This is a genomic window from Vibrio rhodolitus (assembly GCF_003350325.1).
Lineage (GTDB): Bacteria > Pseudomonadota > Gammaproteobacteria > Enterobacterales > Vibrionaceae > Vibrio > Vibrio rhodolitus.
The window spans coordinates 114681-172351 of record NZ_QLYZ01000006.1; the positions used below are offsets into that span (position 1 = coordinate 114681).

A 57671-nucleotide genomic window follows, 5' to 3' on the forward strand; every position below is an offset into this window, starting at 1 on the left:
GTGTTAGCAACCTACTGTCGCGGCGTGAACAAGATAATCTATCTGATTGGTGTATCAGCATCGCTCTTAATGCCGATACTGGCAGCGACAGTCGCCTTTGAAGTCTTTTCTCGTTATGTACTCGGTGCACCAACCATTTGGGCATACGACGTATCACTTTTCTTATTTGGTTATATCGCTGCACTTGGCGGCGCTTTAGCCCAACAAAATAAAGCTCACATTAATGTGGATGTGCTCTATCTATCGGTCTCGGCGCGAGTACGTTCACTGTTCAATCTATTTTCTTACTCATTGGCGATTTTCTTTCTTTATGTGGTGCTGATCATGGCACTGGGTAAGTTTGAAGAAGCCGCCGAGTTTAACTACCGCCGTCAGTCTGAATGGGCTCCGTCGATGGCGCATTTCTGGGTGATGATGGTAGTCGCTTGCGGCGCGTTTATCGTCCAATTTACCAGCGATATTGTGCAAGATCTTTACTACTTGTTTACCGGTAAATCGCTGATTGAGCAGGCTCCAGAAGAGAGCGAAGAAACAGAGACATTAGTAGAACAAGCGGGGGATGTATGAGTATTGAAGTATTAACGCTGTTACTCATTGGCTGTGTTCTTGCCAGCTTTGCACTCGGTGCGCCAGTGGGGCTTGCCCTAGGCGGCATTGCGATGGGCATGGGTTATCTCACTTGGGGTGAAGGGATTTTTAACCTAGTGCCAACCACCATCGAAGGTAATTTCTTTAGCTTTATCCTGCTGGCTATCCCACTGTATATCTACATGGGGCAGCTGCTGACTCGCTCCGGTATCGGTGATGCGATGTTTAACGCTAGCCAGATGGTGATTGGTCGTATTCGCGGCTCTTTAGCAGTGAGTGTTATCGGTGTTTGTTCGATGATTGGCGCGATGGTAGGCATTATTGGTGCCGGTATTATGACCTCAGGCAGTATCGCCCTGAAACCGATGTTAGAGCGAGGTTACGATAAACGACTAGCACTTGGCGTGATCATGGCAGGTGGCGGATTGGGTATTTTGATCCCGCCTAGTATTCCGATGATCATGTATGCGGCCACCACGCAAAACTCGGTGGGGCGTATGTTCCTTGCGGCGATCATTCCGGCGTTGATCTCGATTGTGTTGCTGATGGCCTACGTCATTATCAGCTGTAAGCTCAACCCGAAAAAAGCCCCACTTGGCACGGGTAGTGAAACCAAAATGTCGGGTAAAGAGAAGTTCACCACCGCTCGTGATGGTCTGTTCTCTTTGCTGCTGATTGTCGCGGTATTGGGCAGCATTATTACTGGTATTGCAACGCCAACCGAATCCGGAGCGATTGGGGTAGTCGGCGCGATTATTCTGGCGATTTTGTTTAAGCGCTTTCGTTTTGAAATGTTCAAGTCATCGGGTTTTGAGACCGCAATGTTGGTCAGTGTCTCGATGTGGATCATTCTCGGCGCGTCGCTATTTAGTAACTTCCACATGCTAAGTGGGGTGCAAAATATGGTGGCGCAAATTACCCAAGATCTCGGATTGCCTCCGCTTGGGGTGATCATCTTGATGCAAGTCATCATGTTACTGCTCGGTTTTATCATCGACGAGCTGATCATCGTTTTGATGTGTGCGCCACTGTTTACCCCAATTGTTGTTTCGCTTGGCTACGATCCAATTTGGTTCGGCATCCTGATGATTCTAAATATCGAGATCGCGGTACAAACCCCGCCTTATGGATTTGCTCTGTTCTACCTGAAAGGTATCGCGCCTCCGGGGGTCAGTATGATGGATATTTATCGCTCAATTCTGCCGTTTATCGCTTTAAAACTGTGTGTGCTGATCATGTGCATGATGTTCCCTGAAGTGGTGATGTGGCTGCCGAATAAAGTGATGGGAGTAAATTAGTATGAGCCTGAAGCGAATTCTGATGCCAGTGGACCTTGTCTACCCAGATGTGGTGAAAAAAGAGGTCGATATGGCGCTTAAATTGATCGATGAGCAAGGCGTTATCGACATGCTCTACGTTGATGAGGCGAAAGTTCACCACAGTATGGTGCCAACCGCTTCCGGCAGTGCTTTTTCTGAGCAGCATAAAAGCGCCTTTGATAGCGTGCAAACCATGCTTGAGATGTACGTGCCCAAGCAGCACCGCGGTAAAGCGATTGTGCGCAATGGCGTGGTGTTTGATGAAGTGGTGCTGCAAGCCAAACGCTCTGAAGTGGATGCGATTGTAATGGCATCGGCTAAGCCTAAGTTGCGTTCATACTTTCTTGGCTCAAATGCCGCCAAGATTGTGCGCCATTCTCATTGCTCGGTGTTTGTCGTCAAAGATGATCCCAGTTAATTAATCTCGCGCCAAATGGCGCAAATAATCATAACCATAAACATAAAGTTAAGCTGCCAAAGGGAATAATTCCTGGCGGAGGTACACTCACAAACTCAAGGAATAGACAATGACCAACCAACAACTGCACCAGAGAAGAAGTCAGGCATTTTCTAACGGTATGGGCGCGCTCTACCCAATTTATGTCGCTAAAGCAGAAAATGCCCTAATTTGGGATGTCGAAGGTAATCGCTATATCGATTTTGCCGCGGGTATCGCGGTAAACAACACCGGTCACTCTAATAAGCGCATTACCGAAGCGGTTAAGGCTCAGCTGGATAACTTTTCCCATACTTGCGCGCTAGTTACGCCATATGAGTCGTTTGTTGAACTGGCAGAAAAGCTGACAGAAATTGCCCCTGGTGAGTCTGCAAAGAAAGCAATTTTCTTAACCACAGGTGCAGAAGCGGTCGAAAACGCCGTCAAAGTGGCACGTGCCCATACTGGTCGCAGCGGCGTGATTGCCTTTAAAGGCGCATTCCATGGTCGCACCAATTTAACCATGGCACTAACGGGTAAGGTAGCACCTTATAAAGCCAGCTTTGGTCCGTTCCCAGGTGAAGTGTTCCACGCACCATACCCAAATGAGTTCCACGGTGTGAGTGTTGAGCAGAGCCTACAAGCGCTTGAAGATCTGTTTGCATGTGATATTGAAGCATCACATGTGGCGGCAATTATCTTTGAACCTGTGCAAGGTGAGGGCGGCTTCTACAAAGCGCCAGGCGAGTTTGCTCAAGCGCTACGCCAGATTTGTGATAAGCACGGCATCATGTTGATTGCCGATGAAATCCAAGCGGGTTTTGCTCGTACCGGTAAGATGTTTGCCACAGAGCATCTGGGTATTGAACCTGACATGATGACGTTAGCGAAAGGCATTGCCGGCGGTTTCCCAATTTCCGCTGTCGTCGGTAAAGCTGAGGTAATGGATTCAGCACCTGCTGGTGGTCTAGGCGGTACTTATGCCGGTTCACCAATGGGCTGTGTGGCAGGTCTTGAAGTGCTTAAGATTATCGAAGAGGAAGACTTGTGTGCCAAAGCCAATGGCATTGGTGAAGTTGTAAATGCACGTATGACTAAGCTGCAGCAAAGTGTGCCGCAGATTGGGCAGGTGCGTACGCATGGCGCAATGATGGCAATTGAGTTTACTGATCCGCAAACGGGTCAGCCGCTACAAGATCTCACTAAAGCTATTATCGGTAAAGCGCAGGAAAATGGCGTGATCTTGCTGTCATGTGGGGTGAAAGCGAACGTAATCCGTTTGCTACCGGCACTGACAATCGAATCTGAGATCCTTAATGAAGGTTTAGACAAGCTGGAAAAAATCATCCAAGAATTGGTGTAAATATCCTTTTAATTCACTAATAAACGTTGGCTAAAGCAAAGCCCAATAGCGATTAAGTTATTGGGCTTTTTTAGTTCTATCGATCAGCCATTGTTAGAAATTAATAAGCAAGCGATTGAATTTAATGCAGTTATCCGGGTTTAATTTGCAATTTCGTGATTTTCAGCCAAGACAAAAATTTTTCAGCTACGAAGTACGCTTTAAATAGAAATATGATTTATATCTCCTCCGTAACTATATGAAAAAGCGATGAATAAAAAACTTTTGTCACTGCTTATCGGCTCAGCACTGTTAACAGGTGTTGCGCAGGCCAACGATAACCAAACCTTTACCAACGAGCTTCGTGATACTCATAGCCAAATTCAGCAGCGCATTAATGAGCTGCGCAAATACGCTGAAGATGAAAACAATGTCATCGTTAAAGATGGTGAGCGCTTTATCGAAGTCAATGGTATCGAGTACCAGATCAACCAAGATAACTACATCAAGTTTGATTTACCGATGCCATTTACCGATGAAGGCTTGTTCCGCAATGTATTTGATTTCTTGAGTGATGACTGGGAGTTGTCTTGGTACCACTTTGGAATGGTGGCAGTAAATAAAATTTACGGTAATTACGATTACGGTAATGGCTGTCTGATTGAATACGGTCCAGAGGGTGATGTTCACTCACCAAGCGGTATTACCCATCTGTCGCTAGAAGATTACACTTGTGCCCTAGAAGAAGGTGAAAGCCTAACTAAGATTAAGTTCCTAGGGACAGGTGAAACCCTCACTTACGCTGATTTTGGTTACCAGTCGGAAAATGATTTTGTACCGGAATCTGTAGCGCTAAGTAATGGCAAGGTATACGCGGGTAACACGCATAGCGGCTTTTCTCATATTGCGCGTTACGATTTGAAAAATGAGCAGGCCCTAGCACCAATCACTGGTTTTTCGCTCAATGGTGTTAACGAGACTTACCGCGTCGTCAGCGATGTAACGGAACACGACGGTCGCTTATATGTCGCTTCTCTGTCGTCTAACCGCGTTGATATCTACGATACCAATAACAATGACCAAATCATTATGTCATTGGGTACCGGCTCTTGGTCAGGTAACACGTTTGATAAAACGCTGACGCACCCATACAGCGTTGCAGCAAACCATGAGTATATTTTTGTTGCTGATATTACGGGCAAAATTTCTATCTACCGCCAAGCGGATGTGAAGCTAGCCAACCACAAGACGTTGTCTAAGTACGGTTTCTTCAACTTGCCAGAGAGCAACTCTATCTACCGTAATGTGAAGATGGAAGTGGTGAACAATGAGCTGGTGGTGAACTTTGATAACACCTTGACCTACGTATTCGACCTTGCATCAGTACAAGCGGGTGATGAGTTGGTTGAAGCAAAACACCGCTTTGCCAATACTCGCTACCGTAATACGTACCAAGCCAGCAATGGTGAAGTGTACGTTGGCAGCAACGCAGGTGTTGTCGAGCAGTTCAGCAAAGAGCAGTTTAGCTTTGTTGAAGGTGGTATTGAAGGTGAGGCGATGCACATCTTTAAAGGTTTCGTAGACGCGGAAACTGAACAAGATCAATCACTAAAAGCGAGCTTTGACCTAGCAGTTGAAGAAAAAGCTTTAGCGATGCTGCAAGACCGCACAGTGGTGATTGCGAATATGGATGAACTGCGTGTTCACCAAGACAACACACCAGCGACCAACGATCATGTATTTGATTTGCTTGCGCCTGAAGTGACGAAGACGCCGCTATTGTTTGATGGTGAAAGCTGGGAGAGCTTGACGTCTAACCACGAAGTACGTATCGACCGCCTATTATCAGGCACACAGCGTCTTGATGAGTTGGATATCACCAGTTACGCGGCTCAAACCACTTATGATCTGACCGTAGAAGCGCGCTTTGGTGATGAAGGGCAATGGATCAAATTAGGTACCATTGATCAGCTGGAACCATTTGCGAGTTACACAACGTCACACGCGTTTAAAGATGGCGTGAAATACGCAAGTGTTGATGGCACTCAGTCGTTTACGATCAAAGGTCTTGCCGAGGCGACGCATCTGCCACGAGATTTGGTTGATATTCGCCTGACTTCTGAAACAGATGAGTTTGTGCAGAAGCTGACAGATTGGCAATCAAAATGGCGTTTGAGCTTTGGTACTTACTCACAGGCAAACGGTCATTGGGAGAAAATTACCCCAGCCTATGCGCGTGAATGGATGATCATCATGGCGAACTACGCTTACGTGATGAACAGCCCTGAGTTTGAGCACCTATGGTTCAACTACAAACAGAGTATTGGTCAAGGTCAAAACGAGTTCTTTGGTAACGCGGGTCCTGTTGATGGTCCTGGCGGTAACTTTACTGCGGATGACTACCAGAACATTTACCAAGCCTTTATGAACCGTGATCGTATTCGCCTTGGCATTTCTACCATTGGTGGTGGTCTTGGCGGTGGCGATGTGCTTGGTATCGACACTTGGAACTACTACGCTCACTACTACAACTCAGGTATTGGTGTCGTAGGGCATGAGTTTGGTCACCACTGGGGCTCGCACGACAGTAGCTTTGCTAACTCATCGCGCGGTCTGCAGTTAATGACGCATGATATTCACCAAATGATGATTCGTCAGCAGGTGCTGCCTTACCTTGATGATGAGATTAACGCGTTCTACAAAACGCCACGCGAAGAGATGTACAACGGTGTCGCTGAACACTTACGTGTGCCGCGTGCAGAAAGCAACATCAACCTAGTTGAGCGTTACTTTGCTGAAAATCCAATGTGGCAGTCGTACTCTCGTTAGTAAGTACTTTCACTAGTAAGAGAAAATCGAGTTAACTATTAAAACCCAATCGCAATTTTGCGGTTGGGTTTTGTTGTATTTGAAAGGATAAAAAACACATCAAATAGGAAAATTAAACCGGATAGAACCGATATTCTGCACGGTTTTATTAAATATACCCCAAGCTTTAGCTATAAATTTGCCGATATTTCCTTGGTGAATATTTGTGCCCGCACAAGATAAACTGGTTTGAGTGCATAACTTGCGACATTTAATACAAAATTCGTATGATACGCGTCAAAATGAGTAGGTTTTGTAATTGAGAATGTGTGTTTGCTTTGCAAGAATTTGGTTTGATTGTTAATAAAACTATTAGATCTATTTATGCCCAAGTTTTCAGACATAAAAATACGCACCAAGTTGGTCGCGATACTTATTTTCTTTGGCATTGTCCCATTATTAGCCGCCACAGCATTTAATGGACAAGTCGCATCTCGTGCCCTAATCGAGAAATCGTTTGAAGAGCTTTTGTCGATCCAATTATTGCGAAGTAATGAGATCCGAGAGTTTTTCCTTGAAAGAATTGTCGATGTTGAATTGTTTGCGCTGAGTGAAAGCGAATCGATAACGACACTTGCAGTAGATCGATCTTCTCAAGCAAGTGAATTTGATCTCTTGGTTGACAAGTTTGTTCGTGGTTACGGCTATCAGGATTTGCTCGTATTAAGTGCTGGGCAAGGGCAAATTCTCTACTCTTATCAAAACAAAGACCGAATTAACTCTTCTCTTACGACCGATAAAGGGATGGATCTTGCACTAAACCGCGCTTGGTCAGATGTTGAGCGCAGCGGCAAAGCCTCTTACTCAGATTTTGCTTTTAGTGAAGATGAGCAACAACAAGTCTCTTATATTGCGGTGCCGGTATTTGACCAAGCGCGTCAAGTGACTGCCGTTATCGCAGTAAAAATCTTACCAGCCCTGATCAATCAAATCCTCGATTCACGCGTAGGCTTGGGTGAAAGTGGTGAGTCCTATTTGATTGGTACCAATCGCTCGACGGGCAAATTTGAACTGCGTAGTGATGTGACCTCGATGGGTGATGGTCAGTATGTGGTGGGTTTTCGTTTGCAAACGGATTTGCCTTACTGGAGTGATGCAAAAGCGGCGGGCGAACGAGGCGGGCATGATGTTTACGTCGATAGTGCTGGTAACAATGTCTTGATTGCGTTTAGCAAAATTCCCGTTCCCGGGCATAGCTGGTACATGATCTCCAAGATTGACCAAGCAGAGGTGACCCAGCCGATTTACTTCCTCTACGTTACTTTATTAATCGCTGCTCTTGCTCTGGTTGTGGTGGTTGGTTTTGTCGCGCTGAAGTTTGCCAAATCAGTGACTGAGCCACTGACACAAGGAATGGCTTTCGCCAATGATATTGCCTCGGGCAAACTCAACTCAACCTTGCAGTTAGAGCGCAAAGATGAACTTGGACAGATGTCAGATGCGCTTAACGATATGGCGGTGCAGTTGCGTGATTTGGATTGGCTTAAAACCGGTAAAGAGAGTTTAGATGATCAATTGCGTGGCGATTTGAGTTTGGCGGAACTTGCCAAGCGTTTTGTCTCGTTTTTTACCCGTCATATGGATGCCGAGTTGGGCGCCTTGTATCTGTTTGATGAGCAAAGTAAGAAGCTGGTACTGACTTCGAGTTATGCCTTTAGTGATCGCAGAGGCAACTTTAATAGCGTCGATTTAGGCGAGGGTATGGTCGGACAGGCCGCATTCGAGCAGCAGATGATTGCTTACAATGACATCTCGCATAATGCACCAACGTTAAACTATGGTGCGGGTGAGGTGACACCGTCTCACTTTATGTCTGTGCCATTGGTGACTGACTCTCACCTTATCGGGGTGATATTGATTGGTTCCTTGCAACCATTTAGCAAGCTACACAAGCGCTATGTGAATGATGCTTGCACCAACGCGGCAGTGATCTTTAATGCCGCTAACGCTCGTGAAACCATCAGTCAACTGCTTGAGCAAGCGCAAGAGCAGCAACAAAGCTTATCGCGCGCGAACCAAGATTTAGAGCAGCAAGCGAACGCGCTAAGAGAATCAGAAAGCGCTTTGCAAACCCAGCAAGAAGAGCTGCGCGTAACCAACGAAGAGCTTGAAGAGCAAACCAAAGTGCTCAAAGAGTCAGAAGCAGAACTGCAAGCTCAGCAAGAAGAGCTGCGAGTGACCAACGAAGAGTTGGAAGAGCGCACCAAAGCACTCGAAGATCAAAAAGTTGAAATGCAAGAGAAGAACGATGAGCTAAACCGAGCGCAGTTGATCGTTGAAGAGAAGGCGAAAGAGCTAGAAATTGCCAGTAAGTACAAATCGGAATTTCTTGCCAATATGTCGCATGAGCTGCGCACTCCGCTAAACAGCATTTTGATCCTCTCGCAGCTGTTTGCTAACAACAAAGATGGCAACCTCAATCAGAAACAAATTGATTCAGCAAAAGCGATCAACTCTTCAGGCTCTGATCTACTCTCATTGATTAATGAAATCCTCGATTTATCCAAAGTCGAAGCGGGCAAAATTGATCTGCATATTGAGAACGTTGCGTTTACGTCGATTGAACAAGATATTCGCCGTTTATACGACGATATTGCCGCAGATAAAGAGCTCGATTTCTCGGTCTCTATCGCGGGTAATTTGCCAGCCAGCATCGAAACTGATTCGCAGCGTTTGCAGCAGATATTACGTAACTTGCTCACCAATGCGTTTAAATTTACCCATGAAGGTTCGGTCTCTCTTAGTGTCGCATTGCCTTCTCCCGAGCTTGCTGAGCGTTTGCAAAAACCACGCGAGTCATTGGTGGCGTTCCACGTCAAAGACGACGGTATCGGCATCAAGCAAGAGCAGCAATTGGCTATCTTCCAAGCTTTCCAACAAGCGGATGGCAGCACCAGTCGCAAGTACGGCGGTACAGGTTTGGGGCTCTCTATTTCTAAAGAGCTGGCTCATCTGCTGGGCGGCGCGATTTCGCTTAAGAGTGAAGAGCGAAAAGGCAGTACCTTCACGATTGTCTTGCCTCTTGAGTACGTTAAAAAAGAAGCTGGTGATGAGGCCGGTGAAAGCACCCGTGCGCCCGTTGTGCGACTTGAAGCGCCAGCAGAGCCGTCAAGTGAATCACCATTCCCCGCCCATAATGGCGCGACTCTTAATGGTGCAGGTAATAATGGTTCAAGTTTGAATGGTGTAAGCCAAGCCGCGCCGGTTGCGAAAACGCCAATCAACGGCGTAGCAGAGGCAAAACCATCAGCACAACCTAAGCATGAGCACTTTATTGATGATGATCGCCAAAGCATTGTTGCGGAGGACAAAACTCTGCTGATCATCGAGGACGATCGCGCGTTTGCTGGGGTGATGCGAGATTTTGGTCGAGAGCGCGGGTTTAAGTGCATTGTCGCGGAGACCGGGGAAACGGGCTTACATTTTGCCGAGTACTACAAACCGAGTGCGATTATCTTAGATATTGGCTTACCGGGCATTGATGGCTGGACAGTGATGGAGCGCCTCAAAGACAACCCGGCAGTGCGCCATATTCCGGTTCACTTTATGTCAGCCAATGATGCCAATCTGGATGCGATGCGCATGGGTGCGATTGGTTATTTAACCAAACCTGTCGATATGAAAAAGCTCGACACGGCATTTGCCAGTATTGAAAACATCATTTCCAAACCCGTAAAACGACTACTGGTGGTCGAAGATGATGAGATCCAGCGCGACAGCATTAAGCAGTTAATTGGTGAAGATGATGTGCACATTATCGCGGTCTCAACCGGCAAAGATGCATTGGATGAGTTGGAAGAACATAGCTACGACTGCATGATCCTTGATTTAGGCTTAGAAGATATGACCGGCTTTGATTTGCTGGAAAATATTCGCCGCAGCGAAACGGCCGCTCGTGTCCCGATTATTGTCTATACCGGTCGCGAGCTCACGCGCGAGGAAGAGAAAGAACTCAATCAATACGCTGAGAGCATAATCATCAAAGGAGTGAAATCGCCTGAGCGTTTACTCGATGAATCTGCGCTATTTTTGCATCGCGTTGAAGCGGAGCTTCCCGCCGAGCAGCGTGGCATTCTTAAAGCGGTACATGATAAAGAGTCGCTGTTGAAGGATAAAAATATCCTGCTGGTGGACGATGATATGCGTAACGTTTTCGCCCTATCTAACGTTTTAGAAGATAAAGGGATGAACGTCACTATCGCCCGCGATGGGGTTGAAAGTCTCGACAAACTCAAAGACAACCCAGATATCGACCTAGTTTTGATGGACATCATGATGCCTAAGATGGATGGCTACGAGGCGATGCAAGAGATCCGCAAGCAGAAGAAATACAACGCTTTACCGATTATCGCTTTGACTGCCAAAGCAATGAAAGGCGATAGAAGTAAGTGTATTGAAGCGGGCGCGAGCGATTATTTAGCTAAGCCGATTGATACCAGCAAGCTGATTTCAATGATGAGAGTGTGGTTGTACTGATATGAGTGATGTGATCGAAATTAACGATGAACAGTTAGAGATCCAGCTGTTTTTAGAGGCGATTTATCGCAAGTATGGTTATGACTTTCGCGAATACTCAGTGGCACACACTCGCCGTCGATTAGAGTATCGCCGTGCGTTAGAAGGAATGACCAACTACTCGCAGATGCAGCATAAATTGATTTATGAGCCACGCTTTTTTGAACAGATCTTGCTCGATTTGTCGATCAACGTCACTGAGATGTTCCGTGACCCTTGGTTTTACAAAAAGGTGCGTCAAGTGGTGTTGCCACACCTGCAAACCTACCCATTTGTGAAGATTTGGCACGCCGGGTGCTCTGCCGGGCAAGAGGTCTATTCGATGGGTATTTTACTTGAAGAAGAAGGCATGACTTCACGTGCTCAGCTGTACGCCACGGACTTTAACGAAGCAATTTTAGAAAAGGCGCAAAAAGGCATTTACCCGATGGATTTGGTGCGTCAATACACCACCAATTATCAGGCAGCAGGGGGAACGCATTCTTTTTCTGATTACTACACCGCAGATTATGACCATGTGATCATGCAAAGTCGTTTGCGCGAGCGGGTGTTGTTTACTCCGCACAACTTGGCGACCGATGGTGTGTTTGGTGAGATGAATGTCATCTTCTGCCGTAACGTGCTGATTTATTTTAATCGCGAACTGCAAAACAAAGTCTTCCAACTATTTTATGACAGCTTAGTTCCGGGCGGCTTTTTGTGTTTAGGTTCGAAAGAGAGTTTGCGTTTTTCAGATCTTGCGGATCAATTTGAATTGGTGTGTGAGCGAGAGAAAATCTACCGCAAAAAGCGCACGGTAAGAGCGGTGTAAGGAGGCAGTATGAAACTTCACTGCAATAAAGAGCACCATAGAGCCGTGGTCATCGGCGCTTCTGCCGGCGGTCTGGCTGCCATGGAGTGTGTACTGCGTGAGTTAAGCCCAAGCTTTTGCCTGCCGATTTTACTAGTGCAGCATATTAGCCCCAATGTTGAGAGTTACTTGGCTAACCACTTTGAAAATCGCTCTCAACTAAACGTCAAAGAAGGTGAGGACAAAGAGCCGATTCGGCGTGGCAATCTATATATCGCACCGCCGAACTACCACATGATGGTCGAGGTAGATGGGTCGATTGCGTTATCAATCGATGCACCAGTTAACTATTCGCGTCCTTCGATTGACGTGTTGTTTGAGACTGCCGCCGATTATTTTGGTCACGAGTTGGTTGGTGTGGTGCTGACTGGGGCAAATTCTGACGGCGCTAAAGGGCTGCAACGAATTAAGCAAAAAGGCGGTATTGCGGTGGTGCAATCAGTGGAGAGCGCTGAAGCGCAAGCCATGCCGCAAGCAGCAATTGATGCTGTAGATGTCGACCATATCGTCCCATTAGATCAAATGGGTAAATTTTTGAACAGCATATGTGAGTGTTAAAATGACGCAACGTCCGAGTGTTTTGATAGTGGATGATCGTCCCGAAAATCTGATTGCGCTTGAAGTGTTATTAGAGTCTTTTGATGTCGAGATAGTCAGTGCTTCTTCAGGGGAAGAGGCGCTGGCTCATACGTTAGATCATGAGTTTGCTTTAGTGCTACTCGATGTACAGATGCCGGGTATGGATGGCTATGAAGTTGCTGAGCTTTTACGCGGCAACAAAAAGACCAAGTCGATTCCGATTATATTTGTGACGGCTCGTTCTAAAACCGAACATCATATCTTCCGTGGCTACGAGTTAGGTGCGGTTGATTACATGTTTAAACCGCTTGAGCCAATTGTGTTCAAAGGCAAAGTGAACGTCTTTATCGAGCTTTACCAGCAGCGTGAAGCGCTCAGACGTAAAACAATTGAATCGGACCAAAAACTGGCCGAGTTAGAAGAGTTACAACAGCAATTAGAAGAGACCAACGAGCAGTTGTTGATGCTGTCAACCACCGATGGCTTAACGGGTTTATACAATAAGCGCTGTTTTGAGCAGATTTTTGCTGAAGAGTGGGAACGCGCGTCAAGAACACAAACTTCGCTGTCTCTGATCATGCTCGATATTGACCACTTTAAACTCTACAACGACACTTTTGGTCATCATCTGGGTGATGACTGTTTAAAGACGGTTGCCAAGGCGATCAGCAATATGCAGCTTAGAGAGCTCGACCGCATTGCGCGTGTTGGTGGTGAAGAGTTTGCTATCATCCTGCCAGACACCGATCAAGCTGGGGCTGAATTAGTGGCTGAGCGGGTGCGTAAAGTGATTGTCGATTTGCAGCTGCCTCATAGTGAAGCTTCAGGCAGGGCGACAGTAACCGCAAGCTTTGGCGTCAGCTCCGTGCAGCCTCAGCGCGGTTTGTCTTCACGTTATTTGGCCGAAGCTGCGGATGATGCCTTGTATGAGTCTAAGCGCAACAATCGCAATTGTGTGACGTTTAAAGCCTGCATGACGTCGTGGGAACATGTGTAAACACTCTGTTGTCTGTTTATGTTTGTTAGCCAACAGAGTGCAGCGTTCTAGCGGTAAATAAGGTTTGCCCAGTGGGTTAAGCCTGCGGTTACTGAGCCGAAGTAGTTGCCGCTTACAATTGGTGTGTGAGGTAGTACTGATGAAACCGCTGCGGTGAGCGCTTTTGAGCGTGCTGAACCGCCGGTCATATAAATCACATCTGGCGTGATGCCACTTTGTGTCACTGCTTCTTCAACCAAACTACGAATTTTGTTCATTGGGTTCTCAATCGCTGCCTCAATGCCAGCGCGAGTGGTTGGCACATTGAACACTTCGCTGACGAGGTCAATGGCGGTGGTATAGCTTTCGTGCTCTGACATGGCAATTTTCGCAAGCTCTGCCTGATGAATTACACCGTGACCTAAAGTTTCTTGGTGAAGTTTTACTAGACGTGCCAGTTTATCCGGGTCGCGCGCTTCTTTATGGAACTGGCGTAGCACAGACAAATTATCGTGAGCATAGAAATCACGCTGCGCTTGGACATCGTTGATTGCAATGGCATTCCAAAATTGAATCAGGGGTAAATCGAGCCCGCTTTTCAGTTTGCTGCCTAAACCAAATTCCGTCATTAAGCATTTAAACGCAATAAAGATATCCAGATCGTTACCCCCAACCATTTGACCGGTATGTGCCAGTAGCGAGTCTTTACGTTCTTCTTGGTTATGCCACGTTGGACCCATTTGGATCATTGAGCAGTCGGTGGTACCGCCGCCGATATCGACCACTAAAACCTTTTTGTCTTCTTTTAGGCTAGCTTCAAAGTCAAGCCCCGCTGCTACCGGCTCATATTGAAACTCAATCTGTTTAAAGCCGGCGCGCTTTGCCGCACGAGTAAGAATATCAACCGCTTGAATATTGGAGGCTTCACCACCACGCCCCAAGAAGTTGACAGGGCGACCGATCACCGTTTGTTCAAACGCTTTTTGGGCGGTGAGCTCTGCGCGCTGTTTGATGTTGCTCATCATAGCGCACACCAGATCTTCAAAGAAAGAGAGCTGCATATCTCTTAGACCCATAGCGCCAAGAAATGACTTTGGCGATTTTACAAAGTAAACATCTTTAGGGTCTTCTAGGTAAAGCTCTAGCGCTTGATGACCAAACTTCACATCTTCACTGCGAACCTCTAAACCTTCTTCACGGTTAATTTTAATCGCACGTCTGAGTACTGCTTCATTGGTCTCATTGCTTGGTGCGATGTCTAAGCAGCGAAATAGGTATTCAGAAACAGACTCAGGATTGGGTGCACATAAAGTTGAAGGTAAATAGATGTTCTCATCAACTAACGGAATTGGCGTTACTTTGCCCTCGACAAGATGAGCAACGCAGCAATTGGCGGTACCAAAATCAAAACCTAGTGACATTTAAACCTCAACGTATGGCAATAAAAGGGTCGCACACTAAACCCTAGACTGATGGACGGGTCAAGCGGAAATATAAATTGCGTGATTTTAAGAATTCAGTGTCGGTGGAACCGAGCGGAGTTAGGTCTTAACTTTCAAAAGCAGGGTTAATATTTGATTGGCGTTTATGCGCCTTGTGTATGTGTTTCTTGTCACATATTAACCAGTTGATGTTACCGTATTTTATGTTTAGAAACTCATACGATTGAACTAGCTATAGCGAAATGTTACGGTCTTTTTTCACTATAAATAGCTCGAAACATGAACGTTTCTATTAGAGCAAGTCAGCCAGGGAGGCGACATTTGTATAGTCTCCTAGTGCATTTTTTTGAATGTAACAATCAAATCTATAGTTAGGAAAACTATGCAAGACAAAGGCTTAACTAACTTCGCTAGTGTCGAAGAGTTTAAACGTGCCTTTTTATCAGCTCATGAAGCCTGCCTTGAGTCTGGTAAAAAAGTTATCAGTGGTGACCAACAGCTGCAAGACAATGAAAAAGCTGTCAAAGAGAGCGTGAACGAATATCAAAAGTCGATTGAACGTGTCTCTGAGTTCTTCCAGGATCACCGCGCTACACTCAACTCCTCTTTACGTGATCAACTTGCCGGGGAAGACCCGTCGGCTGCGATCAAACAAGCGCGCGAATCTGCGCAGCTCTTTAGCCAAATAGAGCGACACAACCAAACCACTCAATCACTCGTGACAACATTACCCCTTGAGCCAAGTGTGCGTGACCAATTGCAACAGTTGCAAAGTCAAGTTGCATCTAATGTTCAAGATGTTACGCAAACCCTTTCTCAAGTGCGCCAGCAAGAAGATAAGTTTTATTCCCGCATTGGAGAGTTACAAGCACAGCAAAGAGCTGAGCAGTTAGAACTGGAAGCTCAGGCGCTTGCGGCACAGGCAAGACGCAAGAGTCTTAAGAAGAAGCTGATGTGGACAGCAGGTTTTGTGTTGGTGGTTGCAGGCTTTATTAAAAGCCAAATGATGTAAGGTTTGTGTGATGAGAGAATCTGATGAAATTTTGCTTGGTGCTGATGCAAAGCGCCAAGAGTTAGTGGCGAGCCTAAAAGAGGCGCAAGGCAATATCGCCCCTAGCATTGATGACGTGGTGTCGTTGTTGTCTGAAAAAGTATTGCCTAAAGTGCAAGAGCAAATCCAAGCCATGCTGGCAGAAAGTGTTGCAGAGGCAAATCAAGCAATGGCTAATATGGGGAGACTCCATAGCCGATTGCCGCCGCCACTTAGAGCGCGCTTAGATAAATTCGATTGGTCAGAGTATAAGTTTGAGCAAAACTTTCTACCGCGTAACTTAGTCGTTGGAGGTGAGCTGATCACTCATGACTTTGGACACTTAGGTAAAAGGTCTATCGAGTTGCCGGTGGAAGTTCCTTTCTATAGTGCCGATTATTGTTATTTCTTTAAACACAATCCAGAAACGTCGGTGCATACCATCAATACATTTGTGTTCCGTTTGGCAACAATGTTGCCGTATTCATCGATGTTTACCTTGATTGATCCCGCCCATATGGGACAAAGCTTTAGTTACACCAAACAGCTACCGTTTAAACGCTTAGTTGAGAACGATGTTTCACGCGTATTGGAAGAAATTCTTAGCGATATTGTCCGTATTCAGAACAGCTATTTAGACAACAAAACTGAGCGCTTAATCGACGTTGACGAAGAGATCCTTGGTAACGCTAAGTTTGAATTGATCGTGGCGAAAGATTTCCCTAAGCAGTATGACCGTCGCTCAATTGAGTTGCTCGCTAAGATAGCCCGCACCGGTCCTAAAGCCGGCAAAATTGTCTTGCTCGATTATGACTTTGATGTGGAACTGCCAAATGGCTTAAACCGTGCTGATTTGTTCCCAGCGCTGCGCCATGTGTATGGCAATGATAACTGCGATGCTTCAGGGCTGGGGACTTTATCAGCAGATTATGTCAGAGAGAGCAAAACCATTGATGCCATCCTTGAAGGGTTAAGCCGCGCTAAGCCAAAAGAGACCAAACTCGGTTTTTCTGATGTGGTGCAAACCAATTCAGATGAGTGGTGGCAAGAGAGCGCGGAAGAGATGATTTCGGCTCCAATTGGTGGTTCTGGTAGTCGTAAGAATGATATCGAGCTGTGGTTTGGCGAACGTAATAAGCAGCCTTCGTCACATGGTATGTTGGCAGCAATGACCGGCGCGGGTAAATCGAATTTATATCATGCGTTTATCTTGTCGCTTGCCACTCGTTACAGTCCAGAAGATCTCCAGTTTTATCTGATAGATGGTAAGCAAGGAGTTGAGTTTAAACGTTATTCGAAATTCCCTCATGCCAAAGTGGTGTCGCTGAATACCAGTCCACAATTGGCGCGCAGCGTTTTGCAAGAAGTTTTGGACGAGATGAACCGTCGCAACGAAACCTTCAAGGCGCACGGATGTCCTGACTTTGTCACTTATCGTCGCAATGGCTCTCCAGGAGGAAAATTCCCAAGGCTGATGCTGATTATCGATGAGTATCAAACTCTGTTTGAAGATGACAAAACTGGGTTGGGATCGCAGTTGATGACTGCGATCGCTTCACAAAGCCGCAGTGCTGGTATCCATATGTTCGTTGGCTCTCAGAAATTTGTTGTCGCAGGTATGTCTCAGCCGCAAGCTACTTTCAGCAATATCAACTTGCGTGTTGCGATGAAGATGAGTGGTGAAGAGATCACCTCGCTGCAAGAGTTTGGTTCGAAAGGTAAGCAGTTGATCCGTGGCTGTACAGAAACTGGGCAGGTAGTCATTAGCCACAGTGGCGGTGTGGATGAAGTCCCTTGTGATACTGGGCGAGTGGCTTATATCGCTGGCGATCACTGTAAAGATCTTATCAAACAGCTGGTGGAGAAGTGGCAGCAACAAGGAGGTACTTGTCACACCGTATTACTTGCAGGCACTGAGCAGCCTGAGGTGGTTGAAAATACTCAAATTAACGCGCTGTTCGAGCAATACAGCCAACGTCCAAGCGAAGACGAGTGGATTGCAATTGCAAATAAACCGCAAAACGAAGCGGGTTTAAATGAGCGTGAGTGGTATCCGATTGAGCATCCGAGTGTGTTCTGGTTGGGTAAAGAGATGAATATACATGGGCAAGCCAAAGTAATATTGCGTCGTCGTTCTCATGAACATTTGTTGTTAGTGGGTGATAGCAATGAAGCTCGCTTAGGCATGCTGGGCTATTTCTTGGCGCAATTGCCAATCAACGCTTCTGCGCAGGAATATCAAGTCCATATTCTTGAAGGTGGTATTAAAGGTTCGCCTTGGTATGGCGTGATGGATCTAGTCAATCAAACCGCATTGCAAGGCCGTGCCAGCGTCGCTGAGAAGTTTAAAGACTTTGAACCACAATTGTTAAGTGTCATGGCGGAGTATGAGAAACGCCGTGAAATGGATGAAGAGGAGATGCTGGCTGAACCATCAATTTATGTGGTGGTTAATGATGCTCAGCGAATTCGAGAACTGGCGAAGCAAGACAATAACTTCGGCATGAAAGTCCATGGCTCTGAAGGTGGCGCTCATTTAGCGACACTGCTTGAGTATGGTTCAGAGTATGGCATCCACCTTGTTCTAAGCTTCGACAACGTGCGTTCGCTAACCAAGGCGTTTGACCGCAACGAGCTTGAGAATTTCCGTCATAAGATTGCGCTACAGATGTCTGAAGAGGACAGTTTCCGTTTACTTAAGACTCGTGATGCCGCGAAGCTGCAAGCCGATGGCAACAAGCCAATTTATGCGCTGCATATTGATCAAATGCAAAACCGTCCAAGCAAATTTAAACCTTATTGCTACAGCGACAGCAAATCGTTTGAAGAGAGTTTGCAGGTATTGACTAGCCACTACGCTAAGTGGAGCTAACCCATGTCTTTAGACCGAGTTGAAGAACAAATCCCGCTTTTGATCAGTGAACTGGAATCGCTGAGTAGCCAAATTGGCAAGCAGGTCGGTCTGTTAAGTGCTCAGGCAGAGCGTTTTCTGCCTGATTGCGCTGCGCAAGTACGTCCTAGCTTAGAACGCGAAATGAATGAAATCGAAACACTGGCGAGCCAAATCGCTAATGGTCGCTGCAATGGTTTGTCTGAACAGTTGATCCACAAACTTGCTGTGCTAAGGAGTTACTTGCATGAGTAATGAGCTACGTAAGCAGGAAGCGGCACAAGAGTTGGTGATCTGCGCCAATCAAGCCCACACGCAAATTGAAACGTCGCTTGATGCGCTAAAAGCGCGTTGGTCAGCCCTTCGCGAGCATTACCATGGTCTTGGGGCTGAAGATACAGAGGCAGAAATCAATCTGTTACTGGCGCAAAGTGACAGTTTGTTGAGCAAGCTTCAAGCGTGGCGCGACTTGAGTCAATCTCAACTGCAAGAGAGTGAAGAGGAGGCGACATGCAACCTAGGTGGTTAGTCGCTCAATTGGAAGAGCTAGATTACCAAAGTGACTTTCAAATCGAACTCATTAGCTCATTACTCTATCAAGCGCAGGCAATGAACAACCTTACTCAAGAATATCTTGGTTTGGCTAAGAGCGATGTTTTAGCTGTGTATCAGTTATATCAATCGCTCAAAGAGCATTATGCCACGGCATTTGAGTACGCTCAGAGTCGCTTGCAACGCGTTGAAGTGCAGGTGGACCATGCAGCAGAAAATGTCTCGGTGGGCGAAAAAAGTTTAACCGATGCTCACCAACTGCATGACTTTTGGCGGTCGCAAGTTAACAAGGCGCAAAATTGGTGCAAGGCGGCTCGTAATCATCTGTCCGATTGTGAGCAGCAAACGGAATTGATGAGGGCGAGAGTTGAAGATGCTAAACAAGACTTACTCGATGCTCGTTTGGCATTGAAGATCGCACAGAGCAAGCCCAATGTTCGTGTTTTCCAATATACCGATAGCCAAGGGCGAGATGTTTATCGAGAAGAGCCGCCAGATACTTCCTATGAAGAGCGTAAAGCTTATCTGGCGATAGCCGAGCTTGAGGCTCGTCGGGAGAAACACAGAGCAGCACAGCATCAAGAAGAGTTTGCCGTTCAGGAGTTAAGGCGCGCTCAAACTCAGTTAAACGGTGCAAAGAATGCTGAGAGTGACGGCGAAAAATCCGTCACCATGGCGAGTTATGCATTAGAAGTGGCGAATGATAGTAAGCGTCAAGCGGGCTACAGCCAAGAATCGGCGCGAGCTTGCCTGCAAACTTTAGATCATGTCAAAGCCGAGTTAGAGCGCTTTGAGCAAACCTGTAATCAACAATCCTCGCTACTCTCACAGTTAGACAGTGAAGCCAATCAAGCGTTTTTACAAGTGCGCGATCTTGAAACGCAACACGAGTCAATTCAAGGCGAAGTGTTTACCCTCAAATACACCTTACAGGACAAAACTTCTTTGCTGATTGCCTATGATCAGCCATTAAGTAGCCGATAATTAAAAGAAATAATCATGCCAGCTTTTGAACCTAGTTATTACCGCACCATACTCGTCAACTTGCAAGACGAGCGTGAACAGACCTATTTTTCCAAGAGCCATTATCAAGAACATTGGGAAAACTTGCGCACACTATGGAGTGATAGTGCGGGGCGCAATGTGAATAATCGTTCCATGACGCCACTTCTCGAGCTATATGAGCAGTTTTTACAACAAAGCCAGACCTACCTAGAGACCAAAAAGCGCACGGCAGATCGGTTTGCTGAGCTCGAACAGTCGTTGATTGAGTCTTCTCATCACCATGAACATGTCACCCAATTGATGGCAACATTGAATACTCAAAGTGATGAGCGAGATCGAACATTGCGTTCCAGTGAATCGCTCTCAAAACAAGCGGAAGAGCAAGAGAAAGAAGTGGCTAAACAGAAGCGCGCAGCCAACAGCCACGTCAGCCCAATGTAAGGATACAAAATGAAAATAACTAAGTGGCTATGGTTAGCCTTAGCGATGGTGGTGTTAGCGGGCTGTTCGAGTGTCGATGACGTCACTGAGCATCAAGATGAGATTGCCGGTCTGGAACACCTCCCAATTGGTGCGGAGGGGCGCGTGTTTAAACTGTCACAGTTTACACCTACTGAAGTGCAAGATATTCAGTATGCGTTATCAACGCGCGGTCTTTATTGGACTGCCGCTCAAACACCGGCATACATTAACTCACAGCAATGCCCGGTTGAGGTTTATGCTCATCGAGGTCACTACAACTATCCGGAAAACTCAGAATCGGGCATTTTAATGGGTGCGCTAGGTGGTTTCGATGGGGTTGAAATTGATGTGATGTTGACTCGTGATGGCTATTGGGTGGTTCATCACGATAGCCGCACGGGTCGAGCAACAGGTCGCTACGATGGTAAGCGTTTTAAGATGTCGCGCATCCATGGCGATGAATGGAATAGCTTGGTTGTGCGTGATAAAGATGGTCATTTAACCGATGAACGTGCGCCGTATGTGATTGATGCACTCAAGCGCTGGGCGAGCAGTTATCAGCCGGGTCAACAACTGAATATCGAGATTAAAGAAGATGCAGATATTGTTGAGCTCTCTTATTTGCTCAAAATGGCGCGCTCTACTTTACCATCGGGCAGTTACTTCTTTAGCTCAATGGAGTTCGATGTTTTAAAACACATGCGTGAGCTCGATAAGCAGGTGTACCTGGGCTACGTATGGGAGCCGCACCCAACCTCTATTGCGCAAGCTAAACGCACGGCACGTAAAGCGGTGCGCTCAGATCCTTTGTATCAGAAATACCAACGTCAACTCAACTGGGTGTCTGACTACGAAGCGCGTAAGCGATCGCGCAGCAAATCAACCAAATATTCCGCTAAAACTGTGCGTAGTGCATTAGGAGCAAATAGCGGGCTGCACGTCGATATTCGCAGTTTTGTTGGAGCTTCGACGATTTACACTCGTTCCAAGCAAGCGGGCTTAAAGCGGGTGGCAACCTACACCATTAATGGCAGCGAATACCACCAAAAGCAGCTGGTTGCGCTTAAGAAAATGCGCCGTAACTTGCCGGATGAAGTGATCATGGATACGTCGAAATTTGAGATATGCCATCAGCTTAATCCGCAGCTCGCGAGCAAGAAAAGTGCTTATCAACCGACAACGGAATACGGTCGTGCCATCATGCGTTTGCCAAGTGATGCCAACTTCCTACGCCTAGAAGAGCAAGTGATGTATTTGGCGGATAACCATTATCTAAGCGCTGCGGGTGATGTCCGTTCAGTGTCTCAACGTAGTACTGCAAAAACAGTACAACGCACTACGACCAAAACAACATCAACTAAGAGCGCGACAATGATCTTCATCCCTCAAGATGAAGAGCTGTCTCTTGAGTCAAAACCTATCAATATCGAAGTACCAAAGTAAGAAATCAGTATGGCTATTAGTAATGAAAACGCGGCAAATCCAGCGGCGTCAAAACCCAAACCAAAGTGGTTTGCGATAACCCTGTTTGTTTTATCTTTGCTCTATCTTATTCCAGAGGTGGTATTTAACGCCAAGTTGGTGGAAGTCGCGGGCGGCGGTTCTCTAGATGATAATACGCTTCACTTAGTGGAGCTATTTGGTCGAACTATATCGGGTATTGGTGTCACCTTGCTTATTGCGGACTTATTGCTTAAAGGGCGATTAGTCAGCACAGTGCCAAGGGCGTTAACCAGCCTATTGGTGATCGCCTTGATCGTTTGGCCAACCGTATTCTTTGGTCAAAAGTTATTGATCGATAAGATGTTGGTCGAACCTTCTACTTCACAGCAGCGCCAAGAAGCCTTTTTTGCCTCAATTTTACGTTCAAGCTTGGCCGCCAATGCTGTGCAAATTAAAGGGTTACCATACCAACCTGAGCATGCCAATTCTCCGACGGAGATGACGTTTCTTGCCATGATGGGGGGGCTCGTTTACGCCAATGATGATTTTATCCACCATGTTGAAGATAAGAAACGCGAGATCTTAAATCGCTATATTGAGAACAAGGCGAATTCCCAGTTTGATGATTACTATGCTGACTATAAAGGCATGCAGGCAAAGATAGTTGATTCCTACAAAAGTTATCAGTATGGGGTCGATGACTATAACCAATCCTTAGGCAGTGCATCTAAGCGTGCTGACAGAATTTGGGGAAAAGTAGAGACCTATATATCCGATGGCTGGAAAGATTACCGCAATGCCGAAAAAGCCTATCTCGCTCGCGCTGAAGCGCGCGCTCAAGATATAGCGCCAAAAATCTATCGTCATTTTGAAGATCGTAATCGTTGTATTGATCGCTACAACGGTAAGCGTAAAAACCCAGAGCGCTTAGATCGCTGTATAAAATCAGAAGAAAAGCAGTATGCCAAAACATTAAGCCGCGCTGGTCTTCCTTATGTCGAGATGAACTATTGGCTTAAGAAAGAGAAAGGGCGCACTAAAGGCACCACAACGCTAGAAGACACGGCGTGGAGTCTCGGGCTATCGGCTATTGTTGCCGGACTGGAAATTGTCACCGGTGATGGCGGCAAGGAAGTAGTCAATGAAGTCTTTACCAATGAAGTTGCTCACTATACGCCACGAATTCTCGTGCTGTGGAAGGATAAATTTAAGCGTGAGACGGGTTATCCAATGGGTATTCGCTCTTTCAAAGAGTTCCGAGCACACGATGTGACGGCAAGCAAAGTTCGTCAACGATCGGCGCAAGAAGGTATTCATCTTAAGAGCAGTTGGCGCGTCAGCCACGTTACGGCGTTTAAAAATCAGGTTAAAGCTGAAGTTCGCAATAGAACGAACAAAAAGTGGAAGGCTGAAATGGCCAAGCGAGGTATGGATCTTAAACCGAACCTGAGTTGGAAAGCTTTCCAAGCCCACCCGGATGTGCAAAAGCAGATCTTACAAACCATGGGTGAACGTCGCTACGTCAAGCCAATGATGGCTGATTGGAATAACAAGCAGTTTTACGACAAGGTTATCACGCCCAATATTCACCGCGAGACACAGTATTGGTTACGTTATATTGAATCCGCTCGTTCGCAATTTGAAGATGGTGCGCCTTTAGCCGAGAACGGTAAAGCAGCACTGCGCTCGATCATTGTGCCTCCGATTTCGATGTCTCTGTCGTTGATGCTGGTCTTACTGACGTTTGTGAAGCTGCCATTTAAGTTCTGGGCGTTGGTCGATTACGACGCGGACCACAGCGGCGTACAAAAACCATGGGAGAAATGGGTAGGTCCTATGCTTTCTGTGGCATTGATGATTGCAGTCTTTGCCGTGCCGCTGCTAGTGGGGAGTTCGAAGTTTACCGAGGAGAAATCGACCACGACTTATTTCCTCGATAAAGTTGAAGAAAGTATTTCTCCGGCGGGCTCTTTAGCATTGAAGTGGGTCTTACACACCCAGCCAATTGTGCATCCAATTGGTGCTAACCTCGACGCCAGCATGAAAATCACACAATGGTTTGAAAATACTTTAGAGCATCCTATTGGCGTGATGGACAAGTTGGTCATGGCAGAGTTGAACCCGCCTAAACAGCGCGCTTCACAAGAGATGCGCGAGGGGTTTGAGGAGCAAAAGCAAGCGATAGTTGAGACTGGGCAATTGGTTGACTTACCGTTTATCGTCAAGACCAACGCGGCAAATCCACGTATTCGGGTAATGAACATTAAGCCTAAATATAAAGCGGGGATGAAGCTGCCAGCGGGCAACTATCATGTAGAAGTAAGTGCGCCTGGTTACAAGACTAAGCGTGTGTGGGTGGCGCACAATAAGAAAAGTGCGACTCACCAAGTCAACGTGACGAAAAGCTAACGTCAAGCCCCTGAGTTTCAGGGGCTTTTTATTTACTATCTAATTAGTCGCGCCAAGGGGTTGTTTTTTGTACGCACAACCTCCAAATCCTTTAATGTTATAAAAACAAAATAAGGGAAAGAGTCATGGCAAGTGAATATACACCACCAAAAGTATGGAAAGACGATATCGAGACTGGTGGCACGTGGGCGAGCATAAATCGACCAACTGCTGGTGCACGACACGAGCAAGCTTTACCTGTTGGTGAACATCCTCTTCAACTCTACTCTATGGGTACCCCAAACGGGCAGAAAGTCACCATTATGCTTGAAGAGCTGCTGGCACTTGGCATCAGCGATGCGCAGTATAATGCCCATATGATTCGTATCGGCGATGGCGATCAATTCTCTTCTGGCTTTGTTGCGGTTAACCCTAACTCTAAAATTCCCGCTCTGGTTGATAACTCGGTGTCACCAGCGGTGCACGTGTTTGAATCTGGTCATATTCTGCTTTACCTCGCGGAGAAATTTGGGTGTTTATTACCACAAGATCCAGCGACTAAAACCGTAGCGCTTAACTGGCTATTTTGGCTGCAAGGTAGCGCGCCTTATCTGGGCGGCGGCTTCGGTCATTTCTATGCGTATGCACCTGAGAAATTTGAATACCCAATAAATCGTTTCACCATGGAAACAAAGCGTCAGCTTGACGTTTTAGATCAGCGTCTGGCAGACAATCGTTATCTGGCGGGTGAGCAATACTCTATCGCTGATATCGCGACGTGGCCTTGGTACGGTAACCTTGTTTTGGGCAATGCTTACGATGCGGCAGAATTTTTGGATGTGCAAAGCTATCCAAATTTATTACGTTGGGCGCGTGAAATTGCTGAGCGTCAAGCGGTGCAGCGTGGGCGAATTGTCAATCGTTCATGGGGTGAGGAGTGGGAACAAGTTCCTGAGCGTCACAGCGCTGATGATATCGATCAAGCGCTGGCTAAGCAGCCTAAATAGTCGAAACTAAGAAAGCCCTGAAAAGGGCTTTCTTGTTATTTAGAGAGTGATTTATCGCGATAAATTAATAGAGTGGGACAATAATGTCAGCGTCGGAGCGAGCAAACGAGGCTGCGGCATTTTGGCTGCTTTGATCGCCAATTTTTGAGGCGCGCGGTATCACAACAAAGATAATTTCCGGCAGTTTGGTAATGCGATTGCTGCGCTCACCGTTGCCATCCAACTTGTAGCCGTCGATATAAACCGTGAGGATGGTGTCTTTGTTGTCTCGAGCTCGGACGAAAAATGACCCGAGTTCATGGACAGCTCCCCAAGTGTAATCGAGCGAGACCTCCTCGCTACTGGGCAGATAAATATCGTAACTTCGGTTGGGCATGTTTGGTCTAACGCTATTGATGGTCACATCAAGCCGATTTTTAACAAATTGACCACTTTGAAATGGCTTGCCTTCCTTTACATCCTTATCTTTAACCAAGCCATTACACTGACTTGTCTCACCGTGCCGTTTTTCAAAGCGATAGGTGGCACAGGCAAACTCATTCACGAGTTGCTGAATCCCTTTAATTAAAGCAGGAGAGGCAAAGGCATTGAGTTCAAATTGACCTAATGTGTCGATTTGGCGAAACAGATCCGCGGCGGCACTTTCAAATTCTGCATTATAGGTAAGAGGGATAAAGCGGTCTTGTTCAATGGCGGCTTTTATAACGTTGTTGGTATCGTAAACGCGATTGCCTTGCTTATCACTGATGCTCCAAGCAAAATTTTTATAATCCGCACTGACGCTAAAACTACACAGCAGCAATGCACTGGCTAGAACTTTGTGCATATCTCTTTCCTGAGTCGACTCTGGTGGTTTATTTATTCTACATCCTCGCCGCTATCTCACCAGCAGCAGAGTCCATCAGGCTGATGAAGCTCTCTTTTCGCTATGCAAACTTAAGAAAAACTGCGCAATTTATAGCTTGTTGTGTCTCTAGATGAAAACACGAGAATGAAGCACGATGGATAAGAGTGGCAACACAAACATCGGCTCGGAAGTATGCAATGGTCGAAACAGTTAACAAAACACAACATACACAATGTCGCTTTTTATGCTCGTCGAGTAGCATAGTTCCAATAGACAAGTTATTGGAGAATAAAGTGTCACTATACGATATAGAGCATGCGACAAGATTGTTGATGGGTTGGCAAAGCCGAGATAAGGATGCCAGTCAGGAGCTTTTCCATCATGTTTATGACGATATTAAAGCCGTTATCGCCAACTTGATGCGTACCCAACGCCCGACCGATACATTGTTGCGTGAAAGCTCGGTCACTGAATTGGCGAATGAGTCAATTGTTAAGCTTCATCGCTGGCGTCATGATGAGACACCGATGGAAAGCCGCCGAGATTTTTTTGAATATGTCAGGGTGTCAGTTTGGCATCTTTTGTTTGGTAAACCCCATCATTGCCTCGACAAGGTTTCGACTTCCGAGCAATTACTTGAACAAGTTCAAGAGGCGATCCCTGCTGAGTTTTCCAGCCAGCATGAGTTAAATCGCGATCTCTATATCGCGTTAGAAGAGATGCGCAGTCGTTATCCAAGACAATTTGAAGTATTTGAACTCAAGCATTTTTCAACGGCATCGATTACTGAAATCGCCGATTTGAAAGGGGTATCGAAACGCACCGTCGACAATGATTTGAAATTTGCCCAAGTCTGGCTGCAGAAAAAACTAAGTTAATGATATGGATGATTCTTTAGACGCAACGGAACTCTACATTGAACTCTTGGAGTTAGATGAGCAAGCGAGGCGAGAGCGCTTGGCACAAATTGCTCAAATCGATCTCGAGATCGCTAATGATCTCGCCGAGATGTTAGAGATAAAACTCGATGAAGATGAGCAAGAGAGCGGGTTAAGCTCATTTGTTCAGTTTGCGTCTCAGGGAGCGGACTTAACTGGCTGTTCTGCCATGGGCTTTACCATCGTTAATCCGTTATCTGAATCAGGCGGGATGGGGCGCATCTACCTTGGTGAGCAAATTGTCAAAGGCAGTGAAGGACAGAGCACAACGCATCAAGCGGCGATCAAAGTCCTACGACGTGATGTGATTAGCGCGAAAAATATTGAGAAATATTTTTTTCGTGAAGCGTCGAGTTTGATAGACCTTGATCACCCGAATATCTGTCGCGTGTATGGTTTTGACAATATCGAAGGCAGCGCGTGTATTGTGATGGAATACATCCAAGGTACGACGTTGGAAGCGTGGTTAGAGACACTGCCGAGCCAAACTGCCCGCTTGGAAGTGTTGCATCAACTTTGCCAAGCTCTGAAATATGCCCATGCACAGCATATCTTTCATGGTGATCTTAAGCCGCAAAATATCATGATAACACCCGAGCAAAAGCTCAAATTAATCGACTTAGGACTGGCTAAGCGCATTGAACAATCGCACTTGTCGTCAGGTGAGCTGAGTTATATTCAAGGCTACTCGGAAAAGTGGTCGTCACCGGAGCAAAAGCAAGGTCGTTGGAGCTATTCCCAGTCTGATGTCTATTCGATGGGGCTGATTATTCAAACCCTATTTGCTGACGTGATACTGCGACGAACTACTGAGGCAGAATTTGCCGCTATTATCGCTAAAGCAACCGCCGCCAAACCTCAACAACGTTATTTCTCCGCTGCGGAGCTTTATCTTGATATTACCCGCTCGCTCAATCATTTCCCGGTAGATGTCTATCGAACAGACGCTTTTTATCGAGTGGGCAAACAACTGCGTCGTCATCCTTGGCGCTTTGGTAGTGTGGCTTTGACGCTGTGTAGCGTGGCAGTTTTTGTCGCTTTAACACTCAAACATAATAGTGAACTGCAGCGAAAGCAGCGCTCGAGTGAACAAGTTATCGCGCAAATGGAGAAAACGCTGAGCAACAACTTACCTTCGCTGAGCTATTACTATCAGGCGCAAAGTGTTGACTCGCTATATCAATATGCGGCAAAAAACTGGCTGTTAGGTGAAAGTGAGTTGGAGCTTGATGCCAAATACCAAACAGGGATAGGTCTGATTTCAGGACTGTTTGATACCCAACAGATTGATCTTGCTGAAGAGTTGCTTGCTCGCCTTGAAAATGACAGCTGGGATTACAAGCAGCAACTAAGTATTGATCGCTGGGCATTTCGCATAGCAGGCGCCCAATACTTACATACCAACTACGCGCTCGGGGGCAGTATGGCTGTCGAGCAGGAATGGCTGAAAAATCCCCATCTGATTGAAGCGGTAGATTACAACCAAGATAAGCTTGCTGACTATTTTTCTCTTATCGACGTCAGCAAGCGACTGTCATTTGACGAATTGCTGACCGCTTTTTATGCACTTGGCGTGATTCGTCCTTACTCGCTGGATGAACAACAAGCACGTTATACAAAACTGCAACAGCTACTGCTCGATAACCTCAAACAGGATGAATGGCGCACTCTGTCTGCCAGCCAGCAAATAGAGTTACTTGCGCTTTATTCAAGCTATACCGCTAACAATTCAATTTTGAATCACTTGGCTGCGCAGGATTATCTAAAACCGTTGCCCGCTGAAATTGATGGGGAGTTAACGCGCCTGTTGGCTCAGCGCGATCAATACTCACTGAGTGAGTTGTCGCAAATCAGGTATATTGCGACGCGCTCTAAGGATGAACAAGTGGTGCTAGCGCGCAGTGAGATTGAGCAACTGCTGACCTCGCAAACCGACCGAAAACCGACCGAGTTTTTGACGATGGCGAAAACTGCCTCGATGGTTTTAACCAGTTTCGATTATCGTGAAAATCAGCAGTTGATACAGCAATATCAAGCGGATCTTATCGAACAATTTACCGGTCATTCTGCCGGTATGCTGGAAGCGGTGAACAAGCAAATGATGAATGCACTTGAGCTAGGCATGGTGACCAAGGCGCAAGAACTCAGCTTACTAAGCGTACATCCCAGCGTGAGCCAAAATCCACAGTACAACCAAAGTGGATTGTTGCAATCCGAGATATTGATTGCACTTTACCAACGAGATATGCCGCCCATTGCCGATTTTGCTGAGCAATTTATGCAATTCGAACAGCGTAGGTTTCAGTACTACCTTGATTATGTTGGTGAAGTGAGTGAAACAATAAAGCGCAGCTATTTTGGCAGTGAATACCCACTGATGCTGGCGGCAAGCAACAAAGATTGGTCCGGCATGGATAAGATCGCCAAACAGCAGCAGCTTAGTTCTTTTGGCTGGCGAGCATTTATCAGCTATTTGTATCAAATCGGTGGGCAACCCGAACGTGCGATGGCGATATTGGGCGATGTTGCTTCATGGCATGACTTTACGGACACGCCGATGTGGCTTGCAGAAGATGTCAAAAATGAGGTGATATTCCTCTATGGGCGTAAGAAGCCAGGCGCTGCAAGTGAGGCTTTGTCATCACTCAAACGATATGCAGAAATTGAGCAGTATGAACAGCAGACGGATAGCTACCATGCAGCGAAAAACTATCTGTTTCAATATGGCTTAGCGCTGCGTAGCCGCAGTGATATTAATGAGATTAATAGGCTCAAAGACTGGCTCCAATCTTCCACAGGGTTATCTGAATTACCAGCGTCTTATCAAAGTTATTATCAAAAGCTTCTGTCATTAGATGAATAAAGTTTTGCGTGTTTTTTTTGAATAAACGTACATCGTTATTACCGCGCGCTTAACCTAAATTGTCCCTTAACAGCCCGAGCGCAGTTCGCGTAGTGGGTAACAATCACGTATGAGAGATAGCTCAACAAACAGTCAGAATGGCTGTGTAATTAACAGAAATATTAATTAACGGCTAATCAACTGAGAGCAGAGTAAACGCTAATTCGTTTGGAATCTCCATAATGAGTTTTTTATAAAAAGGGACCCCTCATGCAAATGACGCAAATCAAATACCCGCTTCTTTCGCTTTTGTCTGCTTGCACCATGCTTGTTTCATCACCTGGTTATGCCTTTTGGGGATCGAGTCTGCCAAGTGAATCTGAAATAGAACAATCCCTGCAACAAGAACTTGCTTTCCATCGTGGTTGGAAAGTCGTCGATGTCGAGGTTGGTAAAGAGATGCCAGTCGATAAAGATTGGCTCGTTTTGCATAAGTTGGGTCAGGCTTTAGGTGCTGAGAACAGTGAAATCAAACAGTATCGTTTGGACATTGAAGTGGAGTATGTGGGGCAAGAGGATTTATTAACGACGGTTGGTCAGGTCGATGGTAAGACTTATCTCACCCCGGTGATTCAAAAGGGAGACAGTCATACATTCAATGGCGGGCTGGTATTTGTTGATTTCAAAGACTCTGATGATGAGTTTGGTACCATCTTTAACACCAAACCATTTAGCAGCGCGAGCAAGACGGACCAGCAAGCACGCAAGGCAATGAGCTCTTTCTCTGAGTTAGTCAAACATGGGGATTTGGATGATGTGGTTGATGTAGCAACCAAGGCTATTGAGCGTGATAACGCATTACTTGAAAAAGTAAAAGCTGACCTTGCGATTTTAGACCCTGAGATGCAGCAATTTCAAACGCGCCAAAACGAGTTAAAACAAGAGAAAAAACAAGCTTTCAACGATCTAACCGCGAGACTTGATGCTGAAAAGCAAGCCTTCTATGACAAAGAGAAAGCGGCGTATCGCTTGGCCTTAGATAACAATAAGCAGAGTTATGACGCGCAGCGTACACAGTTGAGCGAACAGAAAAAAGCGCTTAAAGCGCAAGTTTATGCGCTAGAGAAAGAGCAAAAGGATCATATTAGAGGCTTGATCAATGAAGATAAGGAGCAAGTCAAACAGCAATTGGCAGCGCTTAAAGCTCAGTATAAAGAGCTAAAAGCAGAAGCGTCGGCGCAGAAGAAAGCCCAATCTGCTGATCTAAAAGCGCAAGAGAAGGCAATACTCGCTGATAAAAAACAGTCGTTAGACAGTGATGCATATAAAGTGGCTCGTGCAGAGATTAAAGAAGACTTCAAGCAGCGTCGAAATGACGTAAACGCGAACTACAAAGCTGCAGTGGCTGACTACCAAACACAAGAAAAAGCACAGTCAAGCGAAATGAAAGATGCTAGCAAGCAAAAGCAGCAACAAATTAAAGACGCAAGCTACCCACAGTTTGAACAGGCGATTGCACAAGCACAGACTGATATTGAAGTGAATGAGCAGAGTTATAAGCAGCTACGCCAAGGCGAGAAGGATCAAGCTAAGCAGATCACCGAGCAATATCGTACTTTGGAATCCGATTTCAAGGCTGCCCAGATAAAAGCCAAGAAAGATCTGGAAGCAAATTTTGAAACCAAACAAGCGGCTTTAAATAGTCAGTGGTCAATCAAGAAAGATATAGTTCAGCAGTTAACTAAAAAACAGCGTAAGTTAACAAGCCAAGTTAGAGACGCTGAGAGAGCGCGTAGCCGCGCGCAAAAGATCGAACAATCTTCTTAATTCCTTCCTAGATAGAAGCCAGTGTGACTGGCTTCTTTTTTATCACTAATCCAAACGCTTACCTTCAGAGCAACATGTTGAGATCATTTGATGTTCTTGCATTATGAATCTTACTCGGTGGATGCAAGTTGAAGCGGTGGAAAAATATGAAAAATAGCCTTATTGGCTCGAGAAATTACGTGGCTAGTAAAAGTGTCATCTTTATCTGACAAAACCTGCCAAATTCTGATAGTTAAATGTGAGATTGTTCAAATAGTGTCACAAAAAGTTCATCATAAAAAAATTGTTAATTCGCCCAATTTTCATATTATTGTAATTAAGATGTCATATTAAGTGAGGTGGTTATGAGAGAACAAGAAATGATACAACCTTCCAATTTTGGAGTGATTAGCCGTACTTGCATTTTTTCGCTGGCAGGTATTGTAAGTGTGTTTTTTTTCGTACAACACTTAGTATAGTCAAGCCTTACCAAGTGTGTGGGTACTAACTCGTAACGCGATTTTTCTAGTGCCCACATATTATTTTTGTCAGTCACACCTCTATTCTTTTCTAGTCAATCTATTCTCTATCTCTTGCGACCAACGATAGTTTTGCTCGAATTGTTACGCTTAGCTACGCAAAATCTCTCACCGCCCGATGAAATTTTAGTCATCAAGAAAATGCTCTATCGCTACTTTTCAGTCGTGAGTTTGTTATTAACTTCGCTTTGCCTGATAAAGCTGCTTTAACTTGGTTAAAAAAGCAAAATCGGTGTTCAAATTGAACGACCTAAAGCTAGATTAATTGCTCTCAGAACTAGCTGGCTTAGCCGTTGATTATCGTGAGTAAAAATTGGGGGAAAGTGACCCAATTGCCCAATTTTGATGGGTGGATTTCCACCCATCTTTATTTTGAGTTCGGTGATGAATTGGATAGGGACGATACTTAGAATGTTCTAACTATCTGTAAAACAATAAATTTACATTTATTTAACTAAATTGGCGCGCTTATTGCCCTTAGTTAAGCATCAACACCCAGTGATGGGGTTGTCCACTTAACAAGGAGAATAATAATGTTTAAGCCTTTGACCCTACTATCTGTATCTGTTCTGGCAGCAACAAGCTTTAATGCGATGGCAGCTTGTGATCCTGGTGAGACAGTGATCAAATTCAGCCACGTAACCAACACAGATAAACACCCGAAAGGCATTGCCGCTTCGCTACTGGAACAGCGGGTAAACGATGAGATGAATGGTCAAGTCTGTATGCAGGTTTTCCCAAACTCAACGCTATACGATGATAATAAAGTTTTGGAAGCGCTACTGAACGGCGACGTGCAACTTGCTGCCCCTTCTCTATCAAAGTTTGAAAAGTTCACGAAAAAGTACCGTATCTTTGACTTGCCATTCCTATTTGAAGATGTTGACGCGGTTGACCGTTTCCAAAACTCAGAATCGGGTGAGAAGCTGAAAAATGCGATGAACCGCCGTGGTCTACAAGGTCTGGCATTCTGGCATAACGGCATGAAGCAGATGTCGGCAAACAAGCCATTACTGACGCCTCAAGATGCAGAAGGTTTGAAATTCCGTGTTCAAGCATCCGACGTATTGGTGGCGCAGTTTGAGCAGCTAGGCGCAAACCCTCAGAAGATGTCATTTAAAGAAGTGTACGGTGGTCTGCAAACGAAAGTTATTGATGGTCAAGAGAACACATGGTCAAACATCTACGGTAAGAAGTTCTTCGAAGTTCAAGACGGTATCACTGAAACCAACCACGGCATTCTTGATTATCTAGTCGTAACTTCAACGGATTTCTGGAAAGGTTTACCAGATGATCAACGCAAGCAGCTAAACACGATTATTCAAGAAGTGACGGCGACACGTAACGCTGAATCTACTAAGGTAAATAACCAAAACAAAGCCAACATCATCGAAGCGGGTGGTGTGGTGCGTACTTTAACGCCTGAGCAGCGTCAGCAGTGGGTTACGGCACTTCAACCTGTTTGGAATAAGTTTGAGAAAGACATTGGCTCTGATCTTATCCAAGCCGCTCTAGATTCTAATAAATAATCACCGGTGAACACTGGGTAAATTTTAGGTCCTTTATATCCAAGTAGTCTTATTCCCCCTTTTTTGAGATTGCTTGGGTATTTCGGGAGAAGGACCTGTTTTCTTTTTTCTCTTTCAGGGAAACAATTTTAGAAGCGAATAACTATGGAACAGTCATTTTTTACCAAAGTCGGACGGGTAACTGACGCCATTGAAGAGTCCTTGATTGCCTTTTTCCTCGGCGCAATGACTTTGCTGACGTTTGCTAACGTCATTTCACGTTACGTGTTTAACGACAACATACTTTGGGCATTGGAGCTCACCGTGTTTATGTTTGCTTGGATGGTGCTCGTCGGTGCCTCTTATGGGGTCAAAAAGCACTTTCATATCGGTGTCGATGTGATCATCAACATGGCGCCAGAGAAGCTACGTAAAATCTACGCCTTGCTGGCAGCAGCCTGCTGTTTAGCTTTTTCTACCTTGCTACTGATTGGTTCGTGGAACTACTGGTTCCCATTTGTTACTGACCGAGCTTGGTATGAAACTGACGATATTCCAATGCCAGAAATGCTGCAATTTCTAGCGGATTGGCTCAACGAAGGCGAGCGTTATGAAAAGATGCCGCGCTTTATTCCTTATATGGCTCTACCAATTGGCATGGCACTGCTGACCTTCCGTTTTGCACAGGTGACTTGGTACATCGCAACCAACAAACAAGATCGTTTGATTGCAGGTCATGAAGCTGAGGAAGATTTAGAAGCACTGAAAGCAGAGCTGGCAGATGCCGGTGATGCGATGGATACAAAAAATAATAAAAGCGACAAGGAGAGCTAGGTAATGGATATTTTGTTGCTATTCGTTATGGTGGTTGGCTTTATGCTCATTGGCGTGCCAATCGCTGTCTCGCTGGGCTTATCCAGTATGCTATTTTTGATGATGCATTCAGATGCGTCATTGGCTTCGGTCGCTCAGACACTCTTTAATGCCTTTGCTGGGCACTACACTCTACTGGCGATCCCGTTCTTTATTCTTGCTTCAAGCTTTATGTCGACCGGCGGTGTGGCAAAACGCATTATCCGTTTTGCGATTGCAATGGTTGGCTGGTTCCGTGGTGGTCTTGCTATGGCTTCGGTTGTGGCATGTATGATGTTCGCCGCCTTGTCTGGCTCATCACCAGCGACTGTGGTTGCGATTGGTAGTATCGTTATCGCCGGTATGGTACGTAATGGTTACTCAAAAGAGTTTGCTTCAGGTGTGATTTGTAACGCAGGTACTTTGGGGATTTTGATCCCGCCATCAATCGTAATGGTGGTATATGCTGCAGCAACGGACGTCTCGGTTGGGCGTATGTTCCTTGGCGGCGTGATTCCAGGCTTACTTGCTGGTGTGATGTTGATGATCGCTATTTACATTGCAGCACGCGTTAAGAATCTACCTAAGCAGCCATTTGTTGGCTGGGGCGAGATGTTTGCTGCAGCAAAAGATGCCAGTTGGGGTCTGTTGCTGGTGGTTATTATTCTTGGTGGTATTTACGGTGGTGTATTTACGCCGACTGAGGCGGCAGCCGTTGCGGCAGTTTACTCGTTCTTTATCGCCAACTTTGTCTACAAAGACATGGGACCATTTGCTGATAAGCAAAACACCAAGCCAGCGATTGTGAAAATCTTCCAAGCCTTTGTACACAAAGATACTAAGCATACCTTGTATGAGGCAGGTAAGCTGACAATTATGCTGCTGTTCATCATTGCTAACGCCTTGATCCTAAAGCATGTGCTTACCGAAGAACGCATCCCGCAAATGATCACTGAATCGATGCTATCGGCGGGTCTAGGACCGATTACCTTCCTTATCGTAGTTAACGTGCTGCTGCTTATCGGCGGTCAGTTTATGGAGCCATCAGGTCTTCTGATCATTGTCGCACCGCTGGTTTTCCCAATTGCGATTGCGCTTGGTATCGACCCAATTCACCTGGGTATCATGATGGTGGTGAATATGGAGATAGGCATGATAACCCCGCCGGTTGGGCTCAACTTGTTTGTGACCGCTGGGGTGGCGAAGATGTCGATGATGCAGGTGGTCAAAGCGGCGCTGCCGTGGGTTGGCGTAATGTTCCTCTTCCTCATCATAGTCACATATGTGCCTTGGGTATCCACGTGGTTACCAACCACCTTGATGGGACCAGAAATTATTACCAAGTAATTTCGCGATAGGTGAGGGGATTAAATCTCCTCATCTATCGTTTTTGAATTAGAGTTTCGCAGGTCTTTCCCCGAGCGCCTTTCATAAAATCGCCACTTTGCTTGGCGATTTTTTCTTCTTTCTGCACCAGAACGTGAATCTGCTTGGTAAACACCATCGATCAGAGTGGTATCGCTGATGACTTTTATCTTGGTTTTTTCACCCATAGACCAACTCCTTAGTTTTGATTTCAGTATGGATGAAATACTCACCTATTGCCAAGGAGTTAAAATACATGCTTTTAGATAAGTGATCGTATTAAGTCGGTACTTTCCGTCATTGGGCTATAACAACAGGGTGCCCTTTGTCGGGATGAGGAATGATTGAAACTTTGTGTTGGTAAACCCGCTCAATAATATCGGCTTTCAGCGCCTCTTTAGGGCAGGCATCTACCACGATGTGTCCCTGGTTTAAGATAAGGATTCGGTCGGTGTATTGCGCCGCTAAGTTGAGGTCATGAAGCACCGCGACAACGGATGCTCCTTGGCGTGCGAGCGCTTGTCCAAGAGCTAAAGTGGAGTGCTGGTGGTGCAGGTCGAGTGCTGACGTTGGTTCGTCAAGCAATAGGATGCGGTTATTGTTACTCTGCTCAAGTTGAGTTAATACCCGAGCGAGATGTACTCGTTGTCTTTCACCGCCCGACAGAGTGGGGTAATAGCGAGTAGCTAAGTGCTTCACGTCACATGACTCCATATTGCGTTCAACGATATTAGCAAGTTGCAGTTGAGTCATGCTTAGCCCAATCCCTCCGAGTTCAACGACTTCTTGTGCGGTGAAATTAAAAGAGAGAGAACTGCTTTGAGGTAGTACACCGAGATGTCGAGAGAGCATTGCGGGCTCCCATAATTGGCGCTCCTTGCCATAAACTTTTACCTTACCTTGGTAGTTAACCTCGTCCGTCATAGCTTTGAGCAAGGTACTTTTTCCTGTGCCATTGGGGCCAAGTAAAGCGGTAAATTGACCGCGCTGTAGCGTGAAATTTGCATTTTCGATGATGCTTTTATGCCCAAGTTTCACCGATAAGTTACTTACATCAATAAGGTTATTATCGGTAAAGTTGCAAATAGCCGTTGCAGTATTGTGTTTGTGCTTAGTAAGGAGAGACAACATTACACACGCCCTCTTTGTTTGATTAATAACCACAGGAAGAAAGGTGTGCCAATCAGAGCAGTAACGATCCCAACAGGCATATCGAGCGGGGCAACGATAGTTCTAGCAAGCATATCAGCAACAAGCAATAGCAACGCACCAAGCAGCATACTAACCGGAAGTAGAGACTTGTAGTTTGGACCTATCATCATTCGAGCTAAATGCGGAACAATCAACCCAACAAACCCAATGATCCCCGCTAATGCTACCGTGATGCCCACGCCTGCAGCGGTCAAAACAATCAAGCGACGTTTTACGTTTTGCACGTTGATACCCATATGTCGAGCTTCTGCTTCGCCAAGTAACATCGCATTCAGTTTGTCGGCATCATGCAGATAGGTAACGAACAAAATCGCTAAAGTCGCAAAGGCTAAATAGAGCGTCTGAATATTAGCTCCAGCCAGAGAACCCATTGTCCATAATGAAAGATCGCGTAGTGCTTGGTCGTCAGCAAAATAATTCAACAAGCCTAATCCAGCATTGGCAGCTGCGGAGATTGCGATACCGGCAAGCAACATCATAGTGACAGAGGTGCCCGTTTGGTCTGTCCCTAACCGATAAACAATGAAGGTGACCAAGACCCCGCCCAAACAAGCAAAAAGTGGCACCGTCCCCATGAGCATCAGCAGCGGATAGGTTGCCGCAAGCCCGCCAAACAGCACAATTGCAACTGCAGCGCCAAGTGATGCGCCAGATGAGACGCCAATAATTCCTGGATCAGCGAGTGGATTGCGGAAAAGCCCTTGTAGAACTGCACCTGCCAAAGCCAGTATTCCGCCAATCGCAATCGCGAGTAAGGTACGAGGGATTCGCACTTGTTGAACGATCATGGTTATGTGACCCGGCAGCTCACCACTGTCATATGGGATAAGGGACTTAATACTGTCTACTAAGCTAATGTCCATTGGTCCGACAGTGATTGAGGTGACCGTCGCCAGATATAGGGCAATCGCTGAAATAATACAGAGCGTTTTCGCTGGCAGCATTCTGGAGATGTTCATAGTGACTGGCTGGCTATAACTTCGCTTGGGTAAAGTTTTGATAAAGTTTGTCGGCTAGTGTCAGGCTTTCTATACCAAGTCCACCAATTATGGCGCTGCCGTTGACTGGAATTATGCGATCATTCACAGCCGCAGGTGTGGCGATGAGAAGCGGGTACTCTTTAATAATGCCTTGTTTACCGCCGAGCTTGTTCCAATCTCGATGCGTGACCAATAGGTACTCTGGCTGCATATTAACAATCGCTTCTTGAGAGAGAGGTTTGTACGAACTCATTTCCTTGTTGGCAGGGTTTTCGCCTCCAGCAAGTTTGATAATCACGTCAATGGTGGTTTGCTCACCAGCGACAGTTGCTGGTCGACCTTTACTTAACATAGCAAATACCACCTTGGGAGAGTGGCTAATGTTGCGAGCCTGCATGTGCTCAAGCTTTTCTTTCAGGTTACGTTTTAGCTCGTTAGCGTTATCTTGCGTTGCAGTGATAGCGGCAATGGTATCAATACGTGCAAACAAATCTGGCAAAGTGTCGCCGGAAGGAACGGACTGGACCGTGACGCCACCACTTTTAAGCAGTGCTAAAGTGGTGTCAGGTCCCATTTCATGCGAGCCAATGAGATGCGTGGGGTTGAGCGCCATTAACCCTTCAGGTGAGAGCTGGCGGTGATAACCAATTAAAGGTAATTGCTGTTCGGTGTTGAAATGCTTGCTGGTGACATCCAGTGCGACCAACTGATCTTTCGCTCCCAAAGCAACAAGTAGCTCGGTGATGCTAGATCCTGCGCTAATTATACGATTCTTGGGTTGATGTTCTTGAGCGAATGCAGTGTTTGCGCCCATCATAAGCCACAAGAGGAAGATTGTTTTCTTCATAGGTATTGTTCCATATACATAGTCACTGCTCTCTTATGCTGTAGAGAGTGTCAATTGCGAAAATTGCAGGCAAAAGTTTGATGATTGGTGTAGTTTGCTAGCGATTTATTGATGCCAAATTCCCAATAATGCAAATGATACCAAATATCATTTGCATTATCATATCTTTTGTATAACATCTTTTCCACAATTACTATTTACAGATATGTAAATTTAACTATCGAACTTAAAGAGCAAATTTTAGCGCGAGGGCCTCCCATTGGTGTAAAGCGGTCTGTTATGGGAGAGGTCTGCTAAATTTAAATCACGGGATGTTGTTTCGTGTTTCACGAAATCGATAAGTTTGAATATGGAAAATATACAGGAGAAAGTATGTATAGCACTTGCTCTGAAGAAGCGGTCAAAACTCAAGTCAGTGTTGCTTTGGAACACGATGATTCAGTGCCAATTTCAGAAATGTCCAAGCAACTTGGTTTGAGTGAAGGTGCGATTACCTTTGCACTACCAGAGGTGATGTTGACCCAAGTAGAGGGTAAGCATGCGCAAGCTATCTTGGAGCGACTTCCCGAGTGGGGTGATGTCACTACCATCATCCATTCATGTGGTTCTATTTTTGAATTCAAGGCGCCTTTCCCTAGTGGAAAAACTGCCCATGGTTACTACAACCTGATGGGCAAAGAGGGGCAGTTACATGGTCATCTCGCATTAGACTTAGTTATGCATATCGGTTTTGTTAGTAAACCATTTCGAGGAAAAGAGAGCCACTACATCGGCTTTTTCACCCAGCAGGGCGACTGCATGTTCAAAATCTATTTAGGGCGTGATAAGCAGCGCCAACTAATTTCTACACAAGTTGCAGCGTTTAAGGCATTGAAAGAGGAATTTTCAAAATGAGCATTGAAAGCCAATCTCCCCAAGTTGAACAGACTAACCATCAGGATGTCCGTCGAGAGCGTTTACAAAATCGTTTGGAGCCGGAAATCCAAGAGTTTCGAGACTCTCGGCAGACTCTCCAACTCGCAACAATTAGCGAAGAAGGGATCCCAAATGCGACTTATGCACCTTTCGCCTTTGATAAGCAGGGTTATTACATCTTAGTCAGTGATATTGCGGCTCACGGGAAAAACCTCAAAACCAATCGCAACGTTTCAATCCTTATGATTGAAGATGAGGGCGAGAGTAAGCAGATTTACGCACGTAAAAGACTCACTTTTGACACCAAAGCGCAACTCATCAGTAAGCAGAGTGATGATTGGATTAAAGGTGTTGCTGCTCTACGTCATCGCTTTGGTGACATCATCGACAACTTGAGCCAGCTTGGTGACTTTAATTTATATCGACTGGTGCCAGAGTCTGGTCGCTATGTAAAAGGATTTGGTCAAGCCTTTGAAGTATCGGGCAATGATCTGTTGGATTTCGTTCATCTAACTGAGGGGCATATTCAACCGACGAACAAGTAGTGTTGCGAGCAATGGAAGCCTAATCAGACCTGAAAAAATACAAATATCACTAAGTCAGGTCGTCCCCCTTCAAATGGAAAATAACATGTTAAAGCAAACACCTTTAGCCTTAGCTGTTGCTGGGCTTTTTTCTGCGCCAATTTATGCAGAGAATTCATTATCACAAGAGACGGTTGTTGTTACAGCGACAAGAACCAATACTCAAATTTTTGATACTGCAGCGTCAGTTAAAGTTATTGATGATGATGCGATTGAAAAAGAAATGGTGACTGGCTTAGACGACCTATTTAGATACACGCCAGGTGTATCGGTCAAAAGTAATGCCCGCCAAGGTATTCAATCGATTAACATCCGTGGTATCGAAGGTAACCGAATCAAAGTGTTGGTCGATGGAGTAGCGCAGGGAAACCAATTTGATTCTGGTGGCACCTTTGTTAATTCCTCACGTGTAGAAGTTGATACAGACTTACTTAAAACGGTTGAAATCGTCAAAGGCGCGTCATCATCTCTGCAAGGGTCGGATGCGATAGGTGGTATCGTCGCATTTGAAACCAAAGATCCGCGGGACTTTTTAGCGGGTAAAGATATTGGTGGTCATGCTAAGTTTAACTACTCATCAAAAGACAATACCTTCACAGAATCTGTTGCGCTGGCTAATCGTTTTGGTGATTTAGAAACTTTGATTGCATACACTCGTCATGATGGTGAGCAACTCGAGAATTTTGGTAGTGCTTTACCTTTGAACAGTAAAGCGAACGATTTACTGACCAAGTTACAGTATCAGCTCAACGATGCTCATCGCTTGGAGTTTAATGGTCAGTATCTGCTACGTAACTCAGCAGGCGAACAAGAGTATGAAAACTATTCTGATGCGAGTTCTGATGATGAGACGGAACAATATCAGTTGGCGCTTAAACATATTTGGAGTGCAGATCTTGCGTTGTTTGATGAACTGGAGTGGCAATTGGCTTATTTTGACAAGCAAGAAAACGCCAATACGTACCGCACAGTTAACCCCAATGTGCCGTTTTTAAACCCATCTCCGATAGCGATCGCTCAAACTAAAAATTATCTCTACAGTGACAAAGGCGTTCAGTTTGATGCCCAATTAGAGAAATCACTCACTCAAGGTAGCCTTGAACACTTCTTTGTCTATGGTGTTTCATTCCAAGATAAAGACATTAAAAACGTCAACGATCAATACAGCGATCCGGGTGGTGCGGAACAGTTTTTCTACATGCCAAGCGCGAGTGAAAGCCGTTATGGGCTGTTTGTGCAAGATCAGCTGACCTTTGGTAACTGGATTATTACCCCGGGGATTCGTTATGACGCATTTGAGACAAACCCTGGTGATGCAAGCGCCAACCCAAGTGGCAATGCGCAAAGTGACTACGTTAAATTCTCTGACTCAGCGCTTACAGGACGTTTAGCCACAGTTTACAAGCTGAATGAACAACACCGTCTATTTGCACAAGTGAGCCAAGGCTTTCGCGCCCCTGAATTTAAAGAGCTCTATTACTCATTTGGTAACCCAAGCCATCGATATATTAATACGCCTAACCCAGATCTAAAGTCGGAAGAGAGTGTTTCTTATGAGCTTGGGTGGAGACATGAGAGTGGCAACTCGAGTAGTGAGTTTGCCCTGTTCTACAATAGCTATGACAACTTTATTACCCAGCGTGTTGTCTCTTCTTCACCGCTAACTGAGTATCAGTATGTCAATCTCGATCGTGCTTATATCAAAGGGGTTGAACTGTCTAATTTAATGTCTTGGGATGGTTTTATGCCAGTGAGTGGGTTTAGCTCACGAGTCGCATTTGCCTACGCTGAAGGTGAGGATGGTGATGGTAAACCGATCAATGAGATTAGCCCTTGGAATGCGGTTGTTGGTTTGAACTACGATGCTCAAAACTGGGGTACATCGTTGAACGTAAGCTACACCGCAGAGAAAAGAAGAAGCGATATTAATTTAGATATATTAAAAGAAGCGGATTCTCGAGCGGGAGAAATTCAACCCATTGCGAGCGCAACAGTGGTTGATTTAACGGCATACTACAGACCGACCAAGGACATCACGTTACGTGCTGGAGTCTTTAACCTAACCGACGAAGAGTACTACAACTGGAATGATGTCAGCGGTCTTGATGAAGAAGATAAAGATCTGACGCAAGCGGGTCGAAACTGGGCTGTGACCGTCAAATATGACTTTTAAATAAAGGTATTTGTTTGAGTTACCGAAGGGCACGCACAGTGCCCTTTTTTCGTTATTTATTACTCTTTAAAATCACGTTTATCGAGCTCATATTTTTGCATCTTGTCGTACAGCGTTTTTCTCGCCACTTGCAACTGCTGCATGGTTTCATTGATGCGTCCTTCATTGGATGACAGTGCCTGTTCAATCACCATCTTTTCAAACTCAGCCACTTGTTCAGCCAAAGGCGTTGCACTTTGTTGCTCATCTTGATGCTGGGCGAGTTCACCCAGCTTGCCTAGCAAAACAAATCGCTCGGCGCAGTTGCGTAGCTCGCGCACATTACCCGGCCAGTCATGGCTGACCAAAGTTTGCAAATCTGCTTGCGGAATCGATGCGGCGTCTTTGCCATAGCGCGCTGCAGCAACCAGTAAAAAGTGATGGAAGAGGGCAGGGATGTCCTCTTTGCGTTGTCTCAGAGGGGGTAAATCGAGCGTGACCACATTCAAACGATAGTAAAGATCTTGGCGAAATTCGCCTTGTTCAGCGGCTTGTTTAAGGTCGACTTTAGTGGCGGCTACCACGCGAATATCCAGCGGAATAAGTTGGTTGGAACCGACGCGCTCAATCACTCGCTCTTGCAGTACACGCAGCAGACGAATTTGAGCCTGCATCGGCATTGACTCAATCTCGTCGAGAAACAAGGTGCCGCCTTCTGCGTGTTCAAACTTACCAATACGTTTACTATCAGCGCCGGTAAAGGCCCCCTTTTCGTGACCATACAACTCGCTTTCAATTAGGTTCTCTGGCACGGCGCCACAATTGATGGCAACAAAGTTACTTTCTCGACGAGAGCTTTGCTCATGGATAGAGCGTGCAACCAGCTCTTTACCTGTACCTGTTTCGCCAAATAGCAAAATATCGGCGTTAGTGTCAGCAACATGGGAAATGGTTTCACGCAGCGACGAAATCGCATTATTTTGCCCGATGATGCGCGGACCAAGAGTTTGGCTGGCTTTGAGGCTGCGTTTCAACGCTTGGTTTTCAAGGGTTAAATTACGTTTATCGATGGCTCGGCGCGTGGTGTCGATCAGACGGTCAATGGCGAAAGGTTTTTCGATAAAATCATAGGCGCCATTGCGCAGCGCATTGACCGCCATTTCGATATCACCATGTCCGGTGATTAAAATAACCGGTATTTCCTCGTCTTGTCTTTGCACACTGGTTAACAGGTTTTCACCAGATAACCCCGGTAAGCAAATATCGCTGATCACGACTTTGGGCAGACCATCTTGCTTGATTGCCAGCAAGGCATCCTCGGCACTGGCAAAAAAACGTGCCGAAATTTCTTCTAACTCGAAGCTTTGCTCAATAGCAATGCGAATATCATTTTCATCATCAATAAAGAATACATCGACCATCATTGATCCTTAAATGGCAAGGTAATTGTAAAGCGAGCGCCTGTGCTAGGTGATTCACCCGCACTGAGAGTGCCATCCATTGCTTGTATGATTTGTTGGGAGATGGATAAACCCAGCCCTAAGCCATTTTTCTTGGTGGTATAAAATGGCTCAAACAGTTTATCACGTACCTCTGGGGCAATGCCGCAGCCAGAGTCATCTATGTGGATATGCACCACATTTGCTTGAGGCTCTACGATGAGATTAATCTCTCGTGCAGCGAGATCACTAACGGCATGAATCGCATTGGTCAGCAAGTTAACTAACACTTGCTCCAGTTGAATAGGATTAACGTTAACCTGTAACGATATGTCGGGTATCTGCAGCGTAAGAGTGGTTTGCTGTGCTTTAAGTTGTGCGGCAATCAACTCATGGGCGGATTGGATCATCGGGGCTAATTCTAAACACTGTTTTTCTTGGCTGTCGGATTTACGCGTAAAGGATTTAAGCTGATCGCTGATTTTTGCCATGCGTTCTGTTAATGCGGAGATGCGCGCTAAGTTGTCATCAACTCGCTCGGGCTGCTCTTTTGCCAGAAAACGTCTGCCGTTGTCAGCGAAACTGCGGATAGCGGCGAGCGGATTATTGAGCTCATGGCTAATGCTCGCCGACATCTGCCCGAGTACCGCCAGCTTTGCTGCTTGGATAAGCTCATTTTGAGTTTTACGCAGCGCTTGCTCGGTTTTACTTCTCTCATAGATTTCCGCTTGCAGTTCAGCGGTTCTCTCCATGACTAAAAATTCCAGCTTCTGCTTAGCTTCAGATTGAATTTGGGTTAATTGACGCTGTTTGAGCTGTTTTTGATGTACCAATTGCAACGACAAAAAGGCAATAGCGAAGACAAGGGTTAGCACCAGCAAAAAGCTAAAGGTCGACCATAGAATCGTGTGTTTGGGTGTGAGAACCCGAATGGTGAGTTGCAGCTCGTCATTAACCTGAGAGGTGACAATAAAATCACCTTGCCCGCCACTTTTGCGCAAATTGGCTAGCTCGGTTTGTGGCAAGTTGAGATCACCCAGCAAACCGAGTGAGCGGATCTCGGTGTCTAAGTATTGGCGACTCGCGAGTACGCGCTGTTTCACTTGCGGTGAAAGGTCAACCAAGCTGTGAAATAACCATTTGTGATCACTAGCCATAAACACGATTTGGTTTTCATCGGTCGCCACAAACAAATTCCGCTCGCTCTGCCAGTTGCCTTCAATGGCGGATAGATCCATTTTGATCACAATCACGCCAATGATTTCAGCGGCGTAAACGACAGGGAAGCCATAGTAATAACCGCGCTGACCCGAGGTTGACCCTAAGGCGAAGTATTGGCTGGCGTTGCCTTGAATCGCTTGCGAGAAATAGGGGCGCCAAGCAAAGTTGCGGCCGACAAAGCTGCGCGCAATATTCCAGTTACTTGAGGCGATGGTCGTGCCTTGAGCATCAAGTAGATAGGTATCAGCGGCATTGATCACTTGATTGACTTCTTCTAGGTAGCGATTGGTCACATCAATTTGCGCTGAGTTATTGGGGTTAAGCACTGCCGCGATGACTTCTCGGTCTTGCGCGAGCAATTTAGGTAGGTGGGCGTATTTATCCAACTTGGTGGCAATATGACTGGAAAAACGCTCCAACTGGGATTGATGTTGATCCAATTGGTTTTGGTAACTGCTATTCCATACCCAGCGCCCGCCAAGAATCGCACACAGAAGAAACAACACCAGCAAATAAACCCATGTGCGTCGGTTGGAAAGCATGCTCAAACCCTTGTAGATAAACCAAGCGTTTAGCCTAGCGTTTTTTGTTACTAAGGTGTTGTGATAGGTTGCTAAATTGGGCGCTAAAACCGGACTTGGATCTCCTTTTATTACTTGAATTAAAAAAAACGCTAGTTTCTCTTGAAAAACACATTAATGTCCCCATCTCTGACACGGTTAGAAATGTATGTTTGATTCGCTGCAAGAGTGGCAGCTACTCAGATATAAATGCTCAAATTTGGAGCAGTTAAGTGAGAATTTAGGATATTCGCAGACGTTAGTAGGGGTTCGGCTCGACAGTGATAGTCAAGGTCGTTAGAATGCTGCGTCTAAATCTATGTCCTGAGACTAATCGGAGATACCTTTCACTTATTAAAGTGGTCAAAGATATCGCTAATTAGTTCGATAGCCTTTATATAGGCTGTTGATGCTCGAAATTAATAGGTGCTCTTAGAGTACAAACAAGGATGCAGTTACCAAGCTTGGCTTAGGTAACTCATACGCTCAGCCAAGCTGAGCCAGTATTGAGGTTAATGAATAATGCAAGTTACTGTTGAAACGCTAGAAGGCCTAGAGCGCCGTCTAAACATTACTGTTCCAGCTGCAAACATCGAAGATGCAGTTACAGCTGAACTACGCAACATCGCTAAAAACCGTCGTTTCGATGGTTTCCGTAAAGGTAAAGTGCCTCTAAAAATGGTTGCGCAGATGTACGGTAAAGCAGTACGTCAAGACGTGATGGGTGAAGTTATGCAACGTCACTTCATCGAAGCGATCGTTAAAGAAAAAATCAACCCAGCAGGCGCGCCTACTTTTGCTCCAGTAGAGACTAAAGAAGGTCAAGACCTAGTTTTCACTGCGACTTTCGAAGTGTACCCAGAGATCGAACTTAAAGGTCTTGAGAACATCACTGTAGAAAAGCCACAAGCAGAAGTTAAAGATGCTGACGTTGAAGAGATGATCGACACTCTACGTAAGCAACAAGCAACTTGGACTGAAGTTGAAGAAGCTGCAGAAGCTGGTAAGCGCGCAACTATCGACTTCGTTGGTTCTATCGACGGTGAAGAGTTCGAAGGCGGTAAAGCTGAGAACTTCCCACTAGAAATGGGCGCAGGTCGCATGATCCCAGGTTTCGAAGACGGTATCGAAGGTAAAACTAAAGGTATGGAATTCGAAATTGACGTAACTTTCCCAGAAGATTACCACGCTGAAAACCTAAAAGGTAAAGCAGCTAAGTTTGCTATCAAAGTAAACAAAGTTGAAGCGCGTGAACTTCCAGAACTAAACGACGAGTTCGTTGCTAAGTTCGGTGTTGCTGAAGGTGGCGTTGACGCTCTTAAAGCTGAAGTTCGTAAGAACATGGAGCGTGAGCTTAAGCAAGCTGTTAAGAACCGCATCAAAGAGCAAGCTATCGACGGTCTAGTTAACGAAAACAACATCGACGTACCAGCTGCGCTAATCGACCAAGAAATCAACGTTCTTCGTCAACAAGCAGCTCAACGTTTCGGTGGCAACCCAGAAGCTGCTGCTCAACTTCCACGTGAGCTATTCGAAGAGCAAGCTAAACGTCGCGTAGTTGTTGGTCTTCTTCTAGGTGAAGTGATCAAAGCTGAAGAACTAAAAGCTGACGATGCAAAAGTGAAATCTCTAATCGAAGAGATGGCTACTGCTTACGAAGATCCATCAGAAGTAGTTGCTTACTACGAGCAAAACGAGCAAATGATGAACAACATGCGCAATATCGCTCTAGAAGAGCAAGCAATTGACGCAATCATCGCTAAAGCTCAGGTTTCTGAAAAAGAAGTTGGCTTCAACGAGCTAATGAACCAACCAGCTTAATAAGCAATATCTTGCGTAGAAAAGTTGACTAAGCGTTAACTATTCTGCTAACAATGGTCCGTATGATATTAATCATCCGGGCCATTTATTTTAGGGACATCAGAATATGAGCTACCAAGAACAAAATACTATCATGAATGCACTTGTGCCAATGGTGGTTGAACAAACTTCCCGCGGTGAACGTTCTTACGATATTTATTCGCGCTTGCTTAAAGAACGCATCATCTTCTTGACTGGTCAAGTTGAAGACAACATGGCGAACCTGATTGTTGCTCAGCTACTTTTCCTCGAGTCTGAAAACCCAGACAAAGATATTTACCTATACATCAACTCTCCAGGCGGCAGCGTAACAGCAGGTATGGCGATTTACGATACTATGCAGTTCATCAAGCCAAATGTTGCAACGCTATGTACAGGTCAAGCTTGTTCAATGGGTGCTTTCCTATTAGCTGGTGGTGCCAAGGGTAAGCGTTTTGCGCTACCAAATGCGCGCGTAATGATTCACCAACCGCTAGGTGGCTTCCAAGGCCAAGCGTCAGATATCCAAATTCACGCGCAAGAAATTCTTTCAATCAAACAGAAGTTGAACACACTGCTTGCTGAGCACACTGGTCAACCGATGGATGTGATTGAACGCGATACCGATCGTGATAACTTTATGTCAGCGGCACAAGCAGCAGAATACGGTATCATTGATGAAGTATTGACCCATCGCGGTTAATAAAACTGACTTTGAGTCTGATTTAGCCGAATTGAGCGGAGCTTTCACTCAATTCGCGGGGGCAATTTGCCCTAAATTGATATACACTCAAAGCGTATAGATTTAAGGCTAAGAGGTTAGCGAATGACAGATAAAAGCAAAGAGAGCGGTAGTAGTAAGCTTCTGTACTGCTCTTTCTGCGGTAAGAGCCAGCACGAAGTTCGCAAGCTGATCGCCGGCCCGTCAGTCTACATTTGTGACGAATGTGTCGACCTTTGTAACGACATTATTCGCGAAGAAATCAAAGATGTGCTTCCTAAAAAACAATCTGAAGCGTTGCCTACGCCGCGCGAGATTCGTGAGCACCTTGATGACTATGTGATTGGCCAAGATTACGCTAAAAAAGTGCTAGCCGTAGCCGTTTACAACCATTACAAGCGTTTACGCAATGGTGACACAACGAGCGAAGGTGTCGAGCTAGGCAAGAGTAACATTCTACTTATCGGTCCTACCGGTAGTGGTAAAACTCTGCTAGCCGAGACGTTAGCGCGTTTCTTGGATGTGCCATTTACAATGGCGGATGCTACTACCCTGACAGAAGCAGGTTACGTAGGTGAAGACGTTGAAAACATCATCCAGAAACTACTGCAAAAATGTGACTACGACGTAGCGAAAGCAGAACGTGGTATTGTTTACATTGATGAAATTGACAAGATTTCACGTAAAGCAGAAAATCCATCAATCACACGTGATGTTTCAGGTGAAGGCGTACAGCAAGCACTATTGAAACTGATTGAAGGTACGGTTGCTTCAGTTCCGCCACAAGGTGGTCGTAAGCACCCTCAACAAGAGTTCTTGCAAGTTGATACTTCGAAGATCCTATTTATCTGTGGCGGTGCATTTGCTGGTCTAGATAAAGTGATTGATCAACGTGTTGCAACTGGTGCAGGTATCGGTTTTGGCGCGGAAGTGCGTTCAAAAGACGAGAACAAAACAGTCGGTGAACTGTTTACTCAAGTTGAGCCAGAAGACTTAGTTAAGTACGGTCTAATCCCAGAATTCATTGGTCGTCTACCGGTTACCACGACGCTAACTGAACTGGATGAAGAAGCGCTGATCCAAATTCTTTGTGAACCAAAGAACGCGTTGACCAAGCAGTACGCTGCGCTATTTGAACTAGAGAACTCAGAGCTTGAGTTCCGCGAAGATGCACTACGTGCGATTGCTAAAAAAGCAATGGAGCGTAAAACAGGTGCTCGTGGTCTACGTTCAATTCTTGAAGCGGTACTACTTGAAACCATGTATGAGCTGCCATCAATGGACAACGTAAGTAAAGTTGTTATCGATGAGTCAGTGATTAATGGTGAATCTGAGCCACTGCTGATTTACAGCAACTCAGACAATCAAGCTGCTGGCGCTGAATCGTAATTGTCTAAATAGCAACAGTTATCAAAAAGGAGGATGTTTAATCCTCCTTTTTTTTATTCCTCCATTGATTCCAACCAATTAGCCCCCATATACTGCTCATAAGACTAAGCGGAAGAGAGAATAATATGAACTTGGAACGTTCCGAACGTATCGAGATCCCCGTACTACCTCTACGAGACGTAGTAGTTTACCCGCATATGGTAATTCCACTGTTTGTTGGCCGTGAAAAATCAATTGCATGCTTAGAAGCAGCAATGGACGCGAACAAGCAAGTGCTGTTGGTTGCGCAAAAAGAAGCGGAAACTGACGAACCAACCAAAGATGATCTATTCGAAGTTGGTACCGTTGCGACTATTCTACAGCTGCTTAAACTTCCAGACGGCACGGTAAAAGTGCTGGTAGAAGGTCAGCAGCGTGCGCAGATTCACCAGTTTATCGATAACGAATTCTTTGTTGCTGACGCTGAATATCTAGTGACTAACGAGCTAGATGAGCGCGAGCAAGAAGTGATTGTGCGCAGTGCGATCAATCAGTTTGAAGGCTTTATTAAGCTCAACAATAAGATCCCACCAGAAGTACTGACCTCACTTAATGGTATTGATGAAGCTGCACGTCTGGCGGATACAATTGCCGCGCACATGCCGCTTAAATTGGTCGACAAACAGAAAGTCCTCGAAATTCTTGATATTTCAGAGCGCCTAGAGTTCCTAATGGGACAAATGGAATCTGAGATAGATATTCTTCAAGTTGAAAAACGCATTCGCACTCGCGTGAAAAAGCAGATGGAAAAATCGCAGCGTGAGTATTATCTGAATGAGCAAATGAAAGCGATTCAGAAAGAACTTGGCGAAGGCGAAGATGGTGTTGATGAGTTTGAGACGCTGAAGCAAAAAATTGCTGAGTCAAAAATGCCGCAAGAAGCGCGCGAAAAAACTGAGCAAGAGCTACAGAAACTGAAGATGATGTCACCGATGTCAGCTGAAGCGACTGTTGTACGTGGTTACATTGACTGGATGCTTGGTGTTCCTTGGAGCAAGCGCAGTAAGGTTAAGAAAAACTTAGCAAAAGCGGAAGAGATCTTAAACGAAGATCACTACGGATTAGAGCGCGTCAAAGAACGTATTCTTGAGTACTTGGCGGTACAAAACCGCATCAACAAGCTGAAAGGTCCAATCCTTTGTCTTGTCGGTCCTCCGGGTGTTGGTAAGACGTCACTTGGTCGCTCAATCGCTTCTGCGACGGGTCGTCAGTACGTACGTATGGCACTTGGTGGCGTACGCGATGAAGCGGAAATCCGTGGTCACCGTCGTACTTACATTGGTTCAATGCCAGGTAAGCTTATTCAGAAGATGTCGAAAGTTGGTGTGAAAAACCCACTGTTCCTTTTGGATGAAATCGACAAAATGTCTTCAGATATGCGTGGCGATCCAGCGTCAGCACTGCTTGAAGTTCTAGACCCAGAGCAAAACAACGCGTTTAACGATCACTACTTAGAAGTGGACTATGATCTGTCAGATGTGATGTTCGTGGCGACGTCTAACTCGATGAACATTCCAGGACCGTTGCTTGACCGTATGGAAGTGATTCGTCTTTCTGGCTACACCGAAGACGAGAAACTTAACATTGCTAAGCGTCATTTGGTTGACAAACAAGTTAAGCGTAACGGTTTGAAACCAAACGAGATCACTATCGAAGATTCGGCAATTATCGGCATCATTCGTTACTACACGCGTGAAGCAGGTGTTCGTAGTCTTGAGCGTGAGATTTCGAAGATCTGTCGTAAAGCGGTGAAAAACATTCTGCTCGATTCGAGCTTGAAGTCTGTGACTGTGTCAATCGACAACCTAAAAGAGTACTTAGGTGTGCAGCGTCACGACTACGGTAAAGCTGATGACAGCAACCGTATTGGTCAGGTTACCGGTCTTGCTTGGACGGAAGTAGGTGGTGATTTACTCACGATTGAAACCGAATCTATGCTGGGCAAAGGCAAGTTGGTTCAAACGGGCTCACTTGGCGATGTGATGCAAGAGTCTATTCAAGCGGCGATGACGGTAGTACGTACACGAGCTGAGAAGCTGGGTATTAACCCTGATTTCTACGAGAAGCGTGACATTCACGTACACGTTCCAGAAGGCGCGACACCGAAAGATGGTCCGAGTGCAGGTATCGCAATGTGTACTGCGTTGGTTTCTAGCTTAACTGGTAACCCAGTGAAAGCTGAAGTTGCGATGACAGGTGAAATCACTCTACGTGGTGAAGTTTTACCTATCGGCGGTTTGAAAGAAAAACTGCTTGCAGCACACCGTGGCGGCATCAAAACAGTGCTGATCCCGAAAGATAACGAGCGTGATCTGGAAGAGATTCCTGAGAACGTGATCGCAGACTTGAAGGTGATTCCGGTGCAGTGGATTGATGAGGTTCTGAGCATTGCCTTGGAGCGAGACCCTTCTGGCGTTGAGTTTGCTGTAGAAAAATAGTGATGTGCAGCAAAAATAAGTAAAAGATTACGCTGATAAGCCTAAAAGTGCTTGTCAGCGTTTTTTTTGGAGGCTAACGTTAGCCTCTGTAGCCTAAACCCTTGTATGGCAAGGGCTGAGGCTGAATTTTAAAATGAAATGGAACGAAAGGTCGTCTCACAAAATAATAACAGACGACATAAAGGGGAATCACCGTGAACAAAACTCAACTAGTAGAAAAAATCGCCGAAAACTCAGACCTATCTAAAGCAGCAGCAGGCCGTGCGCTAGACGCATTCATTGAAGCTGTAAGCGGTACGCTTCAGTCTGGCGACCAAGTTGCTCTTGTTGGCTTCGGTACTTTCAGTGTTCGCACTCGCGCAGCACGTACTGGTCGTAACCCAAAGACTGGCGATGAGATCCAAATCGCTGAAGCTAAAGTGCCTTCTTTCAAAGCTGGTAAAGCTCTAAAAGACGCTTGCAACTAATCAAACACACTACTTTTTTAAGTAGTTTGTTAGAACCTTTTTAATTTATGCGCATCATACTGATGCGCATTTCTTTTTCTGATATTATCGCGCTACTGAATTTTAAATTAATAATGAACATCGCTTTGCCTCACATCGAGGTAAGTGCGGGTCATACGCGGAGAGTAACAATAGTATGATGGATCGATTGCGCGAAGGCGTGAATAGCATCGCGGTTAAAATTATCCTAGGCCTGATTATTCTATCTTTCGTATTCGCTGGTGTAGGTAGCTACATTGTTGGCGGCAGTAACAACGTTGCAGCGAAAGTAGGTAATGTCGAAATCAGTCGTGGTGAGTTCGAACAGGCATACCAAAACGAACGCAATCGCATGCAAGCTCAGCTTGGCGATTATTTCTCTAACCTACTAGCTGACCCAAGCTATGTTGCGTCTTTCCGCCAATCGGTACTAGACCGTATGATTAACGATGCGCTACTTGAGCAACACGCACAAACTCTAGGTTTACGCGTAAGTGATGCACAAGTACGTGAGTTACTGCTAGCGATGCCACAATTTCAAGTGGATGGTAAGTTCAGCTCAGACGTGTATCAATCAGCACTACGCCGCGCTGGATACAGCCCTGAAAGTTTTGCTGAGTACTTACGTCGTGATCTAGTGCGTAACCAACTGCTAACCGCCGTTCAAGCAAGTGATTTCTCTCTTCCTGGCGAAGTATCGGCACAAAGCAAGCTGATCATGCAGACTCGCGAAGTGAAGACGATCAATCTAGCGCTAGCGGATTTTGCTGAGAAAGTAGAGCTGACTGATGAAGAAATTCAGCAATACTACGAGCAAAACCCAGAGCGTTACACCCGTCCAGAACAAGCTAAAGTATCGTATATCGAACTTTCTGCAGAAGCATTGAAAAACTCAATTGCAATCAGCGACGAGCAAGCAAAACAATACTACCAAGAGCACTTAGACAAATACTCATCTGAAGAGCAACGTAAAGTGAGCCACATCCTAGTTCAGGGTGATGATGAAGCGAAAGCACAAGCTATCCTTGATGAGCTAAATGCTGGTGCTGACTTTGCTACGCTAGCGGAAGAAAAATCTGAAGATATCGGCAGCGCTGAAGAAGGTGGTTCACTAGGTTGGATTGAACGTGGTGTGATGGACCCTGCTTTTGAAGAAGCAGCGTTTGCACTGCAAAATGCAGGTGATGTAACCGGGCTAGTGAAATCTGATTTTGGTTACCACATCATCAAACTGGATGAACTAAAAGATTCAGTGGCTAAGCCTTATGCGGAAGTTGCAGAAACAATCAAACAAGAGCTTCGCGACCAAAAAGCGGTAGACGAGTTCTACGAGCTGCAAAGTGAACTTGAGCGCGTTGCGTTTGAATACCCAGACTCATTGGATGACGCAGCAGAAGCGGTTAACGCGAAAATCGTAACAACTGACTTTATCTCTCAAGCTGACGCGCCAGAACTGCTGAAAACACCGGCTGTGATGCAAGCGATTCTCAGCCCAGAAGTTCGCGAAGACGGTTTGAACTCAGAAGTTATCGAAGTTGCACCTGAGCACGTGATTGTTGTACGCGTAGAAGATATGCGTGATGAAACAGTACTGCCACTAGCAGAAGTGCGTGAACAAGTGATTGCGCAGCTATCTCGAGTGAAAGGCGAACAAAACGCAATTGAGCTAGCAACTAAGGTTGTGACTGAGCTTAAAGCGGGCAATGCGAACGTATTGGCAGAAAATGGTCTTGCTTTCGGTGACGTGCAAACGATCGATCGCAGCTCTCCGCTAGCGCAAGTTGTATTCGCAATGCCAAAACCTGCAGAAGGTAAAGTAGGCTACGCTCAGTCGAAATCATTTAATGGTGACGTTGTTGTAGTTGAGTTGGATGCGGTTTCAGATGTATTCAACACGATGTACAACGAGCAAATTGCTAACCAATTGGTTCAGATGAATGCTCAGCAGAACCTAGAAGGTGTGATTAGCATTCTTCGTAAGACAACGGATATTGAGTACTTCGCTGTGACGCAATAAGCGCTACTAATGTAAGTAACATTCCTATCAAAGCGGGCTACGAAAGTAGCCCGTTTCGTTTTTTATCGTTGCGATTCGTAATGCTGGCGCGAGTGCTTATGGTAAAGCAATCGTTAAGTAAAATAAGGAATGGCAATGAAAATTAAATCACTTTTAATCGCAGCCCTGATTTCACTCTTTTCTTTTGCAACATTTGCGCAAGAGAAAAGCCAAGAAAACCCCAAATATGCGGGTATAGAGATTGTGGTGAATGTGAATCAAGCATCGGCAGAAGAAATTGCAGATCTGCTCAAAGGCGTTGGCTTGAAGAAAGCCCAAGCGATTGTTGACTATCGTCAGCAAAATGGATTGTTTAAAAACGTTGAGGAGCTGAGTAACGTCAAAGGAATCGGCAGCTCGACAATCGAAAAGAATATCGACCGAATCCAACTTTAGTGTTTGTACTCAAGGGATCGGGCATGATCTCTTGAGTCGCTTTACGACCTCATCAAGATAACGATTAAATCGAAAACTTCCCTAGAACCTTGTCGCATTTAGCTCTATAATTTCACGCCGAAAAAGTCAGGGCAATTTGCACTGACGATAAGCAACTTGGAGTATTTCATGTCCTCTCACACACCGGTTATTACCGTCGATGGACCAAGTGGTGCGGGTAAAGGCACGCTTTGTATGCAATTGGCTAACAAGCTGGGCTTTCACTTACTCGATTCAGGTGCAATCTACCGTGTACTCGCATTAGCTGCGATTCACCACGGTGTTGATCTTGAAAACGAAGATTCCCTAGTCGCACTAGCAACCCATCTTGATGTGCAGTTTATTGCTGAAGGTGACTTAGTTAAAGTGATCCTTGAAGGCGAAGACGTTTCAGGCGAGTTGCGTAAAGAGCAGACTGGAATGGCTGCATCTAAAGTGGCAGCGTTGCCACGTGTGCGTGAAGCTTTATTGCGTCGCCAACGCGCGTTTGCCGATGGCACTGGTCTAGTTGCTGATGGTCGTGATATGGGTACGGTTGTCTTCCCACAAGCTGAAGTGAAAATCTTCCTTGATGCAAGTGCAGAAGAACGTGCCGAGCGACGCCTTAAACAGTTGCAAGATAAAGGGTTAGATGTTAAATTTGCTGACCTTTTGAGCGAGATCCAAGAGCGAGACGACCGAGATCGTAATCGCCCAGTGGCGCCACTACGCCCTGCAGAGGATGCGCTGTTGCTTGACTCAACGTCGATGTCTATCGACGAAGTAGTCGAAAAAGCACTACAATATATTGAATCTAAACTGACTGCGTAATTTACGGGGTCGGCTCAGAGCGTTGGTCGCAAGGATGATGACTGGCGAATTTAATAACCCCATGAGGTAGGATACCCGTGGACGTTTAATTTATTGAAGATTAAATAAATGACTGAATCTTTTGCTCAACTCTTTGAAGAGTTTCTAAACGAGACTGAATTCCAACAAGGTACTATCGTTAAAGGTACTGTAGTAGCTATCGAGAACGGTTACGTTCTTGTTGACGCTGGTCTTAAGTCTGAGTCTGCAATCCCTGCTGAACAATTCAAGAACGCTGCTGGCGAACTTGAAGTTGAAGTTGGTTCTGAAGTTGATGTTGCTCTAGACGCAGTAGAAGACGGTTTCGGTGAAACTCAACTTTCTCGTGAGAAAGCGAAGCGTCACGAAGCTTGGATCGTTCTTGAGAAAGCTTACGAAGAAGCTGAAACTGTTGTTGGTATCATCAACGGTAAAGTTAAAGGCGGTTTCACTGTTGAACTTAACGGTATCCGTGCGTTCCTACCAGGTTCACTAGTAGACGTACGTCCTATCCGTGATACAGCTCACCTAGAAAACAAAGAACTTGAGTTCAAAGTTATCAAGCTTGACCAGAAGCGTAACAACGTAGTTGTTTCTCGTCGCGCAGTTATCGAATCTGAAAACAGCGTAGAGCGTGATGAGCTACTAGAAAACCTACAAGAAGGCGCAGAAGTTAAAGGTATCGTTAAGAACCTTACTGACTACGGTGCATTCGTTGATCTAGGTGGTGTTGACGGTCTTCTACATATCACTGATATGGCATGGAAACGCGTTAAGCACCCATCAGAAATCGTTAACGTAGGTGACGAAATCCTAGTTAAAGTTCTTAAGTTCGATCGTGAGCGTACTCGCGTATCACTAGGTCTTAAGCAACTAGGCGAAGATCCATGGGTAGCAATCGCTAAGCGTTACCCAGAAGGTCACAAGCTTTCTGGTCGTGTAACTAACCTAACTGATTACGGCTGCTTCGTTGAAATCGAAGAAGGCGTTGAAGGTCTAGTTCACGTTTCTGAAATGGATTGGACTAACAAGAACATCCACCCATCTAAAGTTGTTAATGTTGGCGACGAAGTTGAGGTTATGGTTCTTGAGATCGACGAAGAACGTCGTCGTATCTCTCTAGGTCTAAAACAGTGTAAAGC

The 57671-nt window shown here is 45.6% G+C and carries 44 protein-coding genes (2 of these 44 cut by a window edge); 36 read left to right on the forward strand and 8 right to left on the reverse strand.

Features of this window, described 5'->3' with window-relative positions:
• From DPF93_RS08410 to DPF93_RS08450, 9 genes are all read left to right on the forward strand, one after another.
• Positions 1-567 carry the 3' portion of a TRAP transporter small permease subunit gene (locus DPF93_RS08410; protein ID WP_114765762.1) on the forward strand. It extends 12 nt beyond the left edge of the window, so 567 of the gene's 579 nt are visible here — the last part of the coding sequence; its start codon lies off the left edge, out of view; the stop codon is at positions 565-567.
• Positions 564-1886 carry a TRAP transporter large permease gene (locus tag DPF93_RS08415; RefSeq protein WP_114765763.1) on the forward strand — a complete coding sequence of 441 codons (1323 nt, stop codon included), beginning with the start codon at positions 564-566 and terminating at the stop codon, positions 1884-1886. The genes DPF93_RS08410 and DPF93_RS08415 overlap by 4 nt, the downstream gene beginning before the upstream one ends.
• Before the next feature lies 1 nt (position 1887).
• Complete coding sequence (locus DPF93_RS08420; RefSeq protein WP_114765764.1) at positions 1888-2325, forward strand: universal stress protein; 438 nt, start codon at positions 1888-1890, stop codon at positions 2323-2325.
• 109 nt (positions 2326-2434) lie between these two features.
• On the forward strand, positions 2435-3706 hold the full coding sequence (gene gabT / locus DPF93_RS08425; RefSeq protein WP_114765765.1) for a 4-aminobutyrate--2-oxoglutarate transaminase: 1272 nt from the start codon (positions 2435-2437) through the stop codon (positions 3704-3706).
• Between the two features lie 249 nt (positions 3707-3955).
• On the forward strand, positions 3956-6514 hold the full coding sequence (locus DPF93_RS08430) for a YncE family protein (RefSeq protein ID WP_114765766.1): 2559 nt from the start codon (positions 3956-3958) through the stop codon (positions 6512-6514).
• A 363-nt stretch (positions 6515-6877) separates the two neighbouring features.
• On the forward strand, positions 6878-11029 hold the full coding sequence (locus DPF93_RS08435; protein ID WP_114765767.1) for a response regulator: 4152 nt from the start codon (positions 6878-6880) through the stop codon (positions 11027-11029).
• Between the two features lies 1 nt (position 11030).
• Positions 11031-11879, forward strand: coding sequence for a CheR family methyltransferase (locus DPF93_RS08440; RefSeq protein ID WP_114765768.1), 849 nt, complete (start codon positions 11031-11033; stop codon positions 11877-11879).
• A 9-nt stretch (positions 11880-11888) separates the two neighbouring features.
• Positions 11889-12476 (forward strand): chemotaxis protein CheB, encoded by a 588-nt coding sequence (locus DPF93_RS08445; RefSeq protein ID WP_114765769.1) that lies wholly within the window; start codon positions 11889-11891, stop codon positions 12474-12476.
• 1 nt (position 12477) lies between these two features.
• The gene (locus DPF93_RS08450; protein ID WP_114765770.1) at positions 12478-13494 is read left to right on the forward strand and encodes a GGDEF domain-containing response regulator; all 1017 of its coding nucleotides are present in this window, start codon (positions 12478-12480) and stop codon (positions 13492-13494) included.
• A gap of 47 nt (positions 13495-13541) precedes the next feature.
• Here DPF93_RS08450 and yegD read toward each other — a convergent pair whose 3' ends face one another.
• The gene (gene yegD, locus DPF93_RS08455; protein ID WP_114765771.1) at positions 13542-14894 is read right to left on the reverse strand and encodes a molecular chaperone; all 1353 of its coding nucleotides are present in this window, start codon (positions 14892-14894) and stop codon (positions 13542-13544) included.
• Positions 14895-15297: 403 nt separating this feature from the next.
• On the opposite strand from yegD, the gene DPF93_RS08460 reads away from it, so the two are divergent.
• From DPF93_RS08460 to yghU, 9 genes are all read left to right on the forward strand, one after another.
• Positions 15298-15927 (forward strand): MlaD family protein, encoded by a 630-nt coding sequence (locus tag DPF93_RS08460; protein ID WP_114765772.1) that lies wholly within the window; start codon positions 15298-15300, stop codon positions 15925-15927.
• 10 nt (positions 15928-15937) lie between these two features.
• On the forward strand, positions 15938-18817 hold the full coding sequence (locus DPF93_RS08465) for an FtsK/SpoIIIE domain-containing protein (protein WP_114765773.1): 2880 nt from the start codon (positions 15938-15940) through the stop codon (positions 18815-18817).
• A gap of 3 nt (positions 18818-18820) precedes the next feature.
• Positions 18821-19090: a hypothetical protein gene (locus tag DPF93_RS08470; protein ID WP_114765774.1), complete on the forward strand. Its 270-nt coding sequence runs from the start codon at positions 18821-18823 to the stop codon at positions 19088-19090.
• Positions 19083-19364, forward strand: a complete 282-nt coding sequence (locus DPF93_RS08475; RefSeq protein WP_114765775.1) for a hypothetical protein — start codon at positions 19083-19085, stop codon at positions 19362-19364. The genes DPF93_RS08470 and DPF93_RS08475 overlap by 8 nt, the downstream gene beginning before the upstream one ends.
• Entirely contained in the window at positions 19346-20371 is a 1026-nt protein-coding gene (locus tag DPF93_RS08480; protein ID WP_114765776.1) for a hypothetical protein, read from the forward strand. The genes DPF93_RS08475 and DPF93_RS08480 overlap by 19 nt, the downstream gene beginning before the upstream one ends.
• A gap of 15 nt (positions 20372-20386) precedes the next feature.
• Entirely contained in the window at positions 20387-20833 is a 447-nt protein-coding gene (locus DPF93_RS08485) for a hypothetical protein (RefSeq protein WP_114765777.1), read from the forward strand.
• A gap of 9 nt (positions 20834-20842) precedes the next feature.
• On the forward strand, positions 20843-22297 hold the full coding sequence (locus tag DPF93_RS08490; protein ID WP_114765778.1) for a glycerophosphodiester phosphodiesterase: 1455 nt from the start codon (positions 20843-20845) through the stop codon (positions 22295-22297).
• A gap of 9 nt (positions 22298-22306) precedes the next feature.
• The gene (locus tag DPF93_RS08495; RefSeq protein WP_114765779.1) at positions 22307-24706 is read left to right on the forward strand and encodes a peptidase associated/transthyretin-like domain-containing protein; all 2400 of its coding nucleotides are present in this window, start codon (positions 22307-22309) and stop codon (positions 24704-24706) included.
• 125 nt (positions 24707-24831) lie between these two features.
• Entirely contained in the window at positions 24832-25692 is an 861-nt protein-coding gene (yghU, locus tag DPF93_RS08500) for a glutathione-dependent disulfide-bond oxidoreductase (RefSeq protein WP_114765780.1), read from the forward strand.
• Between the two features lie 64 nt (positions 25693-25756).
• Here the strand turns inward: yghU and DPF93_RS08505 are convergent, their stop codons facing one another.
• Positions 25757-26518, reverse strand: a complete 762-nt coding sequence (locus tag DPF93_RS08505; protein WP_114765781.1) for a hypothetical protein — start codon at positions 26516-26518, stop codon at positions 25757-25759.
• Between the two features lie 314 nt (positions 26519-26832).
• Here DPF93_RS08505 and DPF93_RS08510 point away from each other — a divergent pair, with 314 nt between their 5' ends.
• The 6 genes from DPF93_RS08510 (at position 26833) to DPF93_RS08535 (ending at position 36371) form a co-directional block, all read left to right on the forward strand.
• On the forward strand, positions 26833-27417 hold the full coding sequence (locus DPF93_RS08510; RefSeq protein WP_164675341.1) for an ECF-type sigma factor: 585 nt from the start codon (positions 26833-26835) through the stop codon (positions 27415-27417).
• 4 nt (positions 27418-27421) lie between these two features.
• Complete coding sequence (locus DPF93_RS08515) at positions 27422-30340, forward strand: serine/threonine-protein kinase (protein ID WP_114765783.1); 2919 nt, start codon at positions 27422-27424, stop codon at positions 30338-30340.
• Between the two features lie 249 nt (positions 30341-30589).
• Positions 30590-32146, forward strand: a complete 1557-nt coding sequence (locus DPF93_RS08520; protein WP_114765784.1) for a hypothetical protein — start codon at positions 30590-30592, stop codon at positions 32144-32146.
• 1051 nt (positions 32147-33197) lie between these two features.
• Positions 33198-34193 carry a TRAP transporter substrate-binding protein gene (locus DPF93_RS08525; protein WP_114765785.1) on the forward strand — a complete coding sequence of 332 codons (996 nt, stop codon included), beginning with the start codon at positions 33198-33200 and terminating at the stop codon, positions 34191-34193.
• A 144-nt stretch (positions 34194-34337) separates the two neighbouring features.
• Positions 34338-35006, forward strand: coding sequence for a TRAP transporter small permease (locus DPF93_RS08530; RefSeq protein ID WP_114765786.1), 669 nt, complete (start codon positions 34338-34340; stop codon positions 35004-35006).
• A 3-nt stretch (positions 35007-35009) separates the two neighbouring features.
• Entirely contained in the window at positions 35010-36371 is a 1362-nt protein-coding gene (locus DPF93_RS08535; protein WP_114765787.1) for a TRAP transporter large permease, read from the forward strand.
• A 20-nt stretch (positions 36372-36391) separates the two neighbouring features.
• Here DPF93_RS08535 and DPF93_RS08540 read toward each other — a convergent pair whose 3' ends face one another.
• The 4 genes from DPF93_RS08540 to DPF93_RS08555 form a co-directional block, all read right to left on the reverse strand.
• The gene (locus DPF93_RS08540; RefSeq protein ID WP_114765788.1) at positions 36392-36577 is read right to left on the reverse strand and encodes a hypothetical protein; all 186 of its coding nucleotides are present in this window, start codon (positions 36575-36577) and stop codon (positions 36392-36394) included.
• Positions 36578-36686: 109 nt separating this feature from the next.
• On the reverse strand, positions 36687-37520 hold the full coding sequence (locus tag DPF93_RS08545) for a heme ABC transporter ATP-binding protein (protein ID WP_114765789.1): 834 nt from the start codon (positions 37518-37520) through the stop codon (positions 36687-36689).
• Positions 37520-38560 (reverse strand): FecCD family ABC transporter permease, encoded by a 1041-nt coding sequence (locus DPF93_RS08550; RefSeq protein WP_114765790.1) that lies wholly within the window; start codon positions 38558-38560, stop codon positions 37520-37522. The genes DPF93_RS08545 and DPF93_RS08550 overlap by 1 nt, the downstream gene beginning before the upstream one ends.
• Positions 38561-38573: 13 nt before the next feature.
• The gene (locus tag DPF93_RS08555) at positions 38574-39428 is read right to left on the reverse strand and encodes a heme/hemin ABC transporter substrate-binding protein (protein ID WP_114765791.1); all 855 of its coding nucleotides are present in this window, start codon (positions 39426-39428) and stop codon (positions 38574-38576) included.
• 372 nt (positions 39429-39800) lie between these two features.
• Between DPF93_RS08555 and hutX the strand changes: the two genes are divergently transcribed.
• The 3 genes from hutX (at position 39801) to DPF93_RS08570 (ending at position 43100) form a co-directional block, all read left to right on the forward strand.
• Positions 39801-40322, forward strand: coding sequence for a heme utilization cystosolic carrier protein HutX (gene hutX, locus DPF93_RS08560; RefSeq protein ID WP_114765792.1), 522 nt, complete (start codon positions 39801-39803; stop codon positions 40320-40322).
• Positions 40319-40888 (forward strand): heme utilization protein HutZ, encoded by a 570-nt coding sequence (gene hutZ / locus DPF93_RS08565; protein ID WP_114765793.1) that lies wholly within the window; start codon positions 40319-40321, stop codon positions 40886-40888. The genes hutX and hutZ overlap by 4 nt, the downstream gene beginning before the upstream one ends.
• 85 nt (positions 40889-40973) lie before the next feature.
• A complete protein-coding gene (locus DPF93_RS08570) occupies positions 40974-43100 on the forward strand; it encodes a TonB-dependent hemoglobin/transferrin/lactoferrin family receptor (protein ID WP_114765794.1) in 2127 nt (708 codons plus the stop codon).
• A 59-nt stretch (positions 43101-43159) separates the two neighbouring features.
• Here the strand turns inward: DPF93_RS08570 and DPF93_RS08575 are convergent, their stop codons facing one another.
• Positions 43160-44500, reverse strand: a complete 1341-nt coding sequence (locus DPF93_RS08575) for a sigma-54-dependent transcriptional regulator (RefSeq protein ID WP_114765795.1) — start codon at positions 44498-44500, stop codon at positions 43160-43162.
• Positions 44500-46281 carry a sensor histidine kinase gene (locus DPF93_RS08580; protein ID WP_114765796.1) on the reverse strand — a complete coding sequence of 594 codons (1782 nt, stop codon included), beginning with the start codon at positions 46279-46281 and terminating at the stop codon, positions 44500-44502. The genes DPF93_RS08575 and DPF93_RS08580 overlap by 1 nt, the downstream gene beginning before the upstream one ends.
• Positions 46282-46821: 540 nt before the next feature.
• Here DPF93_RS08580 and tig point away from each other — a divergent pair.
• From tig to rpsA, 9 genes are all read left to right on the forward strand, one after another.
• Positions 46822-48120, forward strand: a complete 1299-nt coding sequence (tig, locus tag DPF93_RS08585) for a trigger factor (RefSeq protein ID WP_114765797.1) — start codon at positions 46822-46824, stop codon at positions 48118-48120.
• A gap of 106 nt (positions 48121-48226) precedes the next feature.
• Positions 48227-48841: an ATP-dependent Clp endopeptidase proteolytic subunit ClpP gene (gene clpP, locus DPF93_RS08590; RefSeq protein ID WP_114765798.1), complete on the forward strand. Its 615-nt coding sequence runs from the start codon at positions 48227-48229 to the stop codon at positions 48839-48841.
• Between the two features lie 123 nt (positions 48842-48964).
• Positions 48965-50248 carry an ATP-dependent protease ATP-binding subunit ClpX gene (gene clpX, locus DPF93_RS08595; RefSeq protein ID WP_114765799.1) on the forward strand — a complete coding sequence of 428 codons (1284 nt, stop codon included), beginning with the start codon at positions 48965-48967 and terminating at the stop codon, positions 50246-50248.
• A 125-nt stretch (positions 50249-50373) separates the two neighbouring features.
• Positions 50374-52725 carry an endopeptidase La gene (gene lon / locus DPF93_RS08600; protein ID WP_114765800.1) on the forward strand — a complete coding sequence of 784 codons (2352 nt, stop codon included), beginning with the start codon at positions 50374-50376 and terminating at the stop codon, positions 52723-52725.
• Between the two features lie 194 nt (positions 52726-52919).
• Positions 52920-53192 carry an HU family DNA-binding protein gene (locus tag DPF93_RS08605; RefSeq protein ID WP_075651319.1) on the forward strand — a complete coding sequence of 91 codons (273 nt, stop codon included), beginning with the start codon at positions 52920-52922 and terminating at the stop codon, positions 53190-53192.
• Positions 53193-53367: 175 nt separating this feature from the next.
• On the forward strand, positions 53368-55227 hold the full coding sequence (gene ppiD / locus DPF93_RS08610) for a peptidylprolyl isomerase (protein WP_114765801.1): 1860 nt from the start codon (positions 53368-53370) through the stop codon (positions 55225-55227).
• A gap of 135 nt (positions 55228-55362) precedes the next feature.
• Positions 55363-55662, forward strand: coding sequence for a ComEA family DNA-binding protein (locus tag DPF93_RS08615; protein WP_114765802.1), 300 nt, complete (start codon positions 55363-55365; stop codon positions 55660-55662).
• Positions 55663-55830: 168 nt separating this feature from the next.
• Positions 55831-56511: a (d)CMP kinase gene (cmk, locus tag DPF93_RS08620; protein ID WP_114765803.1), complete on the forward strand. Its 681-nt coding sequence runs from the start codon at positions 55831-55833 to the stop codon at positions 56509-56511.
• 108 nt (positions 56512-56619) lie between these two features.
• A protein-coding gene (gene rpsA / locus DPF93_RS08625) for a 30S ribosomal protein S1 (protein WP_114765804.1) crosses the window boundary here: on the forward strand, positions 56620-57671 show its 5' portion. The gene runs 619 nt beyond the window's last position; 1052 of the gene's 1671 nt are visible here — the first part of the coding sequence; it begins with the start codon at positions 56620-56622; the stop codon falls past the right edge of the window.

Excerpts from the sequence above, each read along its gene's own strand:
- DPF93_RS08535 (WP_114765787.1), top strand. The coding sequence starts at position 35,010 with ATGGATATTTTGTTGCTATTCGTTATGGTGGTTGGCTTTATGCTCATT.
- DPF93_RS08520 (WP_114765784.1), top strand. The coding sequence starts at position 30,590 with ATGCAAATGACGCAAATCAAATACCCGCTTCTTTCGCTTTTGTCTGCT.
- DPF93_RS08530 (WP_114765786.1), top strand. The coding sequence starts at position 34,338 with ATGGAACAGTCATTTTTTACCAAAGTCGGACGGGTAACTGACGCCATT.
- clpX (WP_114765799.1), top strand. The coding sequence starts at position 48,965 with ATGACAGATAAAAGCAAAGAGAGCGGTAGTAGTAAGCTTCTGTACTGC.
- DPF93_RS08430 (WP_114765766.1), top strand. The coding sequence starts at position 3,956 with ATGAATAAAAAACTTTTGTCACTGCTTATCGGCTCAGCACTGTTAACA.
- DPF93_RS08540 (WP_114765788.1), bottom strand. The coding sequence starts at position 36,577 with ATGGGTGAAAAAACCAAGATAAAAGTCATCAGCGATACCACTCTGATC.
- DPF93_RS08505 (WP_114765781.1), bottom strand. The coding sequence starts at position 26,518 with ATGCACAAAGTTCTAGCCAGTGCATTGCTGCTGTGTAGTTTTAGCGTC.
- DPF93_RS08470 (WP_114765774.1), top strand. The coding sequence starts at position 18,821 with ATGTCTTTAGACCGAGTTGAAGAACAAATCCCGCTTTTGATCAGTGAA.
- ppiD (WP_114765801.1), top strand. The coding sequence starts at position 53,368 with ATGATGGATCGATTGCGCGAAGGCGTGAATAGCATCGCGGTTAAAATT.
- DPF93_RS08435 (WP_114765767.1), top strand. The coding sequence starts at position 6,878 with ATGCCCAAGTTTTCAGACATAAAAATACGCACCAAGTTGGTCGCGATA.
- DPF93_RS08475 (WP_114765775.1), top strand. The coding sequence starts at position 19,083 with ATGAGTAATGAGCTACGTAAGCAGGAAGCGGCACAAGAGTTGGTGATC.
- DPF93_RS08555 (WP_114765791.1), bottom strand. The coding sequence starts at position 39,428 with ATGAAGAAAACAATCTTCCTCTTGTGGCTTATGATGGGCGCAAACACT.
- yegD (WP_114765771.1), bottom strand. The coding sequence starts at position 14,894 with ATGTCACTAGGTTTTGATTTTGGTACCGCCAATTGCTGCGTTGCTCAT.
- DPF93_RS08570 (WP_114765794.1), top strand. The coding sequence starts at position 40,974 with ATGTTAAAGCAAACACCTTTAGCCTTAGCTGTTGCTGGGCTTTTTTCT.
- DPF93_RS08580 (WP_114765796.1), bottom strand. The coding sequence starts at position 46,281 with ATGCTTTCCAACCGACGCACATGGGTTTATTTGCTGGTGTTGTTTCTT.
- DPF93_RS08460 (WP_114765772.1), top strand. The coding sequence starts at position 15,298 with ATGCAAGACAAAGGCTTAACTAACTTCGCTAGTGTCGAAGAGTTTAAA.
- cmk (WP_114765803.1), top strand. The coding sequence starts at position 55,831 with ATGTCCTCTCACACACCGGTTATTACCGTCGATGGACCAAGTGGTGCG.
- tig (WP_114765797.1), top strand. The coding sequence starts at position 46,822 with ATGCAAGTTACTGTTGAAACGCTAGAAGGCCTAGAGCGCCGTCTAAAC.
- clpP (WP_114765798.1), top strand. The coding sequence starts at position 48,227 with ATGAGCTACCAAGAACAAAATACTATCATGAATGCACTTGTGCCAATG.
- DPF93_RS08490 (WP_114765778.1), top strand. The coding sequence starts at position 20,843 with ATGAAAATAACTAAGTGGCTATGGTTAGCCTTAGCGATGGTGGTGTTA.
- hutX (WP_114765792.1), top strand. The coding sequence starts at position 39,801 with ATGTATAGCACTTGCTCTGAAGAAGCGGTCAAAACTCAAGTCAGTGTT.
- DPF93_RS08465 (WP_114765773.1), top strand. The coding sequence starts at position 15,938 with ATGAGAGAATCTGATGAAATTTTGCTTGGTGCTGATGCAAAGCGCCAA.
- DPF93_RS08485 (WP_114765777.1), top strand. The coding sequence starts at position 20,387 with ATGCCAGCTTTTGAACCTAGTTATTACCGCACCATACTCGTCAACTTG.
- DPF93_RS08525 (WP_114765785.1), top strand. The coding sequence starts at position 33,198 with ATGTTTAAGCCTTTGACCCTACTATCTGTATCTGTTCTGGCAGCAACA.
- hutZ (WP_114765793.1), top strand. The coding sequence starts at position 40,319 with ATGAGCATTGAAAGCCAATCTCCCCAAGTTGAACAGACTAACCATCAG.
- DPF93_RS08450 (WP_114765770.1), top strand. The coding sequence starts at position 12,478 with ATGACGCAACGTCCGAGTGTTTTGATAGTGGATGATCGTCCCGAAAAT.
- DPF93_RS08515 (WP_114765783.1), top strand. The coding sequence starts at position 27,422 with ATGGATGATTCTTTAGACGCAACGGAACTCTACATTGAACTCTTGGAG.
- DPF93_RS08440 (WP_114765768.1), top strand. The coding sequence starts at position 11,031 with ATGAGTGATGTGATCGAAATTAACGATGAACAGTTAGAGATCCAGCTG.
- DPF93_RS08480 (WP_114765776.1), top strand. The coding sequence starts at position 19,346 with ATGCAACCTAGGTGGTTAGTCGCTCAATTGGAAGAGCTAGATTACCAA.
- lon (WP_114765800.1), top strand. The coding sequence starts at position 50,374 with ATGAACTTGGAACGTTCCGAACGTATCGAGATCCCCGTACTACCTCTA.
- yghU (WP_114765780.1), top strand. The coding sequence starts at position 24,832 with ATGGCAAGTGAATATACACCACCAAAAGTATGGAAAGACGATATCGAG.
- DPF93_RS08550 (WP_114765790.1), bottom strand. The coding sequence starts at position 38,560 with ATGAACATCTCCAGAATGCTGCCAGCGAAAACGCTCTGTATTATTTCA.
- DPF93_RS08615 (WP_114765802.1), top strand. The coding sequence starts at position 55,363 with ATGAAAATTAAATCACTTTTAATCGCAGCCCTGATTTCACTCTTTTCT.
- DPF93_RS08575 (WP_114765795.1), bottom strand. The coding sequence starts at position 44,500 with ATGGTCGATGTATTCTTTATTGATGATGAAAATGATATTCGCATTGCT.
- DPF93_RS08545 (WP_114765789.1), bottom strand. The coding sequence starts at position 37,520 with ATGTTGTCTCTCCTTACTAAGCACAAACACAATACTGCAACGGCTATT.
- DPF93_RS08445 (WP_114765769.1), top strand. The coding sequence starts at position 11,889 with ATGAAACTTCACTGCAATAAAGAGCACCATAGAGCCGTGGTCATCGGC.
- DPF93_RS08420 (WP_114765764.1), top strand. The coding sequence starts at position 1,888 with ATGAGCCTGAAGCGAATTCTGATGCCAGTGGACCTTGTCTACCCAGAT.
- gabT (WP_114765765.1), top strand. The coding sequence starts at position 2,435 with ATGACCAACCAACAACTGCACCAGAGAAGAAGTCAGGCATTTTCTAAC.
- DPF93_RS08415 (WP_114765763.1), top strand. The coding sequence starts at position 564 with ATGAGTATTGAAGTATTAACGCTGTTACTCATTGGCTGTGTTCTTGCC.
- DPF93_RS08495 (WP_114765779.1), top strand. The coding sequence starts at position 22,307 with ATGGCTATTAGTAATGAAAACGCGGCAAATCCAGCGGCGTCAAAACCC.